This is a genomic window from Paraburkholderia sp. J76, from assembly GCF_905220295.1.
Lineage (GTDB): Bacteria > Pseudomonadota > Gammaproteobacteria > Burkholderiales > Burkholderiaceae > Paraburkholderia.
Genome location: NZ_CAJMZJ010000022.1, coordinates 1 through 57671 on the forward strand (window position 1 = coordinate 1; position 57671 = coordinate 57671).

Annotated in this window: 49 protein-coding genes and 1 tRNA gene; 34 read left to right on the plus strand and 16 right to left on the minus strand. The window is 64.7% G+C overall.

Annotation, left to right across the window (positions count from 1 at the left end; translation table 11 throughout):
* Window positions 1–113: 113 nt before the first annotated feature.
* Window positions 114–1307, minus strand: coding sequence for a M20 aminoacylase family protein (locus tag U5768_RS29800; RefSeq protein WP_322033970.1), 1194 nt, complete (start codon window positions 1305–1307; stop codon window positions 114–116).
* 178 nt (window positions 1308–1485) lie between these two features.
* On the opposite strand from U5768_RS29800, the gene U5768_RS29805 reads away from it, so the two are divergent.
* Complete coding sequence (locus U5768_RS29805; RefSeq protein ID WP_322033912.1) at window positions 1486–3564, plus strand: molybdopterin oxidoreductase family protein; 2079 nt, start codon at window positions 1486–1488, stop codon at window positions 3562–3564.
* A 147-nt stretch (window positions 3565–3711) separates the two neighbouring features.
* On the plus strand, window positions 3712–5385 hold the full coding sequence (locus tag U5768_RS29810; protein WP_322033913.1) for a long-chain fatty acid--CoA ligase: 1674 nt from the start codon (window positions 3712–3714) through the stop codon (window positions 5383–5385).
* 156 nt (window positions 5386–5541) lie between these two features.
* Here the strand turns inward: U5768_RS29810 and U5768_RS29815 are convergent, their stop codons facing one another.
* Window positions 5542–6717, minus strand: coding sequence for a porin (locus U5768_RS29815; protein ID WP_322033914.1), 1176 nt, complete (start codon window positions 6715–6717; stop codon window positions 5542–5544).
* A gap of 339 nt (window positions 6718–7056) precedes the next feature.
* On the opposite strand from U5768_RS29815, the gene coq7 reads away from it, so the two are divergent.
* From coq7 to lpxC, 18 genes are all read left to right on the plus strand, one after another.
* The gene (coq7, locus tag U5768_RS29820) at window positions 7057–7719 is read left to right on the plus strand and encodes a 2-polyprenyl-3-methyl-6-methoxy-1,4-benzoquinone monooxygenase (protein WP_322033915.1); all 663 of its coding nucleotides are present in this window, start codon (window positions 7057–7059) and stop codon (window positions 7717–7719) included.
* A 397-nt stretch (window positions 7720–8116) separates the two neighbouring features.
* A complete protein-coding gene (gene mraZ, locus U5768_RS29825) occupies window positions 8117–8545 on the plus strand; it encodes a division/cell wall cluster transcriptional repressor MraZ (RefSeq protein ID WP_028207782.1) in 429 nt (142 codons plus the stop codon).
* 28 nt (window positions 8546–8573) lie between these two features.
* On the plus strand, window positions 8574–9515 hold the full coding sequence (gene rsmH, locus U5768_RS29830) for a 16S rRNA (cytosine(1402)-N(4))-methyltransferase RsmH (protein WP_322033916.1): 942 nt from the start codon (window positions 8574–8576) through the stop codon (window positions 9513–9515).
* The gene (ftsL, locus tag U5768_RS29835) at window positions 9512–9868 is read left to right on the plus strand and encodes a cell division protein FtsL (protein ID WP_322033917.1); all 357 of its coding nucleotides are present in this window, start codon (window positions 9512–9514) and stop codon (window positions 9866–9868) included. Before rsmH ends, ftsL begins: the two co-directional genes overlap by 4 nt.
* A complete protein-coding gene (locus U5768_RS29840; protein ID WP_322033918.1) occupies window positions 9865–11757 on the plus strand; it encodes a penicillin-binding protein 2 in 1893 nt (630 codons plus the stop codon). Before ftsL ends, U5768_RS29840 begins: the two co-directional genes overlap by 4 nt.
* Window positions 11754–13304 carry a UDP-N-acetylmuramoyl-L-alanyl-D-glutamate--2,6-diaminopimelate ligase gene (locus U5768_RS29845; RefSeq protein ID WP_322033919.1) on the plus strand — a complete coding sequence of 517 codons (1551 nt, stop codon included), beginning with the start codon at window positions 11754–11756 and terminating at the stop codon, window positions 13302–13304. Before U5768_RS29840 ends, U5768_RS29845 begins: the two co-directional genes overlap by 4 nt.
* Entirely contained in the window at window positions 13301–14725 is a 1425-nt protein-coding gene (locus tag U5768_RS29850; protein WP_322033920.1) for a UDP-N-acetylmuramoyl-tripeptide--D-alanyl-D-alanine ligase, read from the plus strand. Before U5768_RS29845 ends, U5768_RS29850 begins: the two co-directional genes overlap by 4 nt.
* A 20-nt stretch (window positions 14726–14745) precedes the next feature.
* Window positions 14746–15915: a phospho-N-acetylmuramoyl-pentapeptide-transferase gene (gene mraY / locus U5768_RS29855; protein WP_322033921.1), complete on the plus strand. Its 1170-nt coding sequence runs from the start codon at window positions 14746–14748 to the stop codon at window positions 15913–15915.
* A 28-nt stretch (window positions 15916–15943) separates the two neighbouring features.
* Window positions 15944–17461 (plus strand): UDP-N-acetylmuramoyl-L-alanine--D-glutamate ligase, encoded by a 1518-nt coding sequence (gene murD, locus U5768_RS29860; protein ID WP_322033922.1) that lies wholly within the window; start codon window positions 15944–15946, stop codon window positions 17459–17461.
* Window positions 17458–18723, plus strand: coding sequence for a putative lipid II flippase FtsW (gene ftsW / locus U5768_RS29865; RefSeq protein ID WP_322033923.1), 1266 nt, complete (start codon window positions 17458–17460; stop codon window positions 18721–18723). Before murD ends, ftsW begins: the two co-directional genes overlap by 4 nt.
* Window positions 18720–19823: an undecaprenyldiphospho-muramoylpentapeptide beta-N-acetylglucosaminyltransferase gene (gene murG / locus U5768_RS29870; protein ID WP_322033924.1), complete on the plus strand. Its 1104-nt coding sequence runs from the start codon at window positions 18720–18722 to the stop codon at window positions 19821–19823. The genes ftsW and murG overlap by 4 nt, the downstream gene beginning before the upstream one ends.
* Window positions 19820–21214, plus strand: coding sequence for a UDP-N-acetylmuramate--L-alanine ligase (gene murC / locus U5768_RS29875; RefSeq protein WP_322033925.1), 1395 nt, complete (start codon window positions 19820–19822; stop codon window positions 21212–21214). Before murG ends, murC begins: the two co-directional genes overlap by 4 nt.
* 5 nt (window positions 21215–21219) lie before the next feature.
* Complete coding sequence (locus U5768_RS29880) at window positions 21220–22173, plus strand: D-alanine--D-alanine ligase (protein WP_322033926.1); 954 nt, start codon at window positions 21220–21222, stop codon at window positions 22171–22173.
* Window positions 22174–22232: 59 nt separating this feature from the next.
* Window positions 22233–22988, plus strand: coding sequence for a cell division protein FtsQ/DivIB (locus U5768_RS29885; RefSeq protein ID WP_322033927.1), 756 nt, complete (start codon window positions 22233–22235; stop codon window positions 22986–22988).
* A gap of 26 nt (window positions 22989–23014) precedes the next feature.
* Window positions 23015–24247 (plus strand): cell division protein FtsA, encoded by a 1233-nt coding sequence (gene ftsA, locus U5768_RS29890; protein WP_092003279.1) that lies wholly within the window; start codon window positions 23015–23017, stop codon window positions 24245–24247.
* A gap of 154 nt (window positions 24248–24401) precedes the next feature.
* Complete coding sequence (ftsZ, locus tag U5768_RS29895) at window positions 24402–25604, plus strand: cell division protein FtsZ (protein ID WP_321916780.1); 1203 nt, start codon at window positions 24402–24404, stop codon at window positions 25602–25604.
* 271 nt (window positions 25605–25875) lie between these two features.
* A complete protein-coding gene (locus U5768_RS29900) occupies window positions 25876–26385 on the plus strand; it encodes a peroxiredoxin (protein WP_322033928.1) in 510 nt (169 codons plus the stop codon).
* Window positions 26386–26644: 259 nt separating this feature from the next.
* On the plus strand, window positions 26645–27562 hold the full coding sequence (gene lpxC / locus U5768_RS29905) for a UDP-3-O-acyl-N-acetylglucosamine deacetylase (protein ID WP_322033971.1): 918 nt from the start codon (window positions 26645–26647) through the stop codon (window positions 27560–27562).
* A gap of 55 nt (window positions 27563–27617) precedes the next feature.
* Here lpxC and U5768_RS29910 read toward each other — a convergent pair whose 3' ends face one another.
* Window positions 27618–28091: a DciA family protein gene (locus tag U5768_RS29910; protein WP_322033929.1), complete on the minus strand. Its 474-nt coding sequence runs from the start codon at window positions 28089–28091 to the stop codon at window positions 27618–27620.
* Window positions 28092–28466: 375 nt separating this feature from the next.
* On the opposite strand from U5768_RS29910, the gene secA reads away from it, so the two are divergent.
* From secA to mutT, 4 genes are all read left to right on the plus strand, one after another.
* Window positions 28467–31268, plus strand: a complete 2802-nt coding sequence (secA, locus tag U5768_RS29915; protein ID WP_322033930.1) for a preprotein translocase subunit SecA — start codon at window positions 28467–28469, stop codon at window positions 31266–31268.
* Between the two features lie 119 nt (window positions 31269–31387).
* Window positions 31388–32629, plus strand: a complete 1242-nt coding sequence (gene argJ, locus U5768_RS29920) for a bifunctional glutamate N-acetyltransferase/amino-acid acetyltransferase ArgJ (protein ID WP_322033931.1) — start codon at window positions 31388–31390, stop codon at window positions 32627–32629.
* Between the two features lie 60 nt (window positions 32630–32689).
* Window positions 32690–33562, plus strand: a complete 873-nt coding sequence (locus U5768_RS29925; RefSeq protein WP_322033932.1) for an ATP-binding protein — start codon at window positions 32690–32692, stop codon at window positions 33560–33562.
* Window positions 33559–33990 (plus strand): 8-oxo-dGTP diphosphatase MutT, encoded by a 432-nt coding sequence (gene mutT / locus U5768_RS29930; RefSeq protein WP_322033933.1) that lies wholly within the window; start codon window positions 33559–33561, stop codon window positions 33988–33990. Before U5768_RS29925 ends, mutT begins: the two co-directional genes overlap by 4 nt.
* Window positions 33991–34073: 83 nt before the next feature.
* On the opposite strand, the gene U5768_RS29935 is transcribed toward mutT, so the two are convergent.
* From U5768_RS29935 to U5768_RS29975, 9 genes are all read right to left on the minus strand, one after another.
* Complete coding sequence (locus U5768_RS29935) at window positions 34074–34268, minus strand: DNA gyrase inhibitor YacG (RefSeq protein WP_322033934.1); 195 nt, start codon at window positions 34266–34268, stop codon at window positions 34074–34076.
* A 61-nt stretch (window positions 34269–34329) separates the two neighbouring features.
* Window positions 34330–35085 carry a cell division protein ZapD gene (zapD, locus tag U5768_RS29940; RefSeq protein ID WP_233882948.1) on the minus strand — a complete coding sequence of 252 codons (756 nt, stop codon included), beginning with the start codon at window positions 35083–35085 and terminating at the stop codon, window positions 34330–34332.
* A gap of 128 nt (window positions 35086–35213) precedes the next feature.
* Window positions 35214–35834, minus strand: coding sequence for a dephospho-CoA kinase (gene coaE / locus U5768_RS29945; RefSeq protein ID WP_322033935.1), 621 nt, complete (start codon window positions 35832–35834; stop codon window positions 35214–35216).
* Window positions 35835–35838: 4 nt separating this feature from the next.
* The gene (locus U5768_RS29950) at window positions 35839–36756 is read right to left on the minus strand and encodes an A24 family peptidase (RefSeq protein WP_322033936.1); all 918 of its coding nucleotides are present in this window, start codon (window positions 36754–36756) and stop codon (window positions 35839–35841) included.
* 28 nt (window positions 36757–36784) lie between these two features.
* A complete protein-coding gene (locus tag U5768_RS29955) occupies window positions 36785–38014 on the minus strand; it encodes a type II secretion system F family protein (protein WP_322033972.1) in 1230 nt (409 codons plus the stop codon).
* Entirely contained in the window at window positions 38014–39243 is a 1230-nt protein-coding gene (locus U5768_RS29960) for a GspE/PulE family protein (RefSeq protein WP_322033937.1), read from the minus strand. Before U5768_RS29960 ends, U5768_RS29955 begins: the two co-directional genes overlap by 1 nt.
* 151 nt (window positions 39244–39394) lie before the next feature.
* Window positions 39395–40714, minus strand: coding sequence for an HlyC/CorC family transporter (locus U5768_RS29965; RefSeq protein ID WP_322033938.1), 1320 nt, complete (start codon window positions 40712–40714; stop codon window positions 39395–39397).
* A gap of 191 nt (window positions 40715–40905) precedes the next feature.
* A tRNA-Pro gene (locus tag U5768_RS29970) sits at window positions 40906–40982 on the minus strand.
* A 37-nt stretch (window positions 40983–41019) separates the two neighbouring features.
* On the minus strand, window positions 41020–42012 hold the full coding sequence (locus U5768_RS29975) for a polyprenyl synthetase family protein (protein ID WP_322033939.1): 993 nt from the start codon (window positions 42010–42012) through the stop codon (window positions 41020–41022).
* A 292-nt stretch (window positions 42013–42304) separates the two neighbouring features.
* Between U5768_RS29975 and rplU the strand changes: the two genes are divergently transcribed.
* From rplU to proB, 4 genes are all read left to right on the plus strand, one after another.
* Window positions 42305–42616, plus strand: a complete 312-nt coding sequence (gene rplU, locus U5768_RS29980) for a 50S ribosomal protein L21 (RefSeq protein ID WP_007180329.1) — start codon at window positions 42305–42307, stop codon at window positions 42614–42616.
* Between the two features lie 26 nt (window positions 42617–42642).
* Window positions 42643–42906 (plus strand): 50S ribosomal protein L27, encoded by a 264-nt coding sequence (gene rpmA, locus U5768_RS29985; RefSeq protein WP_158758669.1) that lies wholly within the window; start codon window positions 42643–42645, stop codon window positions 42904–42906.
* Between the two features lie 202 nt (window positions 42907–43108).
* Window positions 43109–44212 carry an Obg family GTPase CgtA gene (gene cgtA, locus U5768_RS29990; RefSeq protein ID WP_322033940.1) on the plus strand — a complete coding sequence of 368 codons (1104 nt, stop codon included), beginning with the start codon at window positions 43109–43111 and terminating at the stop codon, window positions 44210–44212.
* Between the two features lie 83 nt (window positions 44213–44295).
* Window positions 44296–45414: a glutamate 5-kinase gene (proB, locus tag U5768_RS29995; RefSeq protein WP_322033941.1), complete on the plus strand. Its 1119-nt coding sequence runs from the start codon at window positions 44296–44298 to the stop codon at window positions 45412–45414.
* A 111-nt stretch (window positions 45415–45525) separates the two neighbouring features.
* Here proB and U5768_RS30000 read toward each other — a convergent pair whose 3' ends face one another.
* Window positions 45526–46095: a CNP1-like family protein gene (locus tag U5768_RS30000; RefSeq protein WP_322033942.1), complete on the minus strand. Its 570-nt coding sequence runs from the start codon at window positions 46093–46095 to the stop codon at window positions 45526–45528.
* Between the two features lie 119 nt (window positions 46096–46214).
* Entirely contained in the window at window positions 46215–46904 is a 690-nt protein-coding gene (locus tag U5768_RS30005) for an RNA pyrophosphohydrolase (protein WP_322033943.1), read from the minus strand.
* A gap of 277 nt (window positions 46905–47181) precedes the next feature.
* Here U5768_RS30005 and U5768_RS30010 point away from each other — a divergent pair, with 277 nt between their 5' ends.
* Both U5768_RS30010 and U5768_RS30015 read left to right on the plus strand, forming a co-directional pair.
* Entirely contained in the window at window positions 47182–48918 is a 1737-nt protein-coding gene (locus U5768_RS30010; RefSeq protein ID WP_322033944.1) for a proline--tRNA ligase, read from the plus strand.
* 35 nt (window positions 48919–48953) lie between these two features.
* The gene (locus U5768_RS30015) at window positions 48954–49553 is read left to right on the plus strand and encodes a MarC family protein (RefSeq protein ID WP_322033945.1); all 600 of its coding nucleotides are present in this window, start codon (window positions 48954–48956) and stop codon (window positions 49551–49553) included.
* Between the two features lie 88 nt (window positions 49554–49641).
* Here U5768_RS30015 and U5768_RS30020 read toward each other — a convergent pair whose 3' ends face one another.
* On the minus strand, window positions 49642–50193 hold the full coding sequence (locus tag U5768_RS30020; RefSeq protein ID WP_322033946.1) for a hypoxanthine-guanine phosphoribosyltransferase: 552 nt from the start codon (window positions 50191–50193) through the stop codon (window positions 49642–49644).
* 145 nt (window positions 50194–50338) lie between these two features.
* Window positions 50339–51706: a signal recognition particle protein gene (gene ffh, locus U5768_RS30025; RefSeq protein WP_322033947.1), complete on the minus strand. Its 1368-nt coding sequence runs from the start codon at window positions 51704–51706 to the stop codon at window positions 50339–50341.
* A gap of 105 nt (window positions 51707–51811) precedes the next feature.
* Here ffh and U5768_RS30030 point away from each other — a divergent pair, with 105 nt between their 5' ends.
* The 4 genes from U5768_RS30030 (at window position 51812) to U5768_RS30045 (ending at window position 57254) form a co-directional block, all read left to right on the plus strand.
* Window positions 51812–52747 (plus strand): inner membrane protein YpjD, encoded by a 936-nt coding sequence (locus tag U5768_RS30030; RefSeq protein ID WP_322033948.1) that lies wholly within the window; start codon window positions 51812–51814, stop codon window positions 52745–52747.
* 22 nt (window positions 52748–52769) lie between these two features.
* On the plus strand, window positions 52770–53069 hold the full coding sequence (locus U5768_RS30035; RefSeq protein WP_322033949.1) for a PP0621 family protein: 300 nt from the start codon (window positions 52770–52772) through the stop codon (window positions 53067–53069).
* On the plus strand, window positions 53066–53701 hold the full coding sequence (gene ampD, locus U5768_RS30040) for a 1,6-anhydro-N-acetylmuramyl-L-alanine amidase AmpD (RefSeq protein WP_322033950.1): 636 nt from the start codon (window positions 53066–53068) through the stop codon (window positions 53699–53701). Before U5768_RS30035 ends, ampD begins: the two co-directional genes overlap by 4 nt.
* Before the next feature lie 574 nt (window positions 53702–54275).
* Window positions 54276–57254 carry a ribonucleoside-diphosphate reductase subunit alpha gene (locus tag U5768_RS30045; protein ID WP_322033951.1) on the plus strand — a complete coding sequence of 993 codons (2979 nt, stop codon included), beginning with the start codon at window positions 54276–54278 and terminating at the stop codon, window positions 57252–57254.
* Window positions 57255–57671 lie beyond the last annotated feature (417 nt).

Below are 57671 nucleotides of genomic sequence, written 5' to 3' on the forward strand. Positions count from 1 at the left end.
AATGAGCGCCGGGGTTCTGGCGTTTGGGTGCGTGGCGATTGAGTGCAACGCCAGATGCTGGAAACAAAAAAGCCGTCCAATGGACGGCTTTTTTGCGTTGGTGTCGAACCGACTCACTTCTGAGCCAAAAATTTCGTCGCCAGGTGCACCCAAAACGACGACCCCACCGGCAACAACTGATCGTTGAAGTCATAACTCGCGTTGTGCAGCATGCACGGACCAGCACCGTGTCCCGCATCCCGATGTCCGCCTTCGCCATTGCCAAGGAATGCGTAGCAGCCCGGCTTCTCCAGCAGCATGAACGAGAAGTCCTCGGCGCCCATGGTCGGCTCGACGTTTGCATCAACGTGCTCGGCGCCGACCACTTCCCGCATGACCTCCGCCGCGAACTGCGTCTCCGCGCTGCTGTTCACCGTCGGCGGATAGTTGCGATGAAAGCTGATGTCGACCGAGCACTCATACGCTTGCGCCGTGCTCTCGGCGATCTTGCGCAGCCGCGACTCGATCAGATCCAGCGTCTCCGTTGTGAAGGTACGCACCGTGCCCGCGATCCATGCCGTGTTCGGCACCACGTTGACCGCATCGCCGGCGTGAATCTGTGTGATCGAGAGCACGGCCGTATCGAGCGGCTTCTTGTTGCGCGTGATGATGCTCTGCAAACCGTTTGCAATCTGCACCGCCGTAAAGACGGGGTCCCGCCCGTTGTGCGGCAACGCGGCGTGCGAACCCACACCCTTGATTTCAATACGAAATTCGTTGCTTGAGGCCATGATCGGCCCTTCGGTCACGCCGAAATAGCCGGCCGGCATGCCGGGCCAGTTGTGAACGCCGAAAACGGCATCCACAGGAAATTGCTTGAAGAGGCCGTCGTCAATCATGGCTTTCGCGCCGGCGCCGCCTTCTTCGGCGGGCTGGAAAATAAACACGATGGTGCCGTCGAACTGGCCATGCCGCGCGAGATATTGTGCCGCGCCAAGCAGCATCGCCGTATGGCCGTCGTGCCCGCACGCGTGCATCTTGCCTTCGTTGCGCGAGCGATGATCGAACGTGTTGAGTTCCTGGATCGGTAGCGCGTCCATGTCGGCGCGTAATCCGACCATGCGCTTGCCCGTGCCGCGCTTGAGCACGCCGACGACGCCGGTCTTGCCCATGCCGCGATGCACTTCAATGCCCCATTCCGCGAGTTTCGCTGCGACGAGATCGGAGGTCTGAGTTTCTTCGTAGCGCAGTTCGGGATGTGCGTGGATCGTTCGTCGGAGGCCCTGAATTTCGCCTTGGGCGGCCTGGATTTCTGGAATCAGTTTCATGGCGGACAGTGCTCGAGAAGTGGGCGCCCGGCCTGTGTCTCCGAAATTGGCCGGGTCTAGATGGACCATTCTACGCCGAACCTTTTTTTTCGCGCCAACCCACAGGATGCGGACGGGCCCCGCGGCCCGGACATAATAAAATCCATCTACGACCGAATGCCTCACCCACGGATTTCCGATGAACGCCCCAGCCGAATTTGCCCGTGCGGTTTGTCCGCACGATTGTCCCGATACCTGCGCAATGCGCGTGACCGTCGAAAACGGCCGGGCGATCAAGGTGAGCGGCGACCCCGATCACCCGCCCACGCAGGGCGTGCTTTGCACGAAGGTGACGCGCTATGCCGAGCGAGTCCATCACCCGAAGCGTTTGACGCAGCCGATGAAGCGCGTCGGCCGCAAGGGGGAAGGGCGTTTCGAGCCGATTAGCTGGGACGAGGCCTGCCGCATCGCCGGTGAGCGTCTCGGCGAAATCGCCCGGCGCGTGCCTGAAGCGATCCTGCCGTACAGCTATGCCGGCACGATGGGACTCGTTCAGGGCGAAAGCATCGCCCAACGTTTCTTTCACAAGCTCGGCGCGTCGCGTCTCGATCGCGCGATCTGCGCTGCTGCGGGCGCTGCCGGTCTGCGTTATACGTACGGCTCGAGTTTAGGCATGCTCACGGAGTATTTCGCGGAAAGCGAAGTGATCCTGATCTGGGGCGCCAACCCGATCGCATCGAACCTGCACTTCTGGACCCGCGCGCAAGAAGCGAAGCGCAACGGCGCGAAGCTGATCGCGATCGATCCGTATCGTTCGCTCACGGCGGAGAAGTGCCATCAGCACATTGCGCTCAAGCCAGGCACGGACGGCGCGCTCGCGCTCGGCATGATGCACGTGCTGATCGCCGAGGACCGGCTCGACCACGATTACATCGCGGCCCACACCCACGGCTTCGACGCGTTGAAGGCGCGTTCGCTCGCCTACACGCCCGCGCGCGTCGCTGGGATTTGCGGCATCGAGGAGCAGGTCGTCGTCGATCTCGCGCGCCTCTATGCCTCGACGCGCAAGGCGGCCATCCGCATGAACTACGGCTTGCAACGCGTGCGCGGCGGCGGCAACGCCGTGCGCGCCATCGCCTGCCTGCCCGCGTTGACCGGCGCGTGGCGCGAGCGCGCGGGCGGCGTGCTGCTGTCGTCGTCGGGCTGGGCTCCAGTCGATGCGAACGCGCTTCAGCGTCCGGATCTGATTCCTGGCTGGCCGCAGCAGCAACCGCGCATCGTCAACATGAACCAGATCGGCGACGCGCTCACGCACGCTGGCGACGCCGCATTCGGGCCGAAGGTCGAAGCGATCGTCGTCTACAACTCGAACCCGGTTGCGGTTGCGCCCGAGTCGGCCAAAGTCGCTGCCGGCTTTGCGCGCGAGGACCTCTTTACCATCGTGCTCGAACAGTTCCAGACCGATACCGCCGATTACGCCGACCTCCTGCTGCCGGCCACGACCCAGCTCGAGCACATCGACGTCCACAAGTCCTACGGCCATACGTACGTCATGGCGAATCTGCCTGCCATCGCGCCCGTCGGCGAGGCGCGGCCGAATACCGAAATTTTCCGTTGCATCGCGCGCGCGATGGGCCTCACCGAGCCGGCGCTGTTCGAAAGCGACGAAGACGTGGCGGCCCGCGCATTCGACTGGAGCGATCCCGCGCTCGGCGGCGCCGACTGGGCGACGCTCAAGCGCGAAGGCTGGCTGAAGCTGTGTATTCCCGATGCGCCGTTCGCGAACGGCGGTTTTCGCACGCCCACGGGCAAGTGCGAGTTCCATAGCGAGTTGCTCGCGAAGGCCGGGCTCGATCCGCTGCCCGACTATTTGCCGCCGCATGAGTCCGCGGACGGCGCGCCCGAACTTGCGGCGCGCTATCCGCTCGCGATGATCTCGCCGCCCGCGCGCAACTTCCTGAACAGCACCTTCGTGAACGTGGAAAGCTTGCGCGCGACCGAAGGCGAGCCGCACGTGGACCTCCATCCCGCCGACGCCGCCCAGCGCGAAATTGCCGACGGCGACGAGGTTCGCGTGTTCAACGACCGCGGCTCGATGCGCGCGCGGGCGCGCGTGACCGACCGGGCACGCCGCGGCCTCGTAGTGGGGCTGTCGATCTGGTGGAAGAAGCTTGCGCCGGACGGCCGTAACGCCAACGAAGTGACGAGCCAGGCGCTCACCGATCTTGGCGGATCGGCAACCTTCTACGATTGCCTCGTCGAGGTGCAGCGCGCCTGAAAGCGCGTCGTGACGCTGCGAGCGCGCCCGGGCATACGTTCGAGGGGCCTTTCTAACCCGCTGATTTGCTGACATAAACGTTGGGTCGCCATGCTACGATCCAATTTTTTAGCACGACCATTCGAAAAATCAAGGAGGAGACGCTGCATGGAAAAAGTCTGGCTGAAATCGTACCCGCCCGGCGTTCCTGCTGAAATCGACGCGAGCCGCTACGCGTCCGTCACTGCGCTGCTCGAGGAGAGCTTCGGCGAATTCCGTGCAAAGCCTGCTTTTGCATGCATGGGCAAGACGATCACCTACGGTGAGCTGGACCAACTCTCGCAGCGTCTGGCGGCGTGGTTCCAGTCGCGCGGCATCGAACGCGGCGCGCGCATCGCGCTCATGATGCCCAACGTGCTCCAGTATCCCGTGGCGCTCGCCGCGGTGCTGCGCGCGGGCTACGTCGTCGTGAACGTGAATCCGCTCTACACGCCGCGCGAACTCGAACACCAGTTGAAGGACAGCGGCGCTGAGGCGATTGTCGTCCTCGAGAATTTCGCCGGGACCGTGAGCGCCGTCGTCGCCAATACGCGCGTGAAGCACGTGCTGGTCGCGGCGATGGGAGATCTCCTGGGCGCGAAGGGCTTCGTCGTCAACTTCGTCGTGCGGCGCGTGAAGAAGATGGTGCCCGCCTGGAATCTGCCCGGCCACGTGCGCTTCAACGACGCGCTCGCCGAGGGCGCGCGCAAAGGCTTCAAGCGCGTCGAGCAGACGCCCGCGGACGTCGCCTTCCTCCAGTACACGGGCGGCACGACGGGTGTGGCCAAGGGCGCGACGCTGCTGCATGGCAATCTTGTCGCCAACGTGCTGCAGTCGGCGGCATGGACCGAACCCGCGCTCGAGAAACTGCCGTCCGGCGCGCAACCGGTGACGGTCGCGGCATTGCCGCTTTATCACGTATTCGCGTTGACCGTTTGCGGGCTGCTGACGCTGCGCACGGGCGGTCTCGCGATCCTGATTCCGAACCCGCGCGATATCGGCGGCATGATCAAGGAGCTGCACGGCTACTCCATCACGTGTTTCCCGGCGGTCAACACCCTCTACAACGCGATGCTCAACCATCCGGAATTCGGCAATCTGGACTTCACGCACCTGCTCGTTGCCAACGGCGGCGGCATGGCAGTGCAGGAAGCCGTGGCCAGGCGCTGGTACGAGCGCACGCATACGCCGATCGTCGAAGGCTACGGTCTCTCGGAAACGTCGCCCAGCGTGACCTGCAATCCGGTCACGGCGACCGAATACACCGGCACGATCGGTCTGCCGCTGCCATCCACCGAAATCTCGATTCGCGACGACGCCGGCAACGAGCTGCCGATCGGCGAGGCCGGTGAAATCTGTATTCGCGGGCCGCAGGTGATGGCGGGCTACTGGCAGCGTCCGGAAGAAACGGCGAAGGTCATGACGCCGGACGGCTACTTCAAGTCGGGCGACGTGGGCATCATCAATGAGCGCGGCTACATCAAGCTCGTCGACCGCAAGAAGGACATGATTCTGGTCTCGGGCTTCAATGTCTACCCGAACGAAGTCGAGGACGTCGTCGCGAAGCTGCCGGGCGTGTTCGAAGTGGCGGCGGTGGGCGTTCCGGACCAGAACTCGGGCGAAGCGGTGAAGCTCTATATCGTCAGGAAGGATCCGGCGCTCACCGACAACGACGTGTTCGAGTACTGCAAGACGCAGCTCACCGGCTACAAGCGGCCGAAGATCATCGAGTTCCGCAACGATCTGCCCAAGAGCAATGTCGGCAAGATCCTGCGCCGCGAATTGCGCGACGGCCGCGCCTGAAGGCGCAGGAACGAAGCGAAGAGCAAGTAGCAAACGAGAAGCGGCCTGCCCACCGGGGGCAGGCCGTTTTTTTACGCGAGCCGTCGCGAAACCAGGCGTCGCGCCAAAGAAAAAAGGCGCCCGGAGGCGCCTTCGAGATTACAGCGACTGTTCTTATTAGAACTTGTGACGGATGCCGACGCGAGCCGTGAACACGTTGTTGGTGCTCGACGGCGTCAGGCCGTTGATCGATGCAACGGCGGAGTCGCCCGTCGAATCGGTGCCCGAAGCGTGCTGATACACGCCGATCAGGTAGACGTCCGTACGCTTGGACAGGAAGTAGTCCGTACCGACTGCGTACTGGTAGTACTTCGCGCCGCTTTGGCTCGAACCGTCTGCACGCGTGACGCTGTTGCCGTCCGTGTAGTCGAATGCGAAGCCTGCCAGCAGAGCCGGCGTGAACTGGTACTTGAAGTTCGCTTCGACGTTGTTGAACGTGGCGTTCGTGCCGCGCGCGAAGCCCGACGTTGCCGTCGTGCCGAGGTCGCGGAAGCTCACGTTCGAGTACGTCACGCCGAACGTTGCTGCGCCGAACGTGTACGCACCGCCTGCACCGATGACCTGGTACGTGTTGGCCGAAGCGAAGCCACCGTAGACCGGGTTGCCCGCAGCCGTCAGCGGCGAGACCGAACCGCCGTTGTTGAAGATACCGCCGGTGGCGTTCGGCGTACGTGCGTTCAGGTAACCAACGCCGAGGGCGAGGGGGCCGTTGTTATAGCCGGCGCCCAACGACCAGATCTGGTTGTGCGTGAAGTCGCCAGCCTGACCGCCGAAGCTGTACGTGCCGCCGAACGTCAGGCCACCATAGTTAGCGCTGGTGTACTTGACCGTGTTGTTCGTACGGTAGGCGTTGTTGAAGTTGTCCAGATCCTGCGGGTGAGCCGCGATGTAGCCGCCCCACTGGTCGCCGGCTTCGAGCGGACCGACGTAGTCGACGACGGAGTCGTACTGACGACCCAGCGTGACCGTGCCGGCTTGTGCGCTGGAGAGGCCGACATAGGCTTGACGACCGAACATCAGGCCGCCCTGGCCGAGCTTGCCGGTGTTCACGTCAAAACCGTTTTCCAGCACGAAGACTGCCTTCAGGCCGCCGCCGAGGTCCTCAGCGCCGCGCAGGCCGAAACGGCTGCCTTGCATCACGCCGCTCGACAGGTTGTACAGGTGATGACCACCTGCATTCGTATTGATGTTGAAACCTTCGTCGATGATGCCGTACAGCGTGACGCTGCTCTGAGCGTGAGCAACGCCCGCGAACGCGCCCAGCGCAGCCAGCGCGAGAAGCGACTTCTTCATTGAATGATCTCCAGTGTTTGCGAATCTTTTGCGTCTTTTAACGGGACCGGTTTTTTATCTTGCGTGGGTCCTGTCCTTCTAACTTCGCGAGAAGTTGGCATGTAATGTAACAAAAGGGTTAATAGTCACAAAGGAAAAGCCAGGGCCTCGCTAAGTACCTGTTTCGTTTACACAACATGGTCTAGAATATGCGGCTAGCTATCGGCGCTGCCCCGGATTGACGGATCTCCGTGAGTTTGTGTAGAGGTGAAAGGGCAGTCCGGGCGAGCGAGAAATCCGGCTCGCCAATGCAGTGACGTGGCCAATGTGGCAACGATGTGGCAATAAACGGGAGGGTGGATGACGCTAGACGACTTGATTACCGAATTCGACCGGGGCCTGCGCTCTCTCACCGGCGTATCGCGCATGACGCGCCCGATGCCACAGCCATCCCCCGTTACCATCGAAGTGACGCCCGAGGGCGATGCCGTGCCGGCCGGCAGCGAACTTACGCCAGCCGAGCGCACGCATGCCGCTGCGCTCATGCGCGTGAATCACGTGGGCGAGGTGTGTGCCCAGGCGCTGTATCAGGCGCAGAAAATTTCGGCGCGCTCGCCCTCGCTCAAGGCCGCCTTCGAACAGGCCGCGCGCGAAGAAGAGGATCACCTTGCATGGACCTCGCGCCGGCTTCAGGCGCTCGACTCGCGTCCGAGCCTGCTCAATCCGCTCTGGTACGCCGGCGCGCTCGCGATCGGCTTCGCCGCCGGGCGCCTGGGCGACAAAGTGAGCCTCGGCTTCATGGCCGAAACCGAACGTCAGGTCGAGCATCATCTCGACAGCCATCTCGACAGCCTGCCGCCCGCCGATCTCGAATCGCGTGCGGTCGTCGAGCAGATGCGCGCCGATGAAATCTCGCACGCGAAATCGGCTGCCGATCTGGGTGGAGTGGAACTGCCGTTACCGGTGCGTTCGCTCATGCGAGTTGCCTCGAAAGTCATGACGCGCACCGCCTACTACATCTAGTTAGTCATGGGGCCGACAAACCCAGTCGGCCCAAATCCGTATTAATCTTTCAGAGCTTTCAGCCCCGGTTTTAATCCCCTCAAGCCCCCGCTCGATCCCCGCCATAGGCCGTTTATCGCCGCGCTTTTCACGTATCACCTTCACAACCTGCGTTAGTTCTTTCATTCATAACGGTTTTTGGCTTTTCTCCCGACTTCAACAAGTGCCGCTAAGTCCTTGTTCTAGCGGATAAATTTCGTCAAAAAACGTCCGGTCTCCCTTGACCCTCGTTGGGCGTTCCTCTAAAGTGGGAGACAGTGTGAGAAAGTGTATTTTTGTGTGATTTCAGGCGCGTATTCAGGTAGATTTTCCGGGATTTCAGGCGGGCGGCGAAAAGCGCCGCATTAGGGGGAGCAAATTGTTCCAGGGGGCGTCGGCGCTGACACTCGATGCGAAAGGACGGATGTCGATTCCGTCTCGCTATCGTGAAGCGCTGCAACAACAGGCAGAAGGCCGGGTGACGATCACCAAGCACCCGGACGGCTGCCTGTTGCTATTTCCGCGCCCCGAATGGGAAGTGTTCCGCTCGAAGGTCGCCGCCTTGCCAATGGATGCGCACTGGTGGCGCCGCATTTTTCTCGGCAATGCGTCCGACGTCGATGTCGACAGTGCCGGCCGCGTGCTCGTCTCACCTGAATTGCGTCTGGCGGCAGGAATGGAAAAGGAAGTCATGCTGCTCGGCATGGGTAGTCATTTTGAGTTGTGGGATGCACAGACCTACGCCGCCAAGGAACAGGCGGCGATGGCTCAGGGCATGCCCGACGCCCTGAAAAATTTCACGTTCTGATCGCGGTTAAAAAGCTATGGCATCTGCGATGGGACAGGGACTGCAGCATCGCACGGTGCTGCTAGACGAAGCGGTCAACGCGCTGATCACGCGCGCGGACGGCGTCTATGTGGACGGCACGTTCGGCCGCGGCGGGCACAGTCGCGCGATCCTCGGGCGTCTGGGAGATGCCGGGCGTCTGATCGCGTTCGACAAGGATCCGCTCGCGATCGCCACTGCCGAACAGGTGGGCGACGCGCGGTTTTCCATCGTGCATGAGAGTTTTGCTTCGCTGCGCGACGAGCTCGCGTCGCGCGGGGTAGGGCGTGTGTCGGGAGTGTTGCTGGACCTTGGCGTGTCGTCGCCGCAGTTCGACGATCCGCAGCGCGGTTTCAGTTTCCGCGCGGATGGTCCGCTCGACATGCGGATGGACCCGACGCGCGGCGAGTCCGCCGCTGACTGGCTCGCTCGGGCCACGGTGCAGGAACTGACGGAGGTAATTCGGGATTATGGGGAAGAACGGTTTGCTTTTCAGATTGCAAAGGCGCTTGTTGCTCGCCGGGCAGAGTCCGACCGTCTCGGGCCTCTCGACAGCACGGGCGAGCTTGCCCAAATCGTGGCTAACGTCGTCAAAACCCGTGAGAAGGGTAAGGACCCGGCAACCCGCACCTTTCAAGCTATACGGATTCACGTCAATCAAGAGCTTGCGGAGCTGCAGGTCGTTCTAGAAGCAGCATTGTCGTTGCTGGAACAGGGGGGGCGGCTGGTGGTCATCAGCTTTCATTCGCTCGAAGACCGGATCGTCAAGCGGTTCATGCAGGCGCACGCCAGCGCGCCGGCGGTGGACCGCCGCTTGCCGATCCGCGCCGTCGACCTCCCGAGCCCGCCGCTCAAGCTGCTCGGCCGCGTGTTCGCGAGCGACGAGGAAGTCGCCGCGAACCCGCGCGCCCGCTCGGCCGTGATGCGCACCGCGGAGCGCGTCACGCCATGAATCGTCTGAACATCTTCCTGCTGATCGTCGTGATGGGGTGTGCGCTTTCCGTCGTGAACGCCACCAATCAGCAGCGCCAGATCTTCATCCAGTTGCAACGCGCGCAGTCGCAGGAGCATCAGCTTCAGCAGGACTACGCACAGCTTCAATATCAGCAGAGCGCGCTGTCGAGAACGTCGCGCATCGAACAGATCGCCACCGACTCGCTCAAGATGCAGCCCGTCACGACCGGACGCACGCAATATCTGACGCTCGCGCCCGGCAGCGCAACCGCCGTCGACGCTCCCGTGCCGACCTCGGCGCTCCCGCAGGGCGCCGCGACCCCGCCTGCCCGGCGCGGAGGCGTGCGATGAAAAAGGACAATCGCCGCAAGAGCGTTGCCTTCAGCGCCAACCCCATTCTCTCCGTGCGCCTGCCGATGTGGCGCTCGAAGCTCGTCGTGTTCCTGCTATTCATGGCGTTCGTCGCGCTTGCCGCGCGCGCGTTCTGGATTCAGGGTCCAGGCAACGCGTTCTATCAGAAGCAGGGCGAAAGCCGCTATCAGCGCACCATCGAGCTGCCGGCCACGCGCGGCAAGATTCTCGACCGCAACGGGCTCGTGCTCGCCACGAGCCTGCCCGTGCGCGCGATCTGGGCGATTCCCGAAGCCGTGCCCGACGATCTCGGCGCCGACAAGCTCAACCAGCTCGGTGCGCTGCTCGGCATGAATACGAAAGAGCTGCGCGCGAAGCTCTCCGAAGACAAGCCGTTTGTCTACGTGAAGCGCCAGGTGCCGCTCGACATCGCGCAGAAGGTGACGGCGCTCGACATCCCCGGCATTTATCAGCGCAACGAGTACAAGCGCTTCTATCCGGAAGGCGACGTCACCGCGCACTTGATCGGCTTCACCAACGTCGAGGACGAAGGTCAGGAAGGCGTCGAGCTGTCCGACCAGAAGGTGCTCGCGGGCGTGCCCGGCATTCGCCACGTCATCAAGGACCGCATGGGGCATATCGTCGAGGACGTCGACGAAACGGTCGTGCCCCACGATGGCCAGGACGTCGAACTGTCGATCGACAGCAAGATTCAATACATCGCGTATTCGAACCTCAAGGCCGCCGTGGAGAAGTTCAGGGCCAAGGCCGGCGCGGCGATGGTGGTGGACGTGCGCACGGGCGAAGTGCTCGCGCTCGTGAATTATCCGACCTACAACCCGAACGACCGCTCGCACCTCACGGGCGAGCAGTTGCGCAACCGCATTCTCACCGACGTGTTCGAGCCGGGCTCGATCATGAAGCCGTTCACGATCTCGCTCGCGCTGGATCTGCATCGCGTGTCGCCGTCTACACTGGTGGATACGGGTGCGGGGCACTTCACGCTCGACGGCGCGACGATCACCGACGACGCCGGCTTCGGCGTGCTCACCGTCGGCGGCGTGATCCAGAAGTCGAGCAACATCGGCGCGACCAAGATCGCCATGACGCTCCGGCCCGAAGAAATGTGGGACATGTACACCAGCATCGGTCTCGGTCAGGCGCCGAAGGTCGGGTTCCCCGGCGCGGCGGCGGGCCGTCTGCGTCCGTGGAAAAGCTGGCGCCGCATCGAGCAGGCGACGATGTCCTACGGCTACGGCCTCTCCGTTTCGCTGTTCCAGCTCGCGCGCGCGTACACGGCCATCGCGCACGACGGCCAGATCCTGCCCGTCACGATTTTCCGCCACCCGGGCGACACGCAGCCGGTGCAGGGCACGCAGGTCTTCGCGCCGACCACGGCGCGCGAAGTGCGCACGATGCTGGAGAGCGTGGTGTCGAAGGACGGCACGTCGCCCGACGCCGCCGTGCCCGGCTACCGCGTGGGCGGCAAGTCCGGTACGGCGTACAAGCACGGCCCGCACGGCTACGATCACTCGAAGTACCGCGCATCGTTCGTCGGCATGGCGCCGATGCCGAATCCGCGCATCGTCGTGGCCGTCACGGTCGACGAACCGACCGCCGGCAGCCACTTCGGCGGCGCGGTGTCGGGTCCGGTTTTCTCGGGCATCGTCGGCGATACGCTGCGCTCGCTCAATGTGCCGCCGGATATGCCGGTGAAGCAACTCGTCGTCGAGGACAATAGCGCCGCCGCTTCCACACCGGCTGCCGCGAATGCGCCGGCTACGCCTGTGAAACGCGTGGCGAACGCGAGCGCAGCGAAAAATGCCGCCGCCGCGCATCACATGACCGTCGCGGACAACGCGAAAAATCGACCCGGAGTCGTCCGATGAGCGCCACGCGCACCCAGCATCCCGCGCACCGGCAGATCGCGGACGCGCTCGCATGGCTGCGCGCGCACGTCGCGCCCACAGCCGATCTGCACGCCGACACGCGCTCGCTCAAGCCGGGCGACGTGTTTCTCGCTTACGCCGTCGAGGGCGCGGATAACCGCCCGCATATTGCCAACGCCATCGAGCGTGGCGCCGCCGCCGTGCTGTATCAGCCGGAGGGCTACACGGGCGAAACGCTCGACGCGGCGGGCGCGCTCGCCGTGCCGCAGCTCGACGTGCTCGCGGGCGAAATCGCAAGCGGCTGGTATGGCGATCCGAGCGATGCGATGCTCGTGGTCGGCGTGACGGGTACGAACGGCAAGACGTCGTGCAGTCAATGGATCGCCTCGGCGTTTACGGCCATCGGCCAGAAGTGCGCGATCGTCGGCACGCTGGGCACCGGTTTTCCGGGGCAGCTCGTGCACACGGGCTTCACCACGCCCGACGCGCCGCAATTGCAACGCAGCGTCGCGCAATTGCGCGCCGAAGGCGCACAGGCGATCGCGATGGAAGTCTCCTCGCATGCGCTGCATCAGGGCCGCGTGAACGGGACGTCGTTCGACATCGCCATCTTCACGAATCTCACGCAAGATCATCTCGATTATCACCACACGTTCGAGGCGTACGAAGCCGCGAAGGCGCGACTGTTCGCATGGCCGGGACTGCGCGCCGCGATCATCAACGCCGACGACGCAGCGGGCCGCCGCCTGATCGCCGCCACGCGCTGCAAGGCGCGCACGATCGCATATAGCGTGGCGACGCCTGCCGCCGACGCACCCGTTGCCGACGCCTGGCTGCGCGCGAACGACGTGCGAGCCACCGCCACGGGCACGGCGTTCCATCTGGAAACGTCGGACTGGGGCGAGGCGCAGGTCGAAGTGCATGTTCTTGGCCTCTTCAACGTGAGCAATCTGCTCGGCGTGCTCGGCGCGCTGCTTGCGGCGAACGTGCCGCTCGTCGCGGCGCTCAACGAGATTTCGAAGCTGCAGCCGGTGAACGGCCGCATGGAGCGTCTTGGCGGCCGGGCCGATCACGACGAGCCGCTTGTCGTGATCGATTACGCGCACACACCGGACGCGCTCGAAAAAACACTCGAAGCGCTGCGCCCGATGGCGGCCGCACGCGGCGGCCAGCTCGTCTGCATGTTCGGCTGCGGCGGCGATCGCGACGCAACCAAGCGCCCGCTGATGGGCGCAATTGCCGAACGGCTCGCCGATCAGGTCGTCGTGACGAGCGATAACCCGCGCAGCGAAGCGCCCGCCGCGATCATCGACCAGATCGCACAAGGCATGCGCGAGCCCGCGAAGGCGCGCCGCATCGAGGACCGCGCGAGCGCAATCCTGCAAGCGGTGCGCGGCGCGGCGCGCGAAGACGTCGTCGTGCTGGCCGGCAAGGGCCACGAGGCGACCCAGGAAATCATGGGCAAAAAGCGCGCGTTCTCCGATCAGGACCACGCGCGGCTTGCTCTCGCCGCGCGTGCCACGCACGGGCGCGGAGGTGGTGAATGACGATGCTTTCCCTGCGCGAAGCCGCGGCGCTGATTCCCGGCGCGAGCGTACTCGGCGACGAGAACGCAACGTTCGAGCGCATTTCGACCGACAGCCGCACGACGGGCCCGGGCGATCTCTTCGTCGCGCTCAAGGGCGACCGCTTCGATGCGCACGACTTTCTCGGCGAAGTCGCGAACCGTCACGTGAGCGCGGCGCTCGTTTCGCGCAGCCCCGGCGACTGGCGCATTCCCGCGCTGCGCGTGGACGACACGCGCAAGGCGCTCGGCGCGCTCGCGCTCGGCTGGCGCCGCCGCTTCTCCATGCCGCTCGTCGCCGTGACAGGCAGCAACGGCAAGACCACGGTCAAGGAAATGATCGCGTCGATCTTCGCGGCGGCCGTTGGTGAAAATTTGCGTCTCGCGACGACCGGAAACCTCAATAACGACATCGGCGTGCCGTTAACGTTGCTGCGTTTGAGCAGCGCTCATCGGCTGGCCGTGGTCGAACTGGGCATGAATCACCCGGGCGAGACCGACCTGCTCGCGAAGTTCGCCGAGCCGACAGTCGCGGTGGTGAACAACGCGCAGCGCGAGCACCAGGAATTCATGGCGACGGTGGAAGCGGTAGCACTCGAGCATGCGAGCGTGATTCATGCGCTCAAGCCCACGGGCGTCGCCGTGTTTCCCGCCGACGATGCCTACGCGAGCATCTGGCGCGTGGCGGCAACGGGTTCGCGCATTCTCGACTTCGCGCTGCACACGCAGACGAGTGCCGTCGAAGCGGCGGTCACCGGCAAGCTCGTCAGCGCGCTGGGCGGCAACCGTCTCGCGATCGCGACGCCGGAAGGCCATCTCGAAGTCGAGTTGAAGGTGCTGGGCGCGCACAACGCACACAACGCGCTCGCGGCCGCGGCGGCGGCGATTGCGTCGGGCGTCCCGCTCGAAGCGATCGGCCGCGGGCTGGAGGCGTTCGAGCCGGTGAAGGGCCGCTTGCAGGTAAAGCGCGCGGCGGCTGGCGAGCTGGCGGGCGCAACGGTAATCGACGACACCTACAACGCGAATCCCGATTCGGTGCGTGCGGCGATCGACGTGCTCGCTTCGCGCGTATCGCCGCGCGTGCTCGTGCTGGGCGACATGGGCGAAGTCGGCGACGACGGTCCCGCGTTTCACCGCGAGGTGGGCGCTTACGCGAAAGAGCGTGGCATCGACGCGCTCTACACGCTCGGCGACGCGGCGCGTGACAGCGCGGCGGCGTTCGGCGCGCAGGCCGTGCATTCGGCCGACGTGGGCGAACTCGTGCGCTCGCTCGCTGGCGGCGGTTACGGCGCCGGCGCAACGATTCTCGTGAAAGGCTCGCGCTTCATGCAGATGGAGCGTGTGGTGGCCGCTTTGACGAATCCGCAAAACCCTGCGCCGGACGCCAGGTCCGGCGCGCACTGAAATACTAAGGAATACAAGGCATGCTACTGGCGCTGGCGCAATGGCTGCAGAATGACGCAAGCTTCTTGCGCGTGTTCAGTTATCTGACGTTCCGTGCGGTGATGGCCACCATCACCGCGATGGCGATCGGGCTTTTTCTCGGCCCGTGGGTGATCCGCAAGCTCACCGCGATGAAGGTCGGCCAGGCCGTGCGTACGGATGGCCCGCAAACTCACCTCGTGAAGTCCGGCACGCCCACCATGGGCGGCGTGCTCATTCTGCTCGGCATCGCGGTTGCGACCTTGATGTGGGGCGACCTCACGAACCGCTTCATCTGGATCGTGATGCTCGTCACGTTCGGCTTCGGCGCGATCGGCTGGGTCGACGACTATCGCAAGGTCGTCTACAAGGACCCGCGCGGCATGTCTTCGCGCGAAAAGTACTTCTGGCAGTCGGTGATCGGCTTGTTCGCCGCGGTCTACCTCGCGTTCAGCGTTTCTGAAGCGAGCAACGTGCGCGTGTTCGATCTCTTCATGGCGTGGGTGCGCAGCGGCCTTTCGATGGGCCTGCCCGCGCGCGCCGACCTGCTGCTGCCGTTTCTCAAGTCGATCAGCTATCCGCTCGGCGTGTGGGGTTTCATCGCGCTCACGTATTTCGTGATCGTCGGCGCGAGCAACGCCGTGAACCTCACCGACGGCCTCGACGGTCTCGTCATCATGCCCGTCGTGCTGGTCGGCGCGTCGCTTGGCGTGTTCGCCTATGTGATGGGCAGCTCGGTCTACTCGAAGTATCTGCTCTTTCCGCACATTGCCGGCGCGGGCGAACTGCTCATCTTCTGTTCGGCGATGGGCGGGGCGGGACTCGCGTTCCTCTGGTTCAACACCTACCCGGCGCAGGTGTTCATGGGCGACGTTGGCGCGCTCGCGCTCGGCGGCGCGCTCGGGACCATTGCGGTGATCGTGCGTCAGGAAATCGTGCTCTTCATCATGGGCGGCATCTTCGTCGCGGAGACGCTCTCCGTGATGCTTCAGGTCACGTGGTTCAAGTACACGAAGAAGCGTTACGGCGAAGGGCGCCGCATCTTCAAGATGGCGCCGCTGCATCACCATTTCGAGCTGTCTGGCTGGAAAGAGACGCAGGTTGTCGTGCGTTTCTGGGTGATCACGTTGATGCTGTGTCTGATCGGTTTGTCCACGCTCAAGCTGCGTTGAGCCTTTAAGAAAGCAAGGGAAGCAAGCGATGTTTGGCGAGAAGTTTCGGGATCGGCAAAAGCCGATGGTGCTCGTGCTGGGACTCGGGGAATCGGGTCTCGCGATGGCGCGCTGGTGCGCGCGGCATGGTTGCCGCCTGCGCATTGCCGACACGCGCGAAGCGCCGCCGAACTTGCCCGAACTCGCCGCGCGCGGCATCGAAGCCGATTTCGTGGGCGGTGCGTTCACGACGGCGCTGCTCGATGGCGTGGAACTCGTGGCGATCAGCCCGGGTCTCTCGCCGCTCGCCGAAGACCTCGTGCCGCTGATCGCCGCCGCGCGCGAACCAGGCATCGAAGTCTGGGGCGAACTCGAACTCTTCGCGCAGGCGCTGCGCCACCTCGGCGAGAGCGGCTACGCACCGAAGGTGCTCGCGATCACCGGAACGAACGGCAAGACTACGACGACGAGCCTCACAGGCATGCTCTGCGAGCGCGCGGGCAAGCGCGTGGCGGTAGCGGGCAACATCAGCCCGGCCATGCTCGACACACTCGCCGAAGCCATCGACAACACCGCGCTGCCCGACGTCTGGGTGCTCGAACTGTCGAGCTTCCAGCTTGAGACGGCGCATACGTTCGAGCCGGACGCAGCGGCTGTCCTCAACATCACGCAGGATCACCTCGACTGGCACGGCGGCCTCGACGCCTATGCAGCCGCGAAAGGCCGCATCTTCGGGCCGCGCACGACGCGCGTGCTCAACCGCGACGACGCGCGCGTGATGTCGCTCGCGACCGTGAAGGCGAGCGGCGACGCGAAGGTCGTGACCTTCGGCCTGAACGAGCCTGAGAACGACGGCGACCTGGGCCTGCTGCGCGAGAACGGCATGCAATGGCTCGTGCAGGCGCATGATCTCGACCCAGCCGATGTGCCTGTCTCCCCGCGCCGCCGCAAGCAGCAGGAAGCCGCGCCCGTGAATCTCGGCATGAAACGCCTCATGCCCGCCGACGCGCTGCGCATTCGCGGTCTGCATAACGCAGCCAATGCGCTCGCGGCGTTCGCGCTCACGCGCGCGATCGACCTCGCGCCCGCGCCGCTGCTGCACGGTCTGCGCGAATATCGCGGCGAACCGCATCGCGTGGAGCTGATCGCGTCGATCGACGGCATCGACTACGTGGACGACAGCAAGGGCACGAACGTCGGCGCGACGGTCGCGGCGCTCGACGGCCTCGCGCAGCGCGCGGTGCTGATCGCCGGCGGCGACGGCAAGGGCCAGGACTTCGATCCGCTCGTAGCGCCGGTTACGCGCTGGTGCCGCGCCGTGATGCTGATCGGCCGCGACGCCCCGAAAATCCGCGCGGTGCTCGAAGAAACGGGCATCGCCATGAGCGACCACGCGACGCTCGAAGAAGCCACGCGCGCGGCGACGGCGCTCGCGCAACCCGGCGACGTCGTGCTGCTCTCGCCTGCGTGCGCGAGCCTCGACATGTTCCGCAACTACGCCCATCGCGCGGCCGTGTTCCACGACACGGTGAAAGAAATCGCCGCAGAACGGGGGACGATGATATGAGCTGGTCCGAGCGATTCGGTGCGCGCCTTTCGCGCGAAGATGGCCAGGCCGGCGCTTCGTCGGGCGGCGGCGCGCGCTCGGGCGGTCTGGCGAGCGTCGTCAACGGCGTGCGTCCAGGCCGCTCGCGCATGCTCGACTACGATCATTCGCTGCTTTGGGCCGTGATCGCGCTGCTCGGCCTTGGCGTGGTCATGGTCTACTCGGCGTCGATCGCCATGCCCGATTCGCCCAAGTACGCGTCGTACCGCGACTGGGCGTTTCTCGTGCGCCACATCGTCTCGCTCGTGATCGCCACGGTCGCGGCGCTCATCGCGTTCCGCATTCCCGTTTCCACGTGGGACCGCTACGCGCCGAAGTTCTTTCTTATCGCGCTCGCCATGCTCGTGGTCGTGCTGATTCCGCATATCGGCAAGGGCGTGAACGGCGCGCGCCGCTGGATTCCGCTCGGCGTTACGAACATGCAGCCGTCGGAAATCATGAAGCTCGCCGTGACGATCTACGCGGCGAACTACACGGTGCGCAAGCAGGAATACATGCACAGCTTCGCGAAAGGCTTCCTGCCGATGGCGTTTGCCGTGGGCGTGGTCGGCGCGCTGCTGCTGCTCGAGCCTGACATGGGCGCATTCATGGTGATCGCCGCGATCGCCATGGGCGTGCTGTTCCTCGGCGGCGTGAACGGCAAGCTGTTCGGCGGACTCGTGGCCACGGCCGTGGGCACTTTCACGCTGCTCGTATGGGCGTCGCCGTGGCGCCGCGAGCGGATCTTCGCGTATCTCGATCCGTGGGACGACCGCTACGCGCAAGGCAAGGCGTACCAGCTCACGCACTCGCTCATTGCGTTCGGCCGCGGCGAGTGGTTCGGCGTGGGTCTCGGCGGCAGCGTCGAGAAGCTCAACTATCTGCCGGAAGCGCACACCGACTTCATCCTTGCCGTGATCGGCGAGGAACTGGGTTTCGTCGGCGTGCTCGTCGTGATCCTGCTGTTCTACTGGATCGTGCGCCGCGCGTTCGAGATCGGCCGACAGGCGCTCGCGCTCGACCGCACGTTCGCGGGCCTCGTCGCCAAGGGTCTGGGCGTGTGGTTCGGCGCGCAGGCCTTCATCAACATGGGCGTGAACCTGGGGCTGTTGCCGACCAAGGGCCTCACGCTGCCGCTCGTGAGCTACGGCGGCTCGGGCATTCTGCTGAACTGCGTCGCGGTGGCGTTGCTGTTGCGTGTCGATTACGAGAACCGGGTTTTGATGCGCGGAGGCAAGGTATGACCGCAGCAACGCGCACGCTCATGGTGATGGCCGGCGGCACCGGGGGACACGTGTTCCCGGGGCTCGCCGTCGCGCATCGCATGGAGCAGTGGGGGTGGCGCGTGGTGTGGCTCGGCAATCCCGCGGGCATGGAAGCGACGCTTGTACCGAAGCACGGCATCGCGATGGAGTACGTGCGCTTTGGCGGCGTGCGTGGCAAGGGCATCAAGACCAAGCTGATGCTGCCGCTGAACCTGCTGCGCGCGTGCACGCAGAGCCTCGCGGCGCTGCGCCGCGTGAAGCCGGATGTCGTGCTCGGCATGGGCGGCTACATCACGTTCCCGGCGGGCGTGATGAGCGCGCTTTCGGGCCGTCCGCTCGTGCTGCACGAACAGAATTCGATTGCCGGTCTCGCGAACAAGGTGCTCGCGAAGCTGGCCCGCCGCGTGCTCGTGGCGTTTCCGGGCGCGCTGCCGAACGCCGAGTGGACCGGCAACCCGATCCGCGAAGCGCTCGAACACGTCGACGCGCCGGCCGCGCGCTACGCGGCGCGCAGCGGTCCGCTGCGCGTGCTCGTGGTAGGCGGCAGTCTCGGCGCCACGGCGCTCAACGAAGTGGTGCCGCGCGCACTGTCGCTGCTCGCGCCGCAGGAGCGTCCGCACGTCGTGCATCAGGCGGGCGCGAAGCACATCGACGCCTTGCGTCAAAACTATCTCGACGCCGGACTCGAACTCAATGACACGGTGCAGCTCGTGCCGTTCATCGACGACATGGCGAGCGCCTACCGGAACGCGGATCTCGTGATCTGCCGTTCGGGCGCAATGACGGTGGCCGAGATCGCGGCCGTGGGCGTGGCGGCATGCTTCGTGCCGTTTCCCTACGCCGTGGACGACCACCAGACCACCAACGCCGCGTTCCTTGCCGACAAGGACGCAGCGCTCGTGGTGCAACAGCGCGACCTGACGGCGGAAGGACTCGCCGACTGGTTGCGGCATCAGACCAGAACATCGCTGGCGGAAATGGCCGGGCGCGCCCGCGCGCTCGCGAAACCCGACGCCGCCGATCAGGTCGCGCGCATCTGCGCGGCCGTGGCGGGCGTAGTAGCGGGAGGAAAGCAATGAAACACATCGTCAAACACATCCATTTCGTCGGCATCGGCGGCGCGGGCATGAGTGGCATCGCCGAAGTGCTCGTCAATCTCGGCTATCAGGTAAGCGGCTCGGACCTCGCGAAGAACGGCGTCACCGATCGACTCGCCGCGCTCGGCGCGCGCATCGCGATCGGCCATGCCGAAGGGAACATCGAAGGCGCGAACGCCGTGGTCGTTTCGACCGCGGTGCGCAGCGACAACCCCGAAGTGCTGGCGGCGCGCCATCGTCGCATTCCCATCGTGCCGCGCGCCGTCATGCTTGCGGAACTGATGCGGCTGAAGCAGGGCATCGCGATCGCGGGCACGCACGGCAAGACCACCACGACTTCGCTCGTGGCGAGCGTGCTGGCGGCGGGCGGCCTCGATCCGACTTTCGTGATCGGCGGACGTCTGATCAGCGCGGGCGCGAACGCGCGCCTTGGCACGGGCGACTTCATCGTGGCGGAAGCCGATGAATCCGACGCCTCGTTTCTCAATCTCTTCCCGGTGATCGAAGTCATCACGAACATCGACGCCGATCATATGGACACCTACGGGCACGATTTCGCGCGCCTGAAGCAGGCGTTCATCGAATTCACGCATCGCCTGCCGTTCTATGGCATTGCGGTGCTGTGCGTGGACGACCCGAACGTGAAGGAGATTCTGCCGTTCGTCTCGAAGCCGATCATCCGTTACGGCTTCGCGTCCGACGCGCAGGTGCGCGCGGTGAACGTGATCGCGCGCGACGGCAAGATGTACTTCACGGTGATGCGCGAGGACGCGCCGTCGCTCGACATCGTGCTGAACCTGCCGGGCACGCACAACGTGCAGAACGCGCTCGCCGCGATTGCGATCGCGACCGAACTCGAAGTGAAGGACGCCGACATTCAACGCGCGCTCGCGGAATTCAACGGCGTGGGCCGTCGTTTTCAGCGCTACGGCGAGATTCCCGTCAACGGCGGCGGCGCCTGGACGTTGATCGACGACTACGGCCATCACCCGGTGGAAATGGCCGCGACGATTGCCGCGGCGCGCGGTGCGTTTCCCGAACGCCGCCTCGTGCTCGCGTTTCAGCCGCACCGCTACACGCGCACGCGCGACTGCTTCGAGGACTTCGTGCGCGTGCTCTCGACCGTCGATGCGCTCGTGCTGACCGATGTCTATGCGGCCGGCGAAGCGCCGATCGTCGCAGCCGATGGCCGCGCGCTCGCGCGCGCGATTCGCGTGGCGGGCAAGGTCGAGCCGGTGTTCGTCGAGACGGTGGACGAAGTGCCGGAAGCGCTCGCGGCAGTGGTGCGCGACGGCGACGTGGTGATTACGATGGGCGCGGGTTCGATCGGCGGCGTGCCGGGCCGAATCGCACAACAGGAACAGAAGGCGTGAGTGACATGAGCAGTATCGATCCGAATTTCGACCCGAAGCAGTTCGGCAAGGTTGCGGTGTTGTACGGCGGCGTGTCCGCCGAGCGCGAGGTATCGCTCAAGTCGGGCACGCTGGTGCTGCAGGCGCTGCAAAGCGCCGGCATCGACGCGCATGCGTTCGACCCCTCGGAGCGTCCGCTTTCGGCGTTGAAGGACGAAGGCTTCGTGCGCGCGTTCAACGCGCTGCATGGCGGCTATGGCGAGAACGGCCAGATTCAGGGCGCGCTCGATTTTTACGGCATCCGTTATACGGGCACGGGCGTGCTCGGCTCGGCGCTCGGGCTCGACAAGTTCCGCAGCAAGCTCGTGTGGCAGCAGCTCGGCATTCCCACGCCGCCGTTCGAAACGGTGCTGCGCGGCGACGACTACGCGGCGCGCGCGCCGCAAATCGTCGCGAAGCTCGGCCTGCCGCTGTTCGTGAAGCCCGCGAGCGAAGGCTCGAGCGTGGCCGTGATCAAGGTGAAGGCGGAAAGCGAACTCGTGCCGGCGCTCGAAGAAGCCGCGAAGTTCGACAAGATCGTGCTGGTGGAAAAGAGCATCGAAGGCGGCGGCGAGTACACGGCGTGCATTGCGGGCGACCTCGATCTGCCGATCATCAAGATCGTGCCGGCCGGCGAGTTCTACGACTACGACGCGAAGTACATCCTCGACACGACGCAATATCTGATTCCCTGCGGGCTCGCGCCGGAAAAGGAAGCAGAACTGAAGAAGCTCGCGCGCCGCGCGTTCGACGTGCTCGGCTGCACCGACTGGGGCCGCGCCGATTTCATGATGGACGGCGCAGGCAACGCGTACTTCCTCGAAGTGAACACGGCGCCCGGCATGACCGATCACTCGCTGCCGCCGAAGGCCGCGCGCTCGGTAGGCATCGAGTATCGCGACCTCGTGGTGCGCGTGCTCGCGCAGACGCTGAAAGATTGAACCGCTGATTGACGCTAACCAACGAATTGCCGAACCCGTACTGAACCGACAAGCTCGAAATGTGGAATAACGTACGCCAGCTCAACCTTGCCGCCAACGCGTTGCACGCGCTGCTCGCGCTCGCGCTGCTGGCGGCTGGCTGCTACTGGCTCGTGCAGCGGCCGAACTTCGCGCTGCGAGAGATCCGCATCGAGGGCGACACCGAGCACATCAACTCGCCCACGGTGCGCGCGAGCGTGGTCGGCCGGCTGAAGGGCAACTTCTTCACCGTCGATCTCGACACGGCGCGCGCTGCGTTCGAACAGATGCCGTGGGTGCGCCACGCGAGCGTGCGCCGCGTGTGGCCCAATGCGCTGGCTGTCACGCTCGAAGAGTACAAGCCGCTCGGCACGTGGGGCAGCGATCAGCTCGTGAGCACGGACGGCGAGCTGTTCACCGCGAACCAGGGCGAGCTGGACGAAGAATTGCCCGCGTTCGACGGGCCCGACGGCACCGCGCCCGAAGTGGTCGCGCGCTACCGCGACCTTGAGAAGTGGTTCGCGCCGCTCGGGCTCACGCCTGACGAAGTGACGCTGTCGCCGCGCTACGCGTGGACGGTGAAACTCTCGAACGGCATGCAGGTGGAACTGGGCCGCGAGCGCAACGCCGACACGTTGAGCGAGCGTTCGCACCGGCTCATCGCGGCGTGGTCGGCGGTGACGCAACGTTGGGGCAAAGAGATCGAATACGCGGACTTGCGTTATCCGAACGGGTTTGCAATAAGGGCGGCCGGCATGCGCTTCATCAGTGACACGCCCGCTCCGGGCAAGAAGTAACAGACATCACACGCAACGAGCACGATATGAGTAAAGACTATAAGGATCTGCTGGTCAGCCTCGACATCGGGACGTCGAAGGTGGTGGCCGTCGTCGCCGAAATGAAGGGCGATGGCCACTACGAAGTGATCGGTCTCGGCCAGAGCGAATCGAAAGGTCTCAAGAAAGGCGTGGTGGTGAACATCGAGGCCACGGTGCAGTCTATCCAGCGAGCGCTCGAAGAAGCGGAACTCATGGCCGACTGCAAGATCACTAACGTATTCACCGGGATTGCGGGCAGCCACATTCGCAGCTTCAACTCGAGCGGCATGGTCGCGATCAAGGAGAAGGAAGTCACGCAGGCCGACGTCGCGCGTGTGATCGAAACGGCGAAGGCGATCAACATCCCGACCGACCAGCAGGTGCTGCATATCCTCACGCAGGAATTCATCATCGACGGCCAGGAAGATGTACGCGAGCCGATCGGCATGAGCGGCATTCGCCTGGAAGTGAAGGTGCATATCGTGACGGGCGCCGTGAGCGCGGCGCAGAACATCGTGAAGTGCGTGCGCCGCTGCGGGCTCGAAGTCAACGACCTCATTCTGCAGCCGCTCGCGTCGTCGCTCGCGGTGCTGACCGAGGATGAAAAGGAACTGGGCGTGGTGCTCGTCGATGTGGGCGGCGGCACGACCGACATCGCGATCTTCAGCGAAGGTGCGATTCGCCACACGGCCGTGATTCCGATCGCGGGCGACCAGGTGACGAGCGACATCGCCATGGCGCTGCGCACGCCCACGCCCGACGCGGAAGACATCAAGGTGAGCTACGGCATCGCGAAGCAGGCGCTCGCCGATCCGGATGAGATGATCGAAGTGCCCGGCCTTGGCGAGCGCGGTCCGCGCACGCTTTCGCGCCAGGCGCTCGCCGCCGTGATCGAGCCGCGCGTGGAAGAGCTTTTCTCGCTCGTGCAGCAGGTGGTGCGCGAGTCGGGTTACGAAGAACTGCTGAGTTCGGGTGTCGTGCTCACGGGCGGCGCCGCGATGATGCCCGGCATGGTGGAGCTTGGCGAGGATATTTTCCTGAAGCCGGTGCGCATCGGCGTGCCGGAATACGCGGGCGGTCTTGCCGACGTGGTGCGCAATCCGCGCTACTCGACGGCAATGGGCCTGCTCGTCGAAGGCCGCTCGCAGCGCATGCGCGGGCGCAAGGTTGCAGTGCAGTCGGGGTCGATGGGCCAGGTCTTTTCGCGCATGAAGGACTGGTTCCTCGGCAACTTCTAGGAACAGAAGTACGAAGAGCGGTCACAGGACAGAAGGCGAAGTACGAGCTTCGAAAAATCGCGCTGGTGACGGCGGCTAGCGCGCAGTGGAAGGTTGCCCGATCTTCCACTGAATAACGGCCGAGGAGCGGAATCTTTTTCTTGACGGAGGCAACATGGAATTCCAGATGCTGGAAACGGAAACCAACGGCACCATCATCAAGGTGGTAGGCGTTGGTGGTGCGGGCGGTAATGCCGTGCAGCACATGATCAACCGCGGCGTGCAAGGCGTCGATTTCATCGTGATGAACACAGACGCACAGGCGCTCTCGCGCTCGCGTGCATCGGCCGTGATTCAGCTCGGCAACACGGGCCTCGGCGCCGGTGCGAAGCCGGAGATGGGCCGCGCGGCAGCAGAAGAAGCCCGTGAGCGCATCGCCGACGCACTGCGCGGCGCTCACATGGTGTTCATCACCGCCGGCATGGGCGGGGGCACCGGCACGGGCGCAGCCCCGGTCGTCGCTCAGATCGCCAAGGAAATGGGCATTCTCACCGTTGGCGTGGTGAGCAAGCCGTTCGAGTTCGAAGGCGGCAAGCGCATGCGCGTGGCGGAAGCCGGCTCGCAGCAACTGGAGGATCACGTCGACTCGCTGATCGTCGTCCTGAACGACAAGCTGTTCGACGTGATGGGCGATGACGCCGAGATGGACAAGTGCTTCCAGTGCGCGGACGACGTTCTGAACAACGCAGTGGCAGGCATCGCCGAAATCATCAACGTCGACGGTCTCGTGAACGTCGACTTCGAAGACGTGAAGACGGTGATGGGCGAGCAGGGCAAGGCGATGATGGGCACGGCCACGGTGGCCGGCGTCGATCGCGCGCGTCTCGCGGCGGAACAGGCCGTGGCGAGCCCGTTGCTCGAAGGCGTCGATCTGTCGGGCGCGCGCGGCGTGCTGGTCAACATCACGTCGAGCCGTTCGCTGCGTCTGTCGGAAACGCGCGAAGTCATGAACACCATCAAGAGCTACGCGGCGGAAGACGCCACGGTGATCTTCGGTGCCGTGTATGACGACGCGATGGGCGACGCGCTGCGCGTGACGGTGGTGGCAACGGGTCTTGGCCGCGCTGCGAAGAAGCAGCAAGCCGCGCCGATGCAACTGCTGCGCACGGGCACCGACAATCAGCCGATCCCGGCTGCGGCAGGTGCGTACGCACCGCAACACAGCGGCCACGGCAACACGGCCGACTACGGCGCGCTCGACACGCCGGCAGTGTGGCGCACGTCGCGCGACACCGCGGCTTCGCACGTGCAGGCGCTGCAGGAAAAGGGCGTCGATACGTACGATATCCCGGCGTTCCTGCGCAAGCAGGCGGACTAACGCGAGCCGGTCTGACTGCGGCGGGGCACGCGTTGCCCTCGCCCGCAGACAGACAGCGCCTGGCGTTGCAATGAAGGCGAGCAAGACCAGCAAGGCCGCATCCGCGAGGATGCGCGGCAGGGACGGTTGCCCGCCACGCGTTGAGCGTGGGGGACAGGCGCGGTGTCGCCAGGCGTTCCTGTGTAACCTTGGACTACATCGTTGCCCACCATTGCAATAGGCAAGCGCAAGAGGCTTGAACAAGCTTGTGCATCGTTGCGAAGGACGAGTCATGATCAAACAGGGTGAAACGCTGCCCGAAGCGACCCTCTTCGAGTTCGTCGAAGACGCGCGCGAGGGTTGCACGCTGGGGCCTAACAGCTTCGACGTGCGAACGGAAGCGGCGGGCAAGCGCGTGGTGATCTTCGGATTGCCGGGCGCATTCACGCCTACGTGCTCTGCGAAGCACGTGCCGGGCTATGTCGAACACTTTGACGCGCTGCGCGCGGCCGGTGTCGACGAGGTCTGGTGCGTATCCGTCAACGACGCGTTCGTCATGGGCGCGTGGGGACGCGATCAGCGTACCTCGGGCAAGGTACGCATGATGGCCGACGGCAGCGCGGCGTTGACTCGGGCACTCGGACTGGAGCAGGATTTGTCGGCGCGTGGCATGGGAATCCGCTCCCAGCGCTATGCGATGGTGGTCGACGACGGCGTAGTCAAGACGCTGCACGTCGAAGCGCCCGGCAAGTTCGAAGTGAGCGATGCTGCGAGCATACTTGCCACGTTGACCGGCGCATGAGTGCGGTTGCGGGCGCTGCGTTGCCCTGATGCAACGCGCATCCGCGACGTAAATGTGACAGGCGGTTACGTGAGCCCAGCGGGCCGATCACCCCGGGAACGCCTCCGTTCCGGGCATCGGCCCGCTCTCCCTCTCCGATGGGTAACACGGGGAAACAGTTTGTCACGCCCGTGAAAACAACGGACCCGACGCAACTGGAGTATAATTAGTGCTATGAATTAAAAAGTCCCGATTGGGATTTTCAATGAGCAAGAAGACCATGTTGAAGCAGCGAACCATCAAATCAATCGTGAAGACAGTCGGCATCGGCCTGCACTCGGGCCGCAAGGTCGACCTGACGCTCCGTCCGGCGGCGCCGAACACGGGCATTGTGTTTTCGCGCGTGGATTTGCCGACGCCGGTGGACATCCCCGCATCGGCGATGGCGATTGGCGACACCCGCCTCGCCTCGGTGCTGCAGAAAGACGGCGCACGTGTCTCGACGATCGAGCACCTTATGTCCGCCTGCGCAGGCCTTGGCATCGACAACCTTTATGTAGATGTGACCGCTGAAGAAATTCCGATCATGGACGGCAGCGCGGCTTCGTTCGTGTTCCTGATCCAGTCGGCCGGTATCGAGGAGCAGAACGCTCCGAAGAAGTTCATCAAGGTCAAGAAGCCCGTGGAGATCCGCGACGGCGACAAGTTCGCACGTCTCGACCCTTACTTCGGCTTCAAGCTCAAGTTCACGATCGACTTCCGCCACCCGGCCGTCGACAAGACGGGCCAGGCGCTCGAAGTGGACTTTGCGAATACCTCGTACGTGCGCGAAATCGCGCGCGCCCGCACGTTCGGCTTCGCACACGAAGTCGAGATGATGCGCGAGCTGGGCCTCGCCCGCGGCGGCAGCATGGACAACGCCATCGTGCTGGACGAGTACCGCATTCTCAACAACGACGGCCTGCGCTACGACGACGAGTTCGTGAAGCACAAGATGCTCGATGCGATCGGCGACCTTTATGTGGTCGGCCATCCGCTGCTGGCGGCGTACGATGCGTACAAGTCGGGCCACGGCCTGAACAACGCGCTGCTGCGCGAGTTGCTCGCGAATGAGGACGCCTACGAGATCGTCACGTTCGACGATCCGCAGAAGGCGCCGTGCGGCTTCGGCTACGAGGCGCAGACGGCATTCGCCTGAGTTCGAAGCGCGACGTGCCGGCAAGAAGGGCAGCTTTATGCTGCCCTTTTTCTTTTTAGCGCTTTTTGGTGTGGCGCGCGGCCATCTTTGCCAGGGCCGCCTGCAAGGGGGAGGCGGCCAGCGCCTCGCTGAGCGCCTGGAGCGCTGCCGCGCCGGCCGGCGTCATGCGCGCCTGCTTGGGCGGCGCGGGGTCTTTCACGGCTTGCGGACGCACGCGGATGCGCACGCTGTTCAACGCCCAGCCGCGCGCCTGCAAGTCGGCCACGAGACGCGGCTCCAGATGCCGCAGCCGCGCGGCGAGCGCGTTGTGCGCTGTGAAAAGGGCCAGCGTGCCGTCCTTGATGAAGCCGGGTTCGACGCTCGCCGCGAGATAGTCGGGCAGCAAGGCGTTGAGGTCGCGCTGGATTGCCGCGATCTGCTCGACGCCGGCGCGCAGCGGCGCGAACGCGTCCGTGCGGCTCAGTACTTCGGCGAGCGGCTGGGGCGCGCGGGGTGCCCTGGACCTTGAAAACGGCGAAAAACGGCTCATGTGGCGTAAGGAAAGGAGAGCGCAAGTGACATTTCGTTGCCTGCGGTAGCGTCATTGTAGCCTGCGCTTCGCTCGACCAAGCGGCCTCGGCCGTTCGGCCAGGACCGCATTGCGGCCCTTCGCCGCACAGCGGGAAGGCCGTCCATGCGGGCACTGCGCGCGCCCGAGCCGTCTTCGCGCCGACACAGGCGGGCGGGAGGGCGCGTGCTAAAATGCTCGATTCGAATCCACCCATTTTGTGCTAAAGCCGCCGAGGTCCCTCCGGTCCGGATGCGTAGTGCAGAGATTGCGGCAGACACGCCTGCAGACCCTGCGCGACCCGCTGAACCCACCCTCAGGAATCCCGGCCGAAGCCGCGACGCAGACACCGATCCGATGACCACCGGTTTCTTACAGAAAATCTTTGGCAGCCGCAATCAGCGCCTGATCAAGCAATATCAGAAGACGGTTGCGGCGATCAATGCGCTCGAACCGAAGATCGAGCAGTACACCGACGAGCAACTGCGCGCGAAGACGGTCGAGTTCCGCGAGCGCGTAGCCAAGGGCACCTCGCTCGACGAACTGCTGCCCGAGGCGTTCGCCGTTTGCCGCGAGGCGAGCAAGCGCGTGCTGAAGATGCGCCATTTCGACGTGCAGTTGATCGGCGGCATGGTCCTGCACTACGGCAAGATCGCTGAAATGCGCACCGGCGAAGGCAAGACGCTCGTCGCCACGCTGCCCGTGTACCTGAACGCACTGTCGGGCTGCGGCGTCCACGTCGTGACGGTGAACGACTACCTCGCCCAGCGCGACGCCGAATGGATGGCGCGCCTCTACAACTTCCTCGGTCTGTCCGTCGGCATCAATCTGTCGCAGATGGATCACGCCATGAAGCAGGAAGCGTACGCGTCGGACATCACCTACGGCACGAACAACGAGTTCGGCTTCGACTACCTGCGCGACAACATGGTCTACGAGACCGAGGCGCGCGTGCAGCGCGCGCTGAATTTCGCCGTGGTCGACGAGGTGGACTCCATCCTGATCGACGAAGCGCGTACGCCGCTCATCATTTCGGGCCAGGCCGAAGACCACACCGAACTCTATGTGCGCATGAACGCGCTGCCGCCGCTGCTCGAACAGCAGATCGGCGAAGAAAAGGCCGACGGCACGGGTGTGGAAAAGCCGGGCGACTACACGCTCGACGAAAAGGCGCGCCAGGTGTTCCTGACCGAATCGGGCCACGAGAAGGCAGAGCGCATGCTCGCCGAGTGGGGCCTGATCGGTCAGGGCGAAAGCCTCTACGCGCCGCAGAACATCACGCTGATGCACCACGTGTACGCCGCGTTGCGCGCACACACGCTGTTCTTCAAGGACCAGCACTACGTGGTGCAGAACGGCGAAGTCATCATCGTCGACGAATTCACCGGCCGTCTCATGGCCGGGCGCCGCTGGTCCGACGGTCTGCATCAGGCCGTGGAAGCGAAGGAACACGTGAAGATCCAGAGCGAGAACCAGACGCTCGCCTCGATCACGTTCCAGAACTACTTCCGCATGTACGCGAAGCTCTCGGGCATGACGGGTACGGCCGACACTGAAGCGTACGAATTCAACGAGATCTACGGCCTCGAAACCGTGGTGGTGCCGACGAACCGCACGCCCAAGCGGATCGACAAGCAGGATCAGATCTACAAGACGGCGAAGGAACGCTACGACGCCGTGATCCGCGACATCCGCGAATGCTACGAGCGCGGTCAACCGGTGCTGGTCGGCACGACGTCGATCGAGAACTCGGAACTGCTGTCGAATCTGCTGACCAAGGCCGGTCTGCCGCACGAAGTGCTCAACGCGAAACAGCACGCGCGCGAAGCCGCGATCGTCGCCGAAGCGGGCCGTCCGCAGCGCGTGACCATTGCCACCAACATGGCGGGCCGCGGCACCGACATCGTGCTCGGCGGCAACGCGGAGAAGCAGGCCGCGTTCATCGAAGCCGACGACGCCATTCCCGCCGACGAAAAGGCGCGCCGCATCCAGCAACTGCACGACGAATGGCAGACGCTGCACGATCGCGTGAAGGCCGCGGGCGGTCTGCACATCATCGGCACCGAGCGTCACGAGTCGCGCCGGATCGACAACCAGTTGCGCGGCCGCGCGGGCCGTCAGGGCGATCCGGGTTCGTCGCGTTTCTATCTCTCGCTCGAAGACCCGTTGCTGCGCATTTTCGCGGGCGACCGCGTGCGCGCGATCATGGATCGCCTGAAGATGCCGGAAGGCGAAGCGATCGAGGCGGGCATCGTCACGCGTTCGATCGAGTCGGCGCAGCGCAAGGTCGAAGCGCGCAACTTCGACATCCGCAAGCAGTTGCTCGAATACGACGACGTCTCGAACGACCAGCGCAAGGTGATCTACCAGCAGCGCAACGAACTGCTCGAAGCGCACGACATCACCGAAACCATCGGCGCGATGCGTCACGGCGTTGTCACGGACATCGTGCGTCAATATGTGCCGCACGGCAGTATCGAAGAACAGTGGGACGTGCCTGAACTGGAGGAAGTGCTGCGCAACGAATGGCAGCTCGACCTCGCGATCCAGGAGATGATCAACGAGTCGTCGTCGATCGACGCCGATGAAATTCTCGAAGCCGTCCTCGCCGCCGGTGACGAAGCGTACGAGCAGAAGGTCGCGCTCGTGGGCCGCGAATCGTTCAGCGCGTTCGAGCGCTCGGTCATGCTGCAAACGCTTGACCGTAGCTGGCGCGAACACCTCGCGGCGCTCGACCACCTGCGCCAGGGCATCCATCTGCGCGGCTATGCGCAGAAGAACCCGAAGCAGGAGTACAAGCGCGAGGCGTTCGAACTGTTCGCCGCGATGCTCGAAGCCGTGAAGCTCGAAGTCACGCGTATCGTGATGAACGTGCAGATCCAGTCGCCGGAGCAACTCGAACAGGCGGCCGAGCAGATCGAAGAGCAGGGCCATCATGTCGAGAACGTCGAGTTCCGCCATGCCGAGTTCGCCGAAGCCGACGCGGCGCCGGGCCCGGCGGCTGCTCCGGTGGCCGCCGACGCCGCTGCCGCCATGGTGGGCGCGGCCATGAGCCACGCCTCGCCGGCGGGCAGCGAACTGCCGAAGGTCGGCCGCAACGATCCGTGCCCGTGCGGCAGCGGCAAGAAGTACAAGCAGTGCCACGGCAAGATCGCGTGACGCAGGCTTAACGTAGATTCCGGTGGCCCGCTCCTCATGGCGGGCCTTGCGTTTTGAATCCCGATGCCGGCCAGGCTTCAGCGCCCTGGCCGGCATCGCCATTTCGACAGGTCGCCCCCATGGCTGTCAATTTCCCCTCGATTGATCCCGCTCAACTTCATCCGGTCGCCGGCGTGACGCTCGGCTGGGCGGAAGCCAACATCCGCAAGCCCAACCGCAAGGACGTGCTGGTGATTTCCGTCGACGAAGGCGCGAGCGTGGCCGGCGTATTCACGCTGAACCGCTTTTGCGCGGCGCCGGTGACGGTGTGCCGTGAACATCTCGCGAAGGTGCGCGCAGGCGGCAAGGGCATTCGCGCGCTGGTGGTGAATACCGGCAACGCGAACGCGGGCACGGGCGAGCCGGGCATGAAGCACGCACGCGAGACCTGCGACGAACTCGCGCGCCTCGCTGGCCTCGAGTCCTCGCAGGTGCTGCCGTTCTCGACGGGCGTGATTCTCGAGCCGCTGCCCATCGAGCGCCTGAAGGCGGGCCTGCCCGCCGCGCTGGAAAACCGCAAAGCCGCGCACTGGTACGACGCCGCGCAGGCCATCATGACGACCGACACGCTGCCGAAGGCCGTGTCGCGCCAGGTCGCGATCGACGGCCACACCATCACGTTCACGGGCATCAGCAAGGGCGCGGGCATGATCAAGCCGAACATGGCGACCATGCTCGGCTTCCTGGCGTTCGATGCCAACGTCGCGCAGCCCGTGCTCGACGAACTCGTGAAGCACGTGGCCGACCGCTCGTTCAACTGCGTCACCATCGACGGCGACACCTCGACCAACGACTCGTTCATCATGATCGCTTCGGGCAAGTCGAGCCTGCCTGCGATCACGTCGACGGACGCGCCCGCCTACGCGGCACTGCGCGACGCCGCGACGGCCGTCGCCCAGGAGCTTTCGCAACTGATCGTGCGCGACGGCGAAGGCGCGACCAAGTTCATGACCGTGCAGGTGGAAGGCGGCAAGGACGTGGCCGAGTGCCGTCAGATCGCCTACGCGATCGGCCACTCGCCGCTCGTGAAGACGGCGTTCTACGCCTCGGACCCCAACCTGGGACGTATCCTCGCGGCGATCGGCTATGCGGGCGTGACGGACCTCGACGTCGACAAGATCGACCTCTATCTCGACGACGTGCTCGTGGCGAAAGCGGGCGGCCGCAACCCGGCGTACCGCGAAGAAGACGGCCAGCGCGTCATGAAGAAGAGCGAGATCCTGATTCGCGTGCTGCTCGGCCGCGGCGACGCGCAGGCCACGATCTGGACCTGCGACCTCTCGCACGACTACGTGAGCATCAACGCCGACTATCGCTCTTAAACTCAGGTTCGTAACCCCAGGTTCGTAACTCCGGTTCCTGATTTCACACGCCTTCACCACATGGACAAGCTCGAACAGTTTCTGACCCGCGCCGAAGCGCTGCTCGGCCGCCTCGAAGCCGTGCTGCCGCCGTCGGCACCCGATGTCGACTGGAACGCCGCCGTTGCATTTCGCTGGCGCAAGCGCCAGGGGCGCGGCTTCCTGCAACCGGTTCCCGCACTCTCGCCGATCTCGCTCGACGACCTGCAGAACATCGACCGACAGAAAGATCTCATCGACCGCAACACGCGCCAGTTCGTGCAGAAAAAGCCCGCGAACAACGTACTGCTCACGGGCGCGCGCGGCACCGGCAAGTCGTCGCTGATCAAGGCCTGCCTGAACGCGTACGCGAAGGACGGCCTGCGCCTGATCGAAGTCGACAAAGACGATCTGCACGACCTGGGCGATATCGTCGATCTCATCTCGACGCGCCCCGAGCGCTTCATCGTGTTCTGCGACGATCTCTCGTTCGAGGAAGGCGAATCGGGCTATAAGGCGCTGAAGGTGGCGCTGGACGGGTCGGTCGCCGCGCAGTCGGACAACGTGGTCATCTACGCGACCTCGAATCGCCGCCATCTGCTGCCCGAGTACATGAGCGACAACGAGACGTACAAGCACATGCCCGACGGCGAGATTCATCCGGGCGAAGTGGTGGAAGAGAAGATTTCGCTCTCCGAGCGCTTTGGCCTATGGGTGAGTTTCTATCCCTTCAAGCAGGACGACTATCTGACGATCGTCGGCCACTGGCTGCGCCATTTCGGCTGCGCCGACGCGGAAGTCGAATCGGCGCGCGGCGACGCCCTCGTCTGGGCGCTGGAGCGCGGCTCGCGTTCGGGCCGCGTGGCGTGGCAGTTCGCACGCGACTGGTCGGGCAAGAAGGCGCAAGAGGCATGAGCGCCGAAGCCAACGCGGCAAAGGACGCATCCGCAAACACACGCCCCGTGACGGAAGTCGCGGTGGGCGTGCTGGTGCAGCCCGATGGCCGCTATCTGCTCGCGCAGCGCCCTGAGGGCAAGCCGTATGCCGGCTACTGGGAGTTTCCCGGCGGCAAGCTGGAAGCGGGCGAGACGGTCGAAGCCGCGCTTGCGCGCGAGCTGCACGAGGAACTGGGCATCGACGTGAAGGCATGCCATCTCTGGCATACGCTCGAGCACGATTATCCTCACGCCTATGTAAGACTCTTTTTCTGCAAGGTGACCGAGTGGACCGGCGAGCCGCATGGCCGCGAAGGCCAGGCGTTCGTCTGGCAGTCGCTGCCGGCGCGCGTCGAGCCGCTTTTGCCCGCGACGATTCCCGTGCTGGAGTGGCTGGCTGCCGAATAACGCCTTGTGTGCCGCTACGATGCAAAAAGGCTGCTGTGCGTGAGGCACAGCAGCCTTTTTTTCGTCTGGCGCGGGCGCTCCGCTTACTGGCGCGTATCCGTGGGCGGCGCGTCTTCGGGCGGCGTTTCGTCGTCGGCGCCACCGATGCGGTACTTTTCGGCCGCCCATGCGCCGAGATCCATCTGCTTGCAACGCTCGGAGCAGAAAGGCCGGAAACGGTTTTCCGGAACCCAGCGGACTTCCTTGCCGCAGGTCGGACATTTGACGACAATGGTCATGCGATAGAACTTGTGTTTCGTTGGATCTGAATTGGCGATGCGTTGGGCTTCACCGTCTGACTTACAGGCTGCAGAGCGTAAGCTGAAACGGCACGTCCTGATCGACGGCTCGCGGACGCAGATCGCCATCCTGCACGGTGAAACGCACCCACAGCATGTACTTGTTGGCGCTCGCTTCGGGAATCACGCGCAATTCCGGTGCCACGCGAACTTGCATCAGCTGATACGCGCGCCCCGACAGCATCTGCTGATAGCTGCCCTGCATCGCCATCACCTTCGACGCCTGGCCGGACTCGCGGGCGAGGCGCAGCACGATGGCGGCGGCGTCGCGCAGCGGCAGCAGCGGCGTGACCCACTTCGCGATGTCCTGACGGCGTTGATCGGGATGCAACTGCTGCCACGCGTAGTACGACGGCAGATCGAACTTGCAGGTGCCCCCGGGGATGATCGCGCGGCTGCGGATGCTCGTGAGCCACTCGTTATCCATCAGATGCTGGCCCGTCTTGCCTTGCATCTGCGTAAGGCCGGCGAGCGTTTGCTCGATTTCGCCCAGCACGGTTTCGAGCGCGTTCTGTTCGATGCCCGGATTGCCGCGAAACGGCGCGAGCGTCTGACGCTGCCGTTCGAGTTCTTTCATGAGATCCGACTTCAGGTCGGCGCGGCCTGCGACTTCGGCGATTTCGAAGAGCGTGGTGAGCGCGACGTGATGTTCCCTCGGATCCTCCTGGGTCAGGAAAAACGTGAAGCGCTCGAACAGGTCTTCGAGGCGCAGCAGCGTCCGGATTCGCTCGTTGAAGGGATACTCGTAAAGAATCAAGCGCGCTCGCCTCGGGCGTGGTGGGTGACGGATTGCAGGACATTCTAATGCCGTGGGACTACGGTCGCAATCGCGCCGGCCCGGCCCTTTGTCGATGTGTCCCGGTAATTGCGCGCGCGGAGCGCGTTTTACGTTTTACTGACCTTCGCGGCGGCAAGCTCGAGATACGTCTGATGCAATGCGTCGACGTCCCGGGCGAGCGTGTCGAGCGTAGCGCCGTTGTCGTTGACCACGACATTGTCGGCGGCCGCGAGACGCGCCTCGCGCGTGGCCTGCCGCGCGATGATCGCGAGCACCTGCTCCCGCGTGAAGCCGTTGCGGCGCATGACGCGGGCGATCTGCGTCTCCACGCTGCAATCGACGGCGAGCACGCGATCGACACGCGTTTTCCATGTGCCCGACTCCACGAGCAAGGGCACGACCACGATCACGTAAGGCCCGCTGGCCTCCCGTGTTTCGCGTTCGGTCTCGGCGCGGATCAGCGGGTGCGTGATGCCCTCGAGCCGTTTGCGCGCGGACTCGTCGCCGAACACGAGCGTGCGCATGCGCGCGCGGTCCATCGAGCCGTCCGCTGCGATGAATTCGGGGCCGAATTCTGCGGCAATCTGCGCCATCGCCACGCCATGCGGCGCGGTAATGCGATGCGCGATGAGATCGGTGTCGACGATCGTTACGCCGCGCGCTGCAAAGCAGTCCGCAACCGTGGACTTGCCGCTGCCGATGCCACCCGTCAATCCGACCGCGAACATTTGATCAGTTCCCCCATGCAACCAAGCCGTACAGCGGTCTGCCCGCAAATAATGTGACGAGCGCGCCTACGGCCAGGTATGGGCCGAACGGCAGCGGCTCCTCGAAACGCATGCGTCCCGTCAACGTAGCGATGATGCCGACGACCGCGCCGGTCACCGCCGCGATCACGACGATCTGCGGCAGCGCGCCCCACCCGAGCCAGGCGCCGAGCGCGGCGAGCAGTTTGAAGTCGCCGTGGCCCATGCCTTCTATGCCACGCAGGAGCTTGAAGACCCAATAGACGCACCAGAGCGCGAGATAACCCGCGACCGCGCCGATCACCGCTTCGTGCAGCGTGACAAAGGTGCCCACGTAATTCACGAGCAGGCCGCCCCACAGCAGCGGCTGCGTGATTTCGTCGTGCAGCATCTGGTGTTCGAGGTCGATGGCGCTCGCGGCGATGAGCGTGGCGCACAGCGCGAACGCGGCCAGCGCCTTGCCCGTGGGCCCGAAGGCTAGCAACGCGCCCGCAGCGCAAGCCGCGCTCACGATTTCGATGAGCGGGTAGCGCACGCTCACGCGCGCATGACAGTGCGAGCAGCGCCCACGCAGCGCGACCCAACTGAGCACGGGAATGTTTTCCCAGGCGCGCAGGACGTGGCCGCAGTGCGGGCATGCGCTGCGCGGGAGCCAGAGGTTATAGCGCGCGGGCAGTCCGTCGTTCTCGAATAGCGGGCCCGGCGTTCCGGTCGCTTCGGCGACGTCGGCGCGCCACGCGCGCTCCAGCATGACCGGCAGCCGGTGCACGACGACATTGAGAAAGCTGCCGATGACGAGCCCGAAAGCAATGGCAAAGCCCATGAGCACGCCGAAGGGCAGGCTGGCGAGGGCGGCGGCGAGCGGTGTAGCGGTGTCGGGCGCGGAAAGAAGTGGGACGGGCATGAGACGGAACCGGAATCTGGCAGCGATGCTACACCACGTTGCCTAGTTGAATGATGGGAAGATACATCGCCACGACGAGGCCGCCGACCAGCGCGCCCAGCACGACAATCACGAGCGGCTCGCACAGGCTCGACACGAGCGCGATCTTTTCGTCCACCTGACGGTCGGCGAGCGAGGCCACGTCGAGCAGCATGGCGTCGAGCGCGCCCGACTCTTCCGCGACCGCGACGGGCTGCACGACGTCGGCCGGAAAGCATCCTGCCGCGCGCATGGCGGCGGCGAGCCGCTCGCCGTGGCGCAGGCGTTCGCTGATGCCCGCGCTCGCGCGATCGAAGAATGCGTTGCCGCTTGCATGGGCGAGTGAATCGAAGGCGTCGGCGAGCGGCGTGCCGGCGGCGAGCAGCGTGCCGAGCGCGCGGCTCCAGCGGGCGGCGCACAGCGTGGTGAGCAGCGGACCGCACAGCGGGAGCTTGAGCATCGTGCGTCCGAACGCGATGCGCGCGGCTTCCGAGCGGCGCAACCCCGCTTGCAGGGCGAGCACCCCGGTTGCCGCGATGACAGCGGCCGGCACGCTCCAGCGGGCGGCGCCAGCCGAGAGCATCAGCACGAATTGCGTGGGCGCGGGCAGGGCGGCGCCGAAGCCGTCGAAGATCTGCTTGAACGTGGGCACGACCCAGACCAGCAACGCGGCGGTAATGACGAACGCGAGCAGCAGCACCGCGACGGGGTAGGTGAGCGCCGCGCGCACTTTGGCGCGCTGCGCGGCGGCGCGCTCGCGGTCGTCGGCGAGGCGGGCGAGTACGGTGGCGAGCGCACCGGACGCTTCGCCAACGGCAACGAGCTGGCAATAGAGCGCGTTAAAGCGTGCGGGATGCCGGGCGAGCGAGTCGGCGAAGCTCAGGCCACCGGCGATGCCGCGCGCGAGCGCAGCGGCAACGCGCGGCATGCCGTTCGGTCCTGGCGAAAGCGCGAGCAGGTCGAGCGCATTCGCCAGTGGCAGGCCGGCGCGCAGGAGGCTCGCGAGCTGGCGCGTAAAGCGCGTGACGTCCGCATGGCTTGCTTTGGGCGCGCCCGCGCTCGACTTGCGTTCGATGGCGAGCACGGTGATGCGCTCGCGTTTGAGCGCGGCGCGCACCGCCGCGGCGTCGAGCGCGATCACTGTGCCGTGCTTCGTTGCGCCTGATGCATCGAGACCGCGCCAGGCGAAGCGCCACTCGGATGGCCCGCGCTGGGCGCGCGTGGCGCCCATGGTGCTCATCATGGCGCCTCCGTAGCGGCGAGCGCTTCGGCGAGGCTCGTAGTGCCGTCGCGCACGCGCGCGAGCGCTGCGTCGCGCAAGGTTGCCGCGCCGCCTCTGCGAGCTTCGCGAGCGATTTCATGCGCGCCGCGACTTGTGACGATGAGGTCGCGCAGGGTCTCCGAGACCGGCAAGACTTCGTGAATGCCCACGCGGCCGCGATAGCCAATGCCGTGGCAAGCTTCGCAGCCGCGCGCAACATAAGGCTGCGCGATGTCACTGCCACGCGTATTCAGACCCGCCGCGCGGAGTACCGCCTGCGAAACGTCGCCGCGCACACGGCATTGCGGACAGAGCCGCCGCACGAGCCGTTGCGCCGTGACGAGCCGCAACGCGCCCGCGAGGTTATACGGTTCGACGCCGATGTCGACGAGCCGCGCGCAAGCCGCGCTCGCGTCGTTCGTGTGCACGGTGGAAAGGACGAGGTGGCCGGTCTGGGCGGCCTTGACGGCCACGCTGGCGGTTTCTTCGTCGCGAATTTCGCCGATCATGATGACGTCCGGGTCCTGGCGCAGCAGCGCACGTAGCGCCACCGCAAAGGTGAGCCCGGCCTTCTCGCGCACGTTGACCTGATTGATGCCGGCAAGCTGGATTTCTGCGGGGTCTTCCACCGAGCAAAGATTGCGCGCCGTACCGTTGAGCCTTTGCAGGAAGCAGTAGAGCGAGAGCGTCTTGCCGCTGCCGGTCGGGCCCGTGACGAGCACGAGACCATGCGGCGCACTGATCGCTTCGGCAACCATGTGCTGCTGGGCTTCATCGAGTCCGAGTTCGGCAAGAGAGAGGTCGGCGGGAAGCGCTTCGAGCCTGCGCAACACGAGTTTTTCGCCGTGCAGCGTGGGCAGCGAATTCACGCGATAGTCCTCGGCGGCCTGCGACGCTGCGGAAGGCGCGAGTCGCAGCCTGCCGTCCTGCGGGATGCGCCGCTCGGCGATGTCCATGCGTGCAAGCACCTTGATGCGCGTAACGAACGCATCGCGCAGATGCGCGGGCGGCCGCGCCATTTCGTGCAGCACGCCGTCGATGCGCAGACGCACGCGCCACCCGTGTTCCATTGGCTCGATGTGCAGATCCGAAGCGTTGCGCCGCGCGGCTTCACGCAACGTTTCGGATAGCAGACGAACGGCCGGGGCGTCGTCGGACTGCGGGGCGGAAACAGGTAGAGACGTGCGCGCCGTAGACCCGCCACCCATACTTCCGATCCCGCCTTCGGCAGGCGCGGCGGCGAAAGGGTGCACACGATAAGGAGTAGAAAGCATCGACACGCCGGCGCCAAGGCCGCCTCGAACAGATGACGCCTTCATCATGGCGTGCGGCGTACTGCGCCGCCACCTGGCCGAACGGCTAACGTCCCGGCAGCAGCTTCCTGGCTTTTTGCAACGTGCCCTGGCGCGGCTTGGCGCCCGGCTTGAAGAGCTTGACCGTGCGCACGGCCTGGTCGTCGCTGCGCAGCACTTCGAGCTTGATGTCGCCGATCTGCAGGCACACGTCGCCTTCGGGAATCTCTTCGAGCACTTCGAGGATCAGGCCGTTGAGCGTTTTCGGGCCGTCAGTGGGCAGCTTGATATGAAGCCAGCGATTGAGTTCGCGCAGCGGCATGCTGCCGGGCACGATGCATTCGCCTTCTTCGTTCCAGCCGCCGCGCCCGCTGCCGCTGCGCGGCATCGAGGTGGTGAATTCGCCGATCAGCTCCTCGATGATGTCCTCGGGCGTGACGAGCCCTTCCAGCTCGCCGTACTCGTTCACGACGAGCGCAATGCGATGGCGGCTTTCCTGGAAGTACTGAAGTTGCTGGAACCCCGGCGTGCCTGTGGGCACGAAATACGGCTCGGCGAGCAGTTCGCGCAGCGTTTCGCGCTCGAACTCCTGGTTGTGCAGCGCGGCCAGCGTCTTGCGCACATGCAGCACGCCGAGTACGCGGTCGATGTCGCCTTGATAGACGATCAGCTTGTTGTGATAGCAGGTCTCGATCTGATGCAGGATGTCGTCGAGCGGTGCGTCGAAGTCCAGTGCCTCGATGCGCCGGCGCGGAATCATCACGTCGTCAACGGTGATGTTCTCCAGATCGAACAGGTTCAGCAGGATGCTGCGGTGCTTGGTCGGCATGAAGCTGCCCGACTCGAGCACGATGGTGCGCAACTCCTCGGTGGAAAGCCGCTGGTCATGCGCCTTGTGCGTATTAATGTGCAGTATGCGCAGAATGGTGTTTGCGAACATGTTGACGAACCAGATAAGTGGCTTCGTCACACGCATGAGCGGTGCGATCAGGAGGCTCGCCGGCAGCGCGATTTTTTCCGGAAAGGTTGCGCCCACAATCTTCGGCGTGATTTCCGCGAACACGATGATGAGAAACGCAACGATGCCCGTTGCGATCGAGAGCACGAGGTTATTGCGGCCGAACGTGTGGAGCGCGATGGAGGTCGTGAGGACCGGGATGATGGTGTTGAAGAGGTTGTTGCCGATCAGGATCACCGAAAGCAGCAGGTCGGTGCGCGCGAGCAGCTTCTGCGTGGTCTTCGCGCCGAGCGTGCCGTGATTGGCGAGATATTTGAGCCGATGGCGATTGAGCGCCATCATCGCCGTTTCGGAGATGGAGAAAAAGCTGGAGCAGATGAGCAGGACGAAGACGGCGCAAATCTGCGCCCATAAGGGAAGGTGGTCCACGCGTCGAGACAGTGAGGGGGCGGATGGGGAAACTATAACAGAGGGGTCCCGCACTTCCAGGGGCGCTGGCCGAAGGGATAAGCCGCCGCTGGCGGCGCGCCTACGCGTGGCTCGCCGCGCAACAAAAGGTACGGACGAAAGGCACAGACGAAAAAAAACCGCGCAATGCATGCGCGGTTTTTTCTGAATTCTGGTCGGGGTGAGAGGATTCGAACCTCCGGCCTCTACGTCCCGAACGTAGCGCTCTACCAGGCTAAGCTACACCCCGAATTGACTGCTGGACTCCACCACTCGCTTCGTCTGTTTCAAGACTGGCGCGTCGTCGAGTAAGAACATAATTCTAGCAGGCTATCTTTGTAAATGGAAGGGGGGAAGGCTGAAATCGCGTCGGCGGCAGCCTGTGCCTCGGCGCGTGCGCATTGCAGCGTGTGCTCGAGCGCGCCGGAGCGCGTGATTGCCGCGAAGATTTCGTCGAAACGCTTCGTGCCGCCTTGCTCGATCGCTTCGCGGGCAAGCGCGGCTTCGGCCGCCGTGCCGTGCTCGATCAGCCAGATGAGCGGCAGCGTGGGTTTGCCTTCGCGCAGGTCGTCGCCGGCGTTCTTGCCCATCGATTCGGGCGTGCCCGTGTAGTCGAGCCAGTCGTCCATGATCTGGAACGCCGTGCCGATGCGCCGCCCGTACTCGGCTGCGGCTTCCTCGGTGCGCGCATCCGCCCCCGAAAGCACCGCGCCGAGTTGCGCCGCGGCTTCGAAAAGCTTGGCGGTCTTGTAGCGGATCACCTGCATGTAGCGGTCGGTGTCCACGTCGGCGTCATGCATGTTCAGGAGTTGCAGGACTTCGCCTTCGGAGATGGTCGTCGTGGCCGCCGAAAGAATCTCCATCACGCGCATCTTGCCCACGCCGACCATCATTTCGAACGAGCGCGAATACAGGTAGTCGCCCACCAGCACGCTGGCGGCGTTGCCGAACAGGGCGTTGGCCGTCTGGCGGCCGCGCCGCAGGTCCGATTCGTCGACGACGTCGTCGTGCAGGAGCGTAGCCGTGTGGATGAACTCCACGACCGCCGCGAGCACGTGGCGTTGCGTGCCACTGTCGCCGAGCGCGCCGGCCACCATCAGCAGGAGCGCCGGACGCAGCCGCTTGCCGCCCGCGCCGATGATGTACTCGGAGATCTGGTTGATCAGCATCACCTCGGACGCCAGGCTCTGCCGGATGACACGATTCACTTGCTCCATGTCACTGGCGATGGGGGCAAGCAGGGTGGCTGCGCTGGGGGATGGGGTGGCGGTGGACGACATGATGGCAAATATGGGTAGTGCCGCGGATTATAAGGCGAATCCACTGCCTGCCGGACGCTGCCCTGCCGTCCGGCCGATGGCTCCCTCTATTTTCCCGCGGCCGGGGCGCTCGCACGGAGAGTGGCGCTATGCCGTTCGGCGCGTCCCCGCGCCGTCTGACGGGCCATAAGTCCCCTGGCGCGCACTCGTGCAACGGACTTGCATCCTTTTGACCGCGCAGCTAACTCTATGTATAATCTAAGGTTTCGGGCGCGCAGTGTGCCTGAAAAGATATTTTAGAGTGAGGTTCTCAATGTACGCGGTCATAAAAACCGGCGGCAAGCAGTACAAGGTTGCCGTTGGCGAAAAACTTAAAGTAGAACAGATACCGGCTGACATTGACGCAGAAATCACGCTCGACCAGGTTCTCGCAGTGGGCGAAGGCGAATCGATTAAGTTCGGTACGCCGCTGGTCAGTGGGGCTTCCGTCAAGGCCACCGTTGTGTCGCAAGGCCGACACGCCAAAGTGACCATCTTCAAGATGCGTCGCCGGAAGCACTACCAGAAGCATGGCGGCCACCGCCAGAACTACACCGAACTGCGCATCGACGCGATCAACGCGTAAGCGCACGCAGGTAAAGGAGCAAACAAATGGCACACAAAAAGGCAGGCGGGTCGTCACGTAACGGCCGCGACTCAGAGTCGAAACGACTTGGCGTGAAGGTGTTCGGCGGCCAGGCTATCCTCGCAGGCGGCATCATCGTTCGCCAGCGCGGTACGCGTATGCACCCGGGCCTGAACGTCGGCATCGGCAAGGACCACACGCTCTACGCGCTGGTCGACGGCCACGTCTCGTTCTCGATCAAGGGCGCAGCCAACAAGCAACAGGTCAACGTCGTCCCGGCAGCGGCCTAAGCTTTAGACCGCTCGCGAGCGGGCTACACGCGACGCTAAGAAGGCCCCGCGAAGTTTGCGGGGCCTTTTTGTTTATCTGCAGTCTTTCGGGGTCGTAGTGGGCTTCCGTCTGGCTTTGCGAGCGTCGTTTGGCCGTTCGGCCAGGTTGGCCAGTTTGGGCCACGGCGGGCAAAATATCGACATCCACGGGACGGAGTAACTCATGAAGTTCATTGACGAAGCGAAGATCGAAGTCATCGCCGGCGATGGGGGCGATGGCAGCGCGTCGATGCGACGCGAGAAGTTCGTCCCGTTCGGCGGGCCGGACGGCGGTGACGGCGGGCGCGGCGGCAGCGTCTACGCGGTCGGCGACCGCAACATCAACACCCTCATCGACTACCGCTACACGAAGAAGCACCAGGCGCGCAACGGCGAGAACGGCCGGGGCTCGGACTGCTACGGCAAGGGCGGCGACGACATCACGCTGCGCATGCCGGTGGGCACGGTCATCACCGACCAGGAAACGGGCGAACTGATCGCCGACCTGACCGAGCACGAGCAGCAAGTCATGGTCGCGAAGGGCGGCGCGGGAGGCCTCGGCAACCTGCATTTCAAGTCGTCCACGAACCGCGCGCCGCGACAGAAGACCGACGGCAAGCCCGGCGAGCGCCGCATGCTCAAGCTGGAACTGAAAGTGCTGGCCGACGTCGGCCTGCTCGGCATGCCGAACGCGGGCAAGTCCACGTTCATCGCCTCGGTGTCGAACGCGAAGCCCAAGATCGCCGACTACCCGTTCACGACGCTGGCGCCGAATCTGGGCGTGGTGCGCGTTGGGCCGAGCAAGAGCTTCGTGATCGCCGATATTCCGGGCCTGATCGAAGGCGCGGCCGAAGGCGCGGGCCTCGGTCACCAGTTCCTGCGCCACCTGCAACGCACGAACCTGCTGCTGCATCTGGTCGACCTCGCGCCGTTCGACGAAAGCGTCGATCCGGTGGCGGAGGCGAAGGCAATCGTCGGCGAATTGCGCAAGTACGACGAGACGCTTTTCGAGAAGCCGCGCTGGCTCGTGCTGAACAAGCTCGATATGGTGCCGGAAGACGAGCGCGCCGAGCGCATCGCCGACTTCGTGAAGCGCTTCGAGTGGGACGGCCCCGTGTTCGAAATCTCCGCGCTCACGGGACAGGGCTGCGAAAACCTGTGCTACGCGGTGTACGACTACGTCTCGGCGCATTCGGACGCGCGCCGTGCGGCCGAAGCGGAAGACCTCGCATCCGACGTGCGCTTCCGCGAGGGGCAAGCCGGGAACGCGGAGCAGCCGCAGGAGTAATTCGCGGCACGGCCGGCGCGCGAACCGCGCTGGCCGCTTCGAGCACACTCACGCGTCATCAGTCATTTGGGAGACCGCGCAGCATGCGTTCCGTCATCGCCGATTCGCGGCGTCTGGTAGTGAAAGTCGGTTCGAGCCTCGTCACCAACGACGGCCGCGGGCTCGATCATGCGGCAATCGGTCGCTGGGCCGCGCAGATTGCGGCGCTGCGCGCGCAGGGCAAGGAAGTCGTGCTCGTAAGCTCGGGCGCCATTGCCGAAGGCATGCAACGGCTCGGCTGGACGAAGCGGCCGCGCGAGATCGACGAGCTTCAGGCCGCCGCGGCGGTCGGGCAAATGGGACTCGCGCAGGTCTACGAGAGCCGCTTTGCCGAGCACGACATTCGCACCGCGCAGATCCTGCTCACGCACGCCGACCTGGCTGACCGCGAGCGCTATCTGAATGCGCGCTCCACGTTGCTCACGCTGCTGCGGCTGGGCGTCGTGCCGATCATCAACGAGAACGACACCGTGGTCACCGACGAAATCAAGTTCGGCGACAACGACACGCTCGGCGCGCTCGTCGCGAACCTGATCGAAGGCGACGCGCTCGTCATCCTCACCGACCAGAGCGGGCTGTACACCGCCGATCCGCGCAAGGACCCGGGCGCGACGCTCGTGCAGCAAGCCGACGCGGGCAAGCCGGAGCTGGAAGCCATGGCGGGCGGCGCGGGGTCGAGCATCGGCCGCGGCGGCATGCTTACCAAAATCCTTGCGGCCAAGCGTGCCGCGCATAGCGGCGCGAACACGGTCATCGCGAGCGGGCGCGAAGCGGAAGTGCTTGTGCGACTCGCGGCAGGCGAAGCCATTGGTACGCAGCTTATTGCGCGCACGGCGCGCATGGCGGCGCGCAAGCAGTGGATGGCCGACCATCTCCAGGTGCGCGGTCACGTCGTGATCGACGACGGCGCGGTGCAAAAACTCACGGCAGACGGCAAGAGCCTGCTGCCGATTGGCGTAACCGGCGTGCAGGGCGCGTTTGCGCGCGGCGAAGTGATCGCTTGCCTGAACGGCGCGGGCGTGGAGGTGGCGCGCGGCCTCACCAACTACAGCAGCGCGGAAACGAAGCTGATCCAGCGTCATCCGAGCGGCGAGATCGAGGGCATCCTCGGCTATATGCTCGAACCGGAACTGATTCACCGCGACAATCTCGTGCTGATCTGACGGGTGTTCGCGGGCAGTCAGCCGCGCATCGCCAGAAGTGAAAAAGCCGCTGTGGCCTACAAGGCCGCAGCGGCTTTTTCATGCGCACGACAGCGTGCGGCGACGCGGTGTTTAACGCACCAGCGTCGACTGCGTGCGACCGTAGCGCAGGTTCTCGATGAGGATCGGCGCCTTGGCGATCGGCATCTTGTTGGCGCAGAAGTAGTCCTGATAAAGCCGCGACTGGTACGCGTTGAGAGTGCCGTTCTCGATGCGCGACCAGTTGTTCGCGACGGTCTGGTCCCAGCCGTTGTGATCGGCGTCGAGGCTCGCGTAGAGGCGCCACTCGTAGGTGTCGCAGCGAATCCCTTCGTAATTCACGTTACGCGCGCCACTCGGGCTCGTGATGACGATGGTGTAGCGCACGACGCCGTCCGTGCCGACCGTAAGCGATGCCGGGTCGATCGCGAACTTGAGCGGCGAATTGTTCGAGACGTCGAACGGCAGCAGCTTCGCGCCGGCCTGCGGCAGCGGCGGCAGGCTTTCGAGCTTGTTTTCCTGCCATTCGCCCTTGCGGTCCAGCAAATAGACGAAGTCGCTGTCGTCCTTGTTCGTGGGACCGGAACTGGAACACGCGGCCAGTCCTGACACAAGCAGCACACCGCCTGCGGCGCATGCCGCAGCAAGAGCAAATCGTTTCAAATTGGTTTTCCTCGAAGCACGGGCGCGCGTTACGAACGAACTGCGCCGCGAATGCGAACCGGCGGGACCCCGCGCGCAATGCACGGAGCCCCGCCGGTTCGGGCGTTCTTTGCGTTGGCTCAAGCCCCTTGATCCTGCTCGTCCTGCGCAGGCTCGATGATACTCTGCGCCGACGCGCAATCGCTTTCGATCGACGTATGCGGCGTACGACCGTTCGCGCCTTCCGGTGCGGCGCCATACGGCTCGGCATGCACCGCGTCTGCGTGTGCCGACGTCACGATGCGCGGATAACGCACCTCGTGAGCCTGCACGCCCAGGCGCTCCTGACGCGGCGCGGGCCGTCGCAGGAAGCGCGAAAGCTCGGTCAACGCGAGTTGATAGACGTCGCGCTTGAACTCGATGACCGCTTCGAGCGGCACCCAGTACTCGTTCCAGCGCCACGCATCGAACTCGGGATGCTCCGTTGCCCGCAGGCAGATATCGCAGTCGCGCCCGACCATGCGCAGCAGAAACCAGATCTGTTTCTGGCCGCGATAATGGCCGCGCACTTCGCGCTTGATGAACTTGTCCGGCACCTCATAACGCAACCAGTCGCGTGTGCGACCGACGATCTTGACGTGCTCCGGATGCAAACCGGTTTCTTCGTGCAACTCCCGAAACATTGCCTGCATGGGGGTTTCACCATACTTGATGCCCCCTTGCGGAAACTGCCAGGAATGTTCGCGAACCCGCTTGCCCCAAAACACCTCGTTTCGCGCGTTCAAGAGGATGATGCCGACGTTCGGGCGAAACCCCTCACGATCCAGCATACAACCACCTTCGAATCCTTTAAAATTGCTTTGATTATAAACAGATAACGGTCCTCACGCACCCGCCGTCCGTGACCCGGCGTCCGGAAACTCGAGCGAATGGCCGCGACCGCGCAAAACGGTCTCGGGGCTCGATCGGCTTCGAGTTGGGCCGCTGCCGTGGCCGGCGACATCGGCGCGGCACCCCGCGCGTTGTCATAATGGCGGGTTCGTGAACTCATCCGTTGGTCAATTCTTTGGGCGGTCTGCACCGGGCCGCCGCTTTTGGATAATTTGAATGAAAGCCTCCCGTTTCTTTATCGGCACCCTGAAGGAAGCGCCCGCTGACGCGGAAATCGTCAGCCACAAGCTGATGGTTCGCGCGGGCATGATCCGTCGCATCGCTGGCGGCATCTACAACTATCTGCCGATCGGGCTGCGTTCGATCCGCAAGGTCGAGCAGATCGTGCGCGAGGAAATGAACCGCGCCGGCGCCATCGAGCTGCTCATGCCGGCCGTGCAGCCGGCCGAGTTGTGGCAGGAATCGGGTCGCTGGGAACAATACGGGCCGGAACTGCTGCGCTTCAAGGACCGCAAGCAAAGCGACTTCGTGATGGGGCCGACGCACGAAGAGGTCGTCACCGACATCGCGCGCGGCCAGATCAAGAGCTATCGCCAGTTGCCGGTGAACTTCTATCAGGTGCAGACGAAGTTCCGCGATGAAATCCGTCCCCGTTTCGGCGTGATGCGCGGGCGCGAATTCATCATGAAGGACGCGTATTCGTTCGATAAGGACATCGAAGGTCTCAAGGTTTCGTATCAGAAGATGTACGACGCTTACGTGCGCATCTTCACGCGTCTTGGCCTTCAGTTCCGCGCGGTCGCGGCCGACAACGGTTCGATCGGCGGTAGCGGCTCGCACGAATTCCACGTGATCGCGGAAACGGGCGAGGACGATATCGCTTACTGCCCGACCTCGGAGTTCGCAGCGAACGTCGAAGCCGCCGAAGCGCTGCCGCTCATCGCACCGCGCGCGGCGCCCACGCAGGCGCTCAAGAAAACGCCGACGCCCGGCGCGGCCAAGTGCGAAGCAGTGGCCGAGCTGCTTGGCATTGCGCTCGAAAGTACGATCAAGTCGATCATTCTCGCGACGGACAACGAAGGCGCCGAGCCCACGATCTGGCTGCTGATGCTGCGCGGCGACCACGAACTGAACGAGATCAAGGTCGGCAAGCTCGAAGGACTCAAGGGCTTCCGCTTCGCGACCGAAGCCGAAATCGTCGAGTGGTTCGGTACGCCGCCGGGCTACCTCGGACCGCTGAACACGAAGAAGCCGGTCAAGGTGATCGCCGATCGCACGGTCGCGAACATGAGCGACTTCGTGGTGGGCACGAACGAAGTCGACTTCCACACCACGGGCGTGAACTGGGGCCGCGATCTGCCGGAGCCGGTCGTCGCCGATATCCGCAACGTGCAGAAGGGCGATCCCTCGCCGGACGGAAAGGGCGTGATCGACATCTGCCGCGGCATCGAAGTGGGCCACGTGTTCCAGCTCGGCACGAAGTACTCGGAGTCGATGAACGCCACGTATCTCGCCGAAAACGGCAAGCCCGCGCCGATGCAGATGGGCTGCTACGGCATCGGCATCACGCGTATTCTCGGTGCAGCCATCGAGCAGAACTTCGACGAGAAGGGCATCATCTGGCCTGAGTCGATCGCGCCGTTCCAGGTTGTCGTGTGCCCGATGGGCATGGATCGCAGCGAACTCGTGCGCGAGCACGCCGAGCGTGTGTACAACGAACTGCTCGAAGCCGGCGTGGACGTGATCCTCGACGACCGCGGCGAGCGCCCGGGCGTGATGTTCGCCGACTGGGAGCTGATCGGCGTGCCGCATCGTCTCGTGATTGGCGAGCGCGGCCTGAAGGACGGCAAGATCGAGTACCAGGGCCGCCGAGACACTGAAGCGACGCTGCTCGCGGCCGACGAGGCCGCGCAGACGGTGGCGCAGAAGATCCGCGCGGCGCTCGCGGCATAACGACGAACCAGCACGGTTAAAGGAGCGCTGCGAGCGTGGAGTACAGTTTTCTGTCCGCTACGGTCCTGCTGCTCCTGATCACCGACCCGCTCGGTAACATTCCCCTTTTCATTACCTGCCTGCGCGGCGTTGCCCAGCAGCGTCGCGCAATTGTGATCCTGCGCGAGGTCGCGATTGCGTTCGTGATCCTGCTCATCTTCATGGTCGCGGGCAACAGCTTCCTGCGCATGATGGGGCTCACCGATACGTCGCTGCGCATCGGCGGCGGCATCGTGCTGTTTCTCATCGCGCTGCGCATGATCTTTCCGCATCCGGGCGGCCCGTTCGGCGGCGGCGACAAGGGCGGCGAGCCGCTCATCGTGCCGCTCGCCATTCCCGCGCTCGCGGGGCCTTCGGCGCTCGCCACGGTCATGCTGCTCACCTCGCAGGCGCCCGGCAAGCTCTACGAGTGGATCGCGGCGCTCGTCGTGACGATGGTGATCTGCGCGATCGTGCTCGTGCTGGCGGAGCGCATCCAGCAGTGGCTGGGCGAGCGCGTGGTCACGGCCTTCGAGCGGTTGATGGGCCTCGTGCTCGTGGCGATTTCGGTGGAGATGATTCTCGCGGGCATCGCCAACTTCGTGCATCACCTCTGACGCCCTCGCACGACACGCGTCGCAGGCAACAAAAAAGCAGCCCGCGGGCTGCTTTTTTTCATGGCGCTCCGACTGATCCGGAAGCGCTTCACGCGCCTTCGGTCAGCGCGCGGATGGTCGGCAGATTGCGCCAGTAGCCTTTGGCGTCCATGCCGCAGCCGAACACGTAGCGGTCCGGCACCGAAAAACCGCAGTAGTCGGGATGCAGCGGCTTGGCCTTCGTGAGCGTCTTCTCGCACAGCACGGCCGAGAGGAAACGTTTTGCGCCCATGTCCATGATGCGGTCGCGAATCGCGGCCATGGTCTCGCCTTCGTCGAGGATGTCGTCGAGCACGAGCACCACGCGGTCCTTGACCGACTCGCGCGGCGCCACGCGCCACTGCATCTCGGCGCTGCCCTTGATCGCGTTGCGGTAGCGCGTGAGGTGGATGTAGTCGAACTCGAGCGGGAAGTCGAGGTGCGGCAGCAGCATGCCGGTGAACACGGCGGCGCCGCCCATCACCGACAGCACGAGCGGGAAGTCCTCGCTGATCTCGGCGCGGATGGCTTCGGCCATCCGGCCGATCGACGCATTGACGTCGCCCTCCGAAACGATCTCTTCGGAGTGGCTGAAAATGTGCAGGGCTTCTTCGCGATTCATGACTCTGGCGGGAAGGTAGCTGTAGCTATTGAAGTGTGGGAAATAACGGCGGCGCGCGCTACAGCATAAACCCGCGCATGGAGTCCGTCGCGCGCCGCGTCGAGTGGGCCGCCGTGCGCGCAAGTGCGCCGCGCGGCCCGCAGGATCAGCGCATGCCGGGCATCATGCCCTTCATGCCGCGCATCATCTTTTGCAGATTGCCGCCCTTGAGCTTCTTCATCATGGTGCGCATCTGCTCGTACTGGTTGAGCATGCGGTTCACTTCCTGTACCTGCACGCCCGCGCCCGCCGCAATGCGGCGCTTGCGCGTGGCCTTGATGAGTTCGGGCCTGGCGCGCTCGGCGGGCGTCATCGAGTTGATGATGCCTTCCATGCGGCGCATCTGCTTTTCGGCCTGGCCCATGTTGGCGCCCGAGGCGGCCTGCTGGAACTGCGCGGGCAGCTTGTCCATGAGCGACGAGAGGCCGCCCATGCTCTTCATCTGCGAAAGCTGCGCGCGGAAGTCGTTGAGGTCGAAGTCGCCGCCTTTCTTGACCTTGTCGGCGAGCTTCTGCGCGGCCTGCACGTCCACGCCGCGCTGCGCTTCCTCGACGAGCGCGAGAATGTCGCCCATGCCGAGAATCCGGTTCGCCATGCGGTCCGGGTGGAACACTTCGAGACCGTCGAGCTTTTCCGCGACGCCGACGAACTTGATCGGCTTGCCCGTGATGTGGCGCACGGAGAGCGCCGCGCCGCCGCGCGAGTCGCCGTCGAGCTTGGTGAGCACGACGCCGGTGAGCGGCAATGCGTCGTTGAACGCCTTGGCGGTGTTGACCGCGTCCTGGCCGAGCATGGCGTCGACCACGAACAGCGTTTCGGCCGGTTTGAGCGACGTGTGCAGCGCGGCGATCTCGTTCATCATCGCCTCGTCGATACCGAGGCGGCCGGCCGTGTCGACGATCAGCACGTCGTGATAATGGCGCCTGGCCCAGTCGACCGCGGCGGCGGCGATCTCGACGGGCTTCTGGTCGGGCTGCGAGGGGAAGAAGTCGGCGCCGACCTGTTCCGTCACCGTCTTCAACTGCGCGATAGCGGCAGGGCGGTAGACGTCGCACGAAACGGTGAGGACCTTCTTCTTGTACTTCTCGCGCAGCAGCTTGGCGAGCTTGCCCACCGTGGTGGTTTTACCCGCGCCCTGCAAGCCCGCCATGAGGATGACGGCAGGCGGCGTGACGGCGAGATCGAGTTCGGCGGCACGCCCTTCGTAGTCGCCGCCGATCACGGCGGTCAGCTCGCGCTGCACCACGCCGACGAGCGCCTGGCCGGGCGACAGGCTGGCGATCACTTCCTCGCCGAGCGCCTTTTCCTTCACCTTGGCGATGAATTCGCGCACGACGGGCAGCGCCACGTCCGCTTCGAGCAGTGCGAGACGCACCTCGCGCAGCATTTCCTGCGTGTTGGCTTCGGTCAGCCGGGCTTCGCCGCGCAGCGTCTTGACGACGCGCGCCATCCGTTGAGTGAGATTGTCGAGCATGGGGAGGCGGTGAGCAGTGCGGCCCGGCCCGCGCGCGCTAAACGGGAAAGCGTGGCGCTTATTTGCTTTGCCGCGCGGCCAGGGGGCCTATAGTAAACTTCGAACATGGATATTGTACTGTATGCCCTCACCGTGCTCCTGTACGGCGGCTTGTGCGCCGCCGACTGGCGCGCGCTGCGCCGCGCGGGCGCCGCGCCGTTGCTTGGCAGCGTGCCGCCCGTTCCGGTGACGGTGGGCGCGGGCCTGGGTGACGACGCGCTGCGCGCGCGCACCTTCGGCCCGCTTTCGCGCGCGCTGCTCTTTGTCGCGCTCGCCGCGCACGGCGTGCTGCTGCACACGACGATCTTCCCCGCCAACGAAATGGTGTTCGGCTTCGCCTTCGCGTTGTCGGCCATGTTCTGGCTCGGCGCGGGCATCTACTGGATCGAGAGCTTTTTCTTTGCGCTCGACGGCCTGCGGCTCCTGCTGCTGCCGCTGGCCGCCGTCGCCTCGATCCTGCCGCTCGTGTTCGGCGGCGTGCGCGTGCTGCCCTATGCCGCCGCGCCGATGTTCAAGCTGCACTTCGTCATCGCGAACGTCGCCTATGGACTCTTCGCGATCGCCGCATTGCATGCGGTGCTGATGCTCGCGGTCGAGCGGCGGCTGCATGCGCTCAAGGGCGCCGGCTTCCAGCGCAACGCGAGCAATCGCGGGGGCGGCTGGCTTTCGAACTGGATCGAGACGCTGCCGCCGCTCCTCACGATGGAGAAGCTGTTGTTCCGCCTGATCGGCGCGGGCTTCGTGCTGCTCACGGCCACGCTCGTTTCGGGCATCGTGTTTAGCGAGCAGTTGATCGACCGGCCGCTCTCGCTCGATCACAAGACCGTCTTCGCAATTCTTTCGTGGCTGATGTTCGGCGCGCTGCTCACCGCGCGCAAGATTTCCGGCTGGCGCGGACGCGCCGCGCTGCGTTGGGTGATCGCGTCGTTCATCGCGTTGCTGCTGGCTTATGTGGGCAGCCGTTTCGTCTTCGAGGTGCTGCTGCACCGCCCTGTGGTTTGAGTCGCGTGAGTCGCGTGTTCCGATGAGACAGATCTTTCTCCTCGTGCTGCTGTTCGTGGTCGGACAATGGTTCGTCAAGGCGCTACGCCGTGCGCAGACACAGTCGCGTCCCGGCGCGCAACCGGGGCAGGACAAGGCCAACGGCGCTGCAAGCGCGAATGGCAAACCTGCGCTGCCCGAACCGATGGTCCGCTGCGCCGAGTGCGGCGTGCATGCGCCGCGCAGCGAATCGCTGAATGTCGGCGCGCGCTCGTTCTGCAGTTCCGAACACGCGCGTGCGTACGACGCGCGCACGACGGCCCAGGACCGCCCCGCACGATGAGCGCTGCTGCATCGTCAGGCATGCCAGGATTGCGTGCGTACGAAGTCGATGCGCGGGGCTGGGTGCCCGGCGCGCGCCAACTGCCTTCGCCGAACTTCGAGGCGCGCCCGCAAGGGGCGGTGCCGACGCTCATCGTCGTGCACAACATCAGCCTGCCGCCCAACGTGTTCGGCGGCCCAGAGATCGCCGATCTCTTCCTCAATCGCCTTGACTGCGACGCGCATCCCTACTTCGATGCCAACCTGCGCGGCGTGCGCGTCTCGGCGCACTTCGTCGTTCATCGCGATGGCGCGCTCGAGCAGTTCGTCTCGTGCGACGAGCGCGCGTGGCACGCGGGCGCGTCGAGCTTCTTCGGGCGCGAGCGCTGCAACGACTTCGCCATTGGCATCGAGCTGGAGGGCAGCGATACGACGTCCTTCGAAGCGCAGCAATACGCCACCCTCGCGGCGCTCGTGAAGGCGCTCGTCGCGCGTTATCCGATCGAGGCGCTGGCGGGCCATTCGGACATCGCTCCAGGGCGCAAGACCGATCCCGGCCCGCACTTCGACTGGGCGCGCCTCAAACACGATACGCAGCTCGCCGATGCCCGCTTCCCCTATATCCAGGGGCATGCCCGGGAACGCGGGGCGTAGAACGCGGCGTCGTGACGCGCCCGGCAGTCCGAAAAACCTTCGCTGGCTGCACAAGAAAGAAGCACTTCGCCTGCGCAAACGCAGGGTCTTTGCGCGGGTCTCGCGAACCACTCGCGAGCGCATTCGGCGGTAAGGCCCGCGCTGCTTGGCTTGCGGCCTTGTCAAGATAGGACCAGCAAAAAAAGCCATTTGATCGTCCTGTTTATTCCACTATACTTTGTACCCGAAACAAGGCTTCACACCATATGTTGTGTTGTACCGCGGCGCCCCGGCTCACGAGCAAGGCGCCGCGCGCGTTACCGGCATAGAAAAAACAGAAACTTTGTACGGTGCCGCCGGCCGAGAGAACCGGCGCTCCGGCTGTAATCGAGAGAGAAGGTACAGCCAATGATCGCGACATCCACGATGAAGACCGAAGCATTGCGTGACTCATCTGCCTTGTCGCATCCGGCAGCCTCGCCAGGCTGGACTTTTTTCTCCGCCCGATCGATCGCGCACACGGGGGCGCGGCGTCGGCGTCCGTACTAATCCGCGAACTCTCTTCGCACCTTTCCAGGACCCAGGAGCTTTGCACATGCAAACGACCGATAACGTCTCGACCCGGTATGAAGGCGCGCCCGCCGCGCATACGCTGGGTGGCCAGCCGCAGGACGGCCAGACGAGCGCGCAGCAGTTCGCCGACCACAAGGTGATTCGCCGCAACGGTAGCGTAGTGTCGTTCGAACCTTCGAAAGTCGCGATCGCGATGACGAAGGCTTTCCTCGCCGTGAACGGCGGCCAGGGCGCGGCTTCGGCGCGCGTTCGCGAGCTGGTCGAACAGCTCACGCAGAACGTGGTGCGCGCACTCGTGCGCAGCCGTCCGAACGGCGGCACGTTCCATATCGAAGACATCCAGGATCAGGTCGAACTCGCGCTGATGCGCGGCGGCGAGCACAACGTCGCGCGCGCTTACGTGCTGTATCGCGAGAAGCGCAACCAGGAGCGCGCGCACGCGCCGGAAACGGCAGCGCCCGCGGCGCCCGGTATCAACGTGACGGACAACGGCGTGACGCGCCCGCTCGACATGCAAGCGCTGCGCGCGCTGATCGTCTCGTCGTGCGACGGTCTCGGCGATGCGGTCAACGCCGACCCCATCGTCGCGGAAACGGTGAAGAACCTGTACGACGGCGTGCCGATGAGCCAGGTCTACGACTCGGCCATCCTCGCGGCTCGCACGATGATCGAAAAGGACCCGGCGTACAGCCAGGTCACGTCGCGCATCCTGCTGCACACGATCCGTCGCGAAATTCTCGAAGAGGAAGTCACGCAAGCCGAAATGGCGGTGCGTTACGCCGACTACTTCCCGCAGTTCATCAAGCGCGGCGTCGAAGCCGGCCTGCTCGACGACAAGCTCCAGCAGTTCGACCTCAAGCGTCTCGGTAACGCGCTCGACGCGGGCCGCGACCTGCAGTTCGGCTACCTCGGCCTGCAAACGCTGTACGACCGCTACTTCCTGCACGTGCACGGCACGCGTATCGAAATGCCGCAGGCATTCTTCATGCGCGTCGCAATGGGCCTGTCGCTCAACGAGATCGACCGCGAAGCGCGTGCGATCGAGTTCTACAACGTGCTCTCGTCGTTCGACTTCATGTCGTCCACGCCCACGCTGTTCAACTCGGGCACGCACCGCTCGCAGCTCTCGTCGTGCTACCTGACCACGGTCGCCGACGACCTCGACGGCATCTACGAAGCGCTCAAGGACAATGCGCTGCTCTCGAAGTTCGCGGGCGGTCTGGGCAACGACTGGACGCGCGTGCGCGCGCTCGGCTCGCACATCAAGGGCACCAACGGCAAGTCGCAAGGCGTCGTGCCGTTCCTGAAGGTGGTGAACGACACGGCCGTGGCCGTGAACCAGGGCGGCAAGCGCAAGGGCGCGGTGTGCGCGTACCTGGAGTCGTGGCACCTCGACATCGAAGAATTCCTCGAGCTGCGCAAGAACACGGGCGACGACCGCCGCCGCACGCACGACATGAACACGGCGAACTGGATTCCCGACCTGTTCATGAAGCGCGTGATGGAAGGCGGCGACTGGACGCTGTTCTCGCCGTCGACCTGCCCGGATCTGCACGACCTGTTCGGCGCAGACTTTGAAAAGGCTTACACGGCTTACGAAGAGAAGGCCGCGCGCGGCGAGATCAAGCTGTTCAAGAAGCTGCCGGCCGCGCAACTGTGGCGCAAGATGCTCGGCATGCTGTTCGAAACGGGCCATCCGTGGATCACGTTCAAGGACCCGTGCAACATCCGTTCGCCGCAGCAGCACGTGGGCGTCGTCCACTCGTCGAACCTGTGCACGGAAATCACGCTGAACACGAGCGACACGGAAATCGCCGTGTGTAACCTGGGTTCGGTGAACCTCGTCGCGCACATGGTCGAACAGGCCGACGGCACGTTCGCGCTCGACCACGACAAGCTCAAGCGCACCATCAGCGTGGCGATGCGCATGCTCGACAACGTCATCGACATCAACTACTACGCGGTGTCGAAGGCGCGTAACTCGAACCTGAAGCACCGTCCGGTCGGCATGGGCATCATGGGCTTCCAGGACTGCCTGCACGTTCTGCGCACGCCGTTTGCTTCGCAGGAAGCGGTGGAGTTCGCCGACCGTTCGATGGAAGCCGTCTGCTACTACGCTTACTGGGCGTCGACGGAGCTGGCAGCCGAGCGCGGCCGCTACTCGACCTACCGCGGCTCGCTGTGGGATCGCGGCATCCTCCCGCAAGACACGCTCAAGCTGCTGGCCGAAGCGCGCGGCGGCTATGTGGAAGTCGATTCGAGCGAAACGATGGACTGGACGTCGCTGCGCGAGCGCATCGCCCAGCACGGCATGCGCAACTCGAACTGCATCGCGATCGCGCCGACCGCGACGATCTCGAACATCATCGGCGTCTCGCCGTGCATCGAGCCGACGTTCCAGAACCTCTACGTGAAGTCGAACCTCTCGGGCGAATTCACGGTGGTGAACGACTACCTCGTGCGTGACCTGAAGTCGCGCGGCCTGTGGGACGAAGTCATGGTCGCCGACCTCAAGTACTTCGACGGCATGCTCTCGCGCATCGACCGCGTGCCGGCCGATCTACGCGCTGTGTATGCAACGGCGTTCGAAGTCGATCCGACGTGGCTCGTCGAAGCCGCATCGCGTCGTCAGAAGTGGATCGACCAGGCGCAGTCGCTGAACATCTTCATGGCGGGCGCATCGGGCAAGAAGCTCGACGAGATCTACAAGCTCGCATGGGTGCGCGGCCTGAAGACGACGTACTACCTGCGCACGATGGCGGCGACGCACGTCGAGAAGTCGACGGTTGCGCACGGCGCGCTCAACGCGGTGCCGACGGGCGGCGAAGGCGGCGGTAATGCTGGCGGCGCCGCAGGTGGCACATTCGGTGGTGCATCGGGTGGCGCATTCGGCGGTGCAGCAGGATCGACCACGATGCAAGCCGCGCCGGAAGCAGAAGGTCCGGTGTGCATGATGCGTCCGGGCGATCCTGGCTTCGAAGAATGCGAGGCTTGCCAGTAAAGCTGGCAGCGCATGATGCGCGCGGTGCAACGCCGCGCGCGTCATGCGAGGTCCGCAGAAGCGTCGCTGGTAAACAGAAGTAGAAGCGAGTAGTCGAAGCAGCAGCGAGATGTAACAACGAAAGCGGCGCGCGCAATGCGCGCCGACTCTCCCGGCAACTCGCACTACGCGCGTTGCACTACGCGAAAGACGCAACAGGAAGGAATCCCTGGAGTTTCGCGCAGGGACAAGACTCAAGGCCGCGCGAGCTTCCAGCGCAGCGCGCGGCAAGCAGTGAGCGGCGAGTGAAAACGCACTCGCGGCGCGAATGAAAAGCGCGCGGCGAACACTGTCTTTCACACACGCTCTCGATGTCGCGAAGACCTTCGAAGCACATCGCACATGCGAAGAGAGCACGACGAATCAGCGCTCTCTAAA

Coding starts and splice junctions, on each gene's coding strand:
- U5768_RS29800 (WP_322033970.1), bottom strand. CDS start 1,307: ATGAAACTGATTCCAGAAATCCAGGCCGCCCAAGGCGAAATTCAGGGC.
- U5768_RS29805 (WP_322033912.1), top strand. CDS start 1,486: ATGAACGCCCCAGCCGAATTTGCCCGTGCGGTTTGTCCGCACGATTGT.
- U5768_RS29810 (WP_322033913.1), top strand. CDS start 3,712: ATGGAAAAAGTCTGGCTGAAATCGTACCCGCCCGGCGTTCCTGCTGAA.
- U5768_RS29815 (WP_322033914.1), bottom strand. CDS start 6,717: ATGAAGAAGTCGCTTCTCGCGCTGGCTGCGCTGGGCGCGTTCGCGGGC.
- coq7 (WP_322033915.1), top strand. CDS start 7,057: ATGACGCTAGACGACTTGATTACCGAATTCGACCGGGGCCTGCGCTCT.
- rsmH (WP_322033916.1), top strand. CDS start 8,574: ATGGGACAGGGACTGCAGCATCGCACGGTGCTGCTAGACGAAGCGGTC.
- ftsL (WP_322033917.1), top strand. CDS start 9,512: ATGAATCGTCTGAACATCTTCCTGCTGATCGTCGTGATGGGGTGTGCG.
- U5768_RS29840 (WP_322033918.1), top strand. CDS start 9,865: ATGAAAAAGGACAATCGCCGCAAGAGCGTTGCCTTCAGCGCCAACCCC.
- U5768_RS29845 (WP_322033919.1), top strand. CDS start 11,754: ATGAGCGCCACGCGCACCCAGCATCCCGCGCACCGGCAGATCGCGGAC.
- U5768_RS29850 (WP_322033920.1), top strand. CDS start 13,301: ATGACGATGCTTTCCCTGCGCGAAGCCGCGGCGCTGATTCCCGGCGCG.
- mraY (WP_322033921.1), top strand. CDS start 14,746: ATGCTACTGGCGCTGGCGCAATGGCTGCAGAATGACGCAAGCTTCTTG.
- murD (WP_322033922.1), top strand. CDS start 15,944: ATGTTTGGCGAGAAGTTTCGGGATCGGCAAAAGCCGATGGTGCTCGTG.
- ftsW (WP_322033923.1), top strand. CDS start 17,458: ATGAGCTGGTCCGAGCGATTCGGTGCGCGCCTTTCGCGCGAAGATGGC.
- murG (WP_322033924.1), top strand. CDS start 18,720: ATGACCGCAGCAACGCGCACGCTCATGGTGATGGCCGGCGGCACCGGG.
- murC (WP_322033925.1), top strand. CDS start 19,820: ATGAAACACATCGTCAAACACATCCATTTCGTCGGCATCGGCGGCGCG.
- U5768_RS29880 (WP_322033926.1), top strand. CDS start 21,220: ATGAGCAGTATCGATCCGAATTTCGACCCGAAGCAGTTCGGCAAGGTT.
- U5768_RS29885 (WP_322033927.1), top strand. CDS start 22,233: ATGTGGAATAACGTACGCCAGCTCAACCTTGCCGCCAACGCGTTGCAC.
- ftsA (WP_092003279.1), top strand. CDS start 23,015: ATGAGTAAAGACTATAAGGATCTGCTGGTCAGCCTCGACATCGGGACG.
- ftsZ (WP_321916780.1), top strand. CDS start 24,402: ATGGAATTCCAGATGCTGGAAACGGAAACCAACGGCACCATCATCAAG.
- U5768_RS29900 (WP_322033928.1), top strand. CDS start 25,876: ATGATCAAACAGGGTGAAACGCTGCCCGAAGCGACCCTCTTCGAGTTC.
- lpxC (WP_322033971.1), top strand. CDS start 26,645: ATGTTGAAGCAGCGAACCATCAAATCAATCGTGAAGACAGTCGGCATC.
- U5768_RS29910 (WP_322033929.1), bottom strand. CDS start 28,091: ATGAGCCGTTTTTCGCCGTTTTCAAGGTCCAGGGCACCCCGCGCGCCC.
- secA (WP_322033930.1), top strand. CDS start 28,467: ATGACCACCGGTTTCTTACAGAAAATCTTTGGCAGCCGCAATCAGCGC.
- argJ (WP_322033931.1), top strand. CDS start 31,388: ATGGCTGTCAATTTCCCCTCGATTGATCCCGCTCAACTTCATCCGGTC.
- U5768_RS29925 (WP_322033932.1), top strand. CDS start 32,690: ATGGACAAGCTCGAACAGTTTCTGACCCGCGCCGAAGCGCTGCTCGGC.
- mutT (WP_322033933.1), top strand. CDS start 33,559: ATGAGCGCCGAAGCCAACGCGGCAAAGGACGCATCCGCAAACACACGC.
- U5768_RS29935 (WP_322033934.1), bottom strand. CDS start 34,268: ATGACCATTGTCGTCAAATGTCCGACCTGCGGCAAGGAAGTCCGCTGG.
- coaE (WP_322033935.1), bottom strand. CDS start 35,834: ATGTTCGCGGTCGGATTGACGGGTGGCATCGGCAGCGGCAAGTCCACG.
- U5768_RS29950 (WP_322033936.1), bottom strand. CDS start 36,756: ATGCCCGTCCCACTTCTTTCCGCGCCCGACACCGCTACACCGCTCGCC.
- U5768_RS29955 (WP_322033972.1), bottom strand. CDS start 38,014: ATGAGCACCATGGGCGCCACGCGCGCCCAGCGCGGGCCATCCGAGTGG.
- U5768_RS29960 (WP_322033937.1), bottom strand. CDS start 39,243: ATGGGTGGCGGGTCTACGGCGCGCACGTCTCTACCTGTTTCCGCCCCG.
- U5768_RS29975 (WP_322033939.1), bottom strand. CDS start 42,012: ATGTCGTCCACCGCCACCCCATCCCCCAGCGCAGCCACCCTGCTTGCC.
- rplU (WP_007180329.1), top strand. CDS start 42,305: ATGTACGCGGTCATAAAAACCGGCGGCAAGCAGTACAAGGTTGCCGTT.
- rpmA (WP_158758669.1), top strand. CDS start 42,643: ATGGCACACAAAAAGGCAGGCGGGTCGTCACGTAACGGCCGCGACTCA.
- cgtA (WP_322033940.1), top strand. CDS start 43,109: ATGAAGTTCATTGACGAAGCGAAGATCGAAGTCATCGCCGGCGATGGG.
- proB (WP_322033941.1), top strand. CDS start 44,296: ATGCGTTCCGTCATCGCCGATTCGCGGCGTCTGGTAGTGAAAGTCGGT.
- U5768_RS30005 (WP_322033943.1), bottom strand. CDS start 46,904: ATGCTGGATCGTGAGGGGTTTCGCCCGAACGTCGGCATCATCCTCTTG.
- U5768_RS30010 (WP_322033944.1), top strand. CDS start 47,182: ATGAAAGCCTCCCGTTTCTTTATCGGCACCCTGAAGGAAGCGCCCGCT.
- U5768_RS30020 (WP_322033946.1), bottom strand. CDS start 50,193: ATGAATCGCGAAGAAGCCCTGCACATTTTCAGCCACTCCGAAGAGATC.
- ffh (WP_322033947.1), bottom strand. CDS start 51,706: ATGCTCGACAATCTCACTCAACGGATGGCGCGCGTCGTCAAGACGCTG.
- U5768_RS30030 (WP_322033948.1), top strand. CDS start 51,812: ATGGATATTGTACTGTATGCCCTCACCGTGCTCCTGTACGGCGGCTTG.
- U5768_RS30035 (WP_322033949.1), top strand. CDS start 52,770: ATGAGACAGATCTTTCTCCTCGTGCTGCTGTTCGTGGTCGGACAATGG.
- ampD (WP_322033950.1), top strand. CDS start 53,066: ATGAGCGCTGCTGCATCGTCAGGCATGCCAGGATTGCGTGCGTACGAA.
- U5768_RS30045 (WP_322033951.1), top strand. CDS start 54,276: ATGCAAACGACCGATAACGTCTCGACCCGGTATGAAGGCGCGCCCGCC.